The organism is Pseudomonas sp. Pseusp18, assembly GCF_059506005.1.
Genome location: NZ_CP169240.1, coordinates 4700222 through 4757892 on the forward strand (window position 1 = coordinate 4700222; position 57671 = coordinate 4757892).

Sequence of the window (57671 nt, forward strand, 5' to 3'; positions counted from 1 at the left end):
AGAATAAAAAAGATCCGAGGTGTTGCATGTCCGAGCTATCCGAAGCGCGCATCCCCGACGCACCCGCTATTCAACGTTTACCCCTTGTGCAACTGATTCTGGTCGGTCTGCAACACGTTCTGCTGATGTACGGCGGCGCCATTGCAGTGCCGCTGATCATCGGGCAGGCCGCCGGCCTGAACCGTGAAGAAATCGCCTTCCTGATCAACGCCGACCTGCTGGTTGCCGGCATCGCCACCATCGTCCAGTCGCTGGGCATCGGCCCGATGGGCATCCGCATGCCGGTGATGATGGGCGCCAGTTTCGCCGCGGTCGGCAGCATGGTGGCCATGGCCGGGATGCCCGGCATCGGCCTGCAAGGGATTTTCGGCGCGACCATCGCCGCCGGCTTCTTCGGCATGCTCATCGCACCGTTCATGTCCAAGGTCGTACGCTTCTTCCCGCCGCTGGTGACCGGCACCGTCATCACCTCAATCGGTTTGTCGCTGTTCCCCGTCGCCGTGAACTGGGCCGGTGGCGGTGCTGGCGCGGCTCAATTCGGTTCGCCTGTCTACCTGGCCGTTGCCGCATTGGTGCTGTCCACCATTCTGTTGGTCCATCGCTTCATGGCCGGATTCTGGGTCAACATTTCGGTGCTGATCGGCATGTGCCTGGGTTACGCGATTTGCGGCGTGATCGGCATGGTCGACCTCAGCGGCATGGACCAGGCGCCGTGGCTGCAAATCGTCACCCCGCTGCATTTCGGCATGCCGAAATTCGAACTCGCACCGATTCTGTCCATGTGCCTGGTGGTAGTAATCATCTTCGTCGAGTCCACCGGGATGTTCCTGGCGCTGGGCAAAATCACCGGCCAGGACGTCACGCCGCGGATGCTGCGTCGCGGCTTGCTGTGCGATGCCGGCGCTTCGTTTTTCGCCGGTTTCTTCAACACCTTCACCCACTCCTCATTCGCTCAGAACATCGGCCTGGTGCAGATGACCGGCGTGCGTTGCCGCTCGGTGACCATCGTCGCCGGCGGCTTACTGATCGTGCTGAGCCTGCTGCCGAAAGCCGCGTTCCTGGTGGCGTCGATTCCGCCGGCGGTACTGGGCGGTGCGGCAATCGCGATGTTCGGCATGGTCGCCGCCACCGGGATCAAGATTCTTCAGGAAGCCGACATCGGTGACCGGCGCAACCAGTTGCTGGTGGCGGTGAGCATCGGCATGGGGCTGATCCCGGTGGTGCGTCCGGAGTTTTTCGCGCACCTGCCGATGTGGATGAGCCCGATCACCCACAGCGGCATCGCCATGGCCACGCTTAGCGCCCTGGCATTGAACCTGTTGTTCAACATCCTCGGCGGTCACGAACGCGCAGCCGTCAACGACTGCCACGCCCACACGCACTAATCGAACCTGTGAAGGCGCTCCCTGTGGCGAGGGGGCTTGCCCCCGCTCGGCTGCGAAGCAGTCGCAAAACCTGCTGACAAGGTATGGCTGGGGAAATACCGGGGCCGCTTCGCGCCCCAACGGGGGCAAGCCCCCTCGCCACAAAACAATAAAAACAAGAGGGAGCAACAGATGATTCGTACCCCGACAAGCCTGTCGTTCAGCGACGCCGGGCTGACCGCCCATAACTGTGCCCCACACCTGTCGCCAGTGCTCTGTTGCGGGGCACTTGAGACCTGGCCAAGGAGTCAGTATTCTCCGCGGCCGCCCGAATCCGGTCTAAAAAAAAGCCCGGATTTAATTCCTGACCAGAAAGCCAACTTACCCCGGCTCTGGGCAGTATCAAGGCATTCAAAAATAACGCTCGATCGACTGTTTTCGAACAGCCGAACGGGCGTTCTTTGGCTTTTTGAAAGCCTTGGCTCAGCTCTTGCTAACAGCACCAAAGCTGACCGCATGGATGATTTTTTACAGCAGCAAGAAAAGGCGCCACACCAGAGCGCCGACCTTAGAAAAATAACGTGGAACCACCTACTTTTTGGGAGCAACCGAATGAAACGTACGTGCACCAGCCTGATGCTCGCGGGATCCTTGCTGGCCGGGGGCCAGGCCATGGCCGGCGACTTGCTGCAATGGCAGAACAACAGCCTGACCTACCTCTATGGCAAGGACTTCCAGGTCAACCCGCGCATTCAGCAAACCGTCACTTTCGAGCACGCCGATGCATGGAAATACGGCGACAACTTCGTGTTCGTCGACAAGATTTTCTACAACGGCAAGGACGACCCCGGCGTCGGTTCGAACACCTACTACGGCGAAATCAGCCCACGCTTGTCGTTTGGCAAGATCTTCGACCAGAAACTGGAGTTCGGCCCGGTCAAGGACGTGCTGCTGGCCATGACGTACGAGTTCGGTGAAGGCGATACCGAGTCTTACCTGATCGGTCCTGGTTTCGACCTGGCGATTCCTGGCTTCGACTACTTCCAGCTGAACTTCTACCAGCGTCACACCGAAGGCAGCCGCCCGGGTGACAACGTCTGGCAGATCACCCCAGTCTGGTCCTACACCATTCCGGTGGGCGATTCGAACATCCTGATCGATGGCTTCATGGACTGGGTGGTCGACAACGACCAGAACAGCAAAGGCACCTACCACGCCAACCTGCACTTCAACCCGCAGATCAAATACGACTTGGGCAAAGCGCTGAACATTGGCGAGAAGCAGTTGTATGTGGGTGTCGAGTACGACTATTGGTCGGACAAGTACGGGATCAGGGACAGCCAGTACTTCAAGACCGATCAGAGCAACACGAGCTTCCTGGTGAAGTTCCACTTCTGATTTAAAGTCAAAAGATCGCAGGCTTCGCCAGCTTCTACGGACGTGCGCATCCGGGGTAGGAGCTGCCGCAGGCTGCGATCTTTTGCTTTATGGCAACCCCAGAAACCGACACAACTCATCGCGCTTGGCCAACGCATCGCGCCGTCCCAGATCGATCAATTCGCTGCAATACCCCGCCTCGAACAGCAGATAACTCAGCACCCCCGCCCCGCTGGTCTTGGTCGCCCCCGGCCCGCGTAAAAACAGGCGCAAGGCTGCCGGCAGTTCCTGGCGATGCCGCGCGGCAATTTCATCGATTGGCTGACTCGGTGAAATCACCAACACATCCACTGGCGCCGCTCCCAATGCACGACTCGCGATGCCATCGGGCAGCAGATGGCTGAACTGGTTCAGACGCTGCAACAACTCGATGTCACTTTCCAGGCTGTCAATGAACGTACTATTGAGCAGGTGCCCACCGACTTGCGCCAGGGTCGGCTGCTGACCGGTGTAGGCACGTTGCAGTGGTTGTTGCGGATCGATCCCGCGCGGGTTGCCGCTGACGCCCACCACCAGCACGCGACTGGCGCCCAGGTGCAGCGCCGGGCTGATCGGTGCCGATTGACGCACCGCGCCATCGCCGAAATATTCTTCGCCGATCTTTACCGGTGCGAACAGCAATGGAATCGCGGAACTGGCCAGCAGATGGTCGACAGTCAGCTGGGTCGGTACGCCGATCCGCCGATGGCGCAACCAGGATTCGATGGTGCCGCCGCCCTGATAAAACGTGACGGCCTGACCGGACTCGTAGCCGAACGCTGTAACCGCTACGGCCCGCAATTGCTTTTGTGCAATCGCTTCGGCGATCCCGGGCATGTGCAGTTTGTGATTGAGCAAGCGGCGCAGCGGCGAACTGTTAAGCAGGGCCACCGGCACCGGCGAGCCAATGCCCATCAGGTTGTGACTGATAAAGCGAGTGGCCTGATGGATCACCCCCGGCCAGTCGCTACGCAACACCAGATGGCTGCGAAAACTTTGCCAGAAGGCCGTCAGACGCTCGATCGCGCCACGAAAATCCATCGCCCCACTGGCCAGGCTGACCGCATTGATCGCACCGGCCGAGGTGCCGACGATCACCGGAAACGGATTCGCCGCCCCCATTGGCAGCAGCTCGGCAATCGCCGCCAGCACGCCTACCTGATAGGCCGCGCGAGCCCCACCGCCGGAAAGAATCAACCCTGTAACCGGTTCAGCAGGACTCATTGCAACACTCCATGGTGCTTAAAGGGATCGGTGACTCAACCGCGTTTGGCGTACAGTTTCGGCTCGCCCGGTGGGCGGCTCTTGAAGCGGCGATGCGCCCAGAGATATTGCTCCGGACATTCGCGCAACGCACCTTCCACCCATTGGTTGATCCGAATGCAATCGGCCTCTTCCGTCTCGCCGGGAAAGCCTTCGAGCGGGGCATGAATCACCAGTCGATAACCGCTGCCGTCAGCCAGGCGCTCCTGGGTGAACGGCACCACCAGCGCCTTGCCCAGCCGTGCGAACTTGCTGGTGGCGGTGACGGTCGCCGCCTGAATCCCGAACAGCGGCACGAAGATACTTTGCTTGGCGCCGTAGTCCTGATCCGGTGCGTACCAGATCGCTCGCCCTGCGCGCAGCAGTTTGAGCATGCCACGCACGTCGTCGCGCTCCACCGCCAGCGAGTCGAGGTTATGCCGCTCGCGGCCACGGCGCTGGATGAAGTCGAACAGCGGATTCTTGTGTTCGCGGTACATGCCATCAATGGTGTGTTGCTGACCGAGCAACGCTGCGCCGATCTCCAGCGTGGTGAAGTGCACAGCCATCAGAATCACGCCCTTGCCTTGCGTCTGAGCCTGTTTCAAATGCTCATGGCCTTCGACATGGGCCAGTTTCGCCAGACGCTTGCGCGACCACCACCAGCTCATGGCCATCTCGAAGAAGGCGATGCCGGTGGACGCGAAGTTTTCCTTGAGCAGGCGTTTGCGCTCGGCAGCGGACTTTTCAGGGAAACACAGCTCAAGATTGCGCTTGGCAATGCGCCGTCGGTCGCCGGCCACTCGGTACATCAATGCGCCCAGGGCGCGACCAATCGCCAGCAACGCCGGATACGGCAACTGCACAATCAGCCACAACAGCCCCAGGCCACACCACAGCGGCCAGAAACGCGGAGAAAGAAATGCTGTTCGAAATCGCGGGCGTTCCATTAAAGGTTCCGGAAAGTTAATGGCCGCGCATTCTACATCGTTCGACCCGGCTTGCGGCCTGCGGGCGTTCTCGTTATAAGTCTCGGCACTTTTAGTGACAAGCCGTTGTATGCCGACCATGAGCCAAACCGAACCGCTAGACCAAGATCCCGTGTTCCAGTTGAAGGGCAGCATGCTGGCCATTACGGTGCTGGAACTGGCCCGTAACGACCTCGAGAACCTTGATCGGCAACTGGCCGCCAAGGTCGCCCAGGCGCCCAACTTCTTCAGTAACGCGCCGCTGGTACTGGCCCTGGACAAACTCCCGGCCAGCGAAGGCTCGGTCGACCTGCCGGGATTGATGCGCATCTGCCGCCAGCATGGCCTGCGCACCCTGGCGATCCGTGCCAGCCGCATCGAAGACATCGCAGCGGCCATTGCGGTCGATCTGCCAGTGCTGCCGCCGTCCGGCGCGCGGGAACGCCCGCTCGACCCGCTCGAAGGCGTCGTAGCGAAAAAACCCGAAAAACCACCGGAGCCGACCATCAAACCGACAAAAATCATCACGTCGCCAGTACGTGGTGGCCAGCAGATTTATGCCCAGGGCAGCGATCTGGTGGTGATTTCGTCGGTCAGCCCGGGGGCGGAACTTCTCGCCGACGGCAACATCCATGTATACGGCGCGATGCGCGGTCGTGTGTTGGCCGGCGTCAAAGGTGATACGAAAGCCAGGATTTTCTGTCAGCAAATGACCGCTGAACTGGTCTCCATCGCCGGTCACTACAAGGTTTCCGAGGACCTGCGCCGCGATCCATTGTGGGGCGCCGGAGTACAAGTCAGCCTGTCGGGTGACGTGTTGAACATCATTCGGCTTTAACGGATACTGCCGCATTTTCCAAGCATCTCTAAAACGTAGCGAAAACGGCTCAAACGAAGTAGGAAAAAGGCTAAAAGCAGTGTTTACCGGGGGTAGACACCGCTCAAAACCGGATTCCAGCCAAGGCTGTCCGACTGCAGTAGTTTTTCAAGAGATGTTTTTCAGGGGCTAAACGTCCTTTTTCCTTAGGGGTAAAACACCTTGGCCAAGATTCTCGTGGTTACATCCGGCAAGGGTGGTGTGGGTAAGACCACCACCAGCGCCGCTATCGGTACCGGCCTCGCTCTGCGTGGTCACAAAACAGTTATCGTCGACTTCGACGTCGGCTTGCGTAACCTCGACCTGATCATGGGTTGCGAGCGCCGCGTGGTGTATGACTTCGTCAACGTGGTAAACGGCGAAGCCAACCTGCAACAGGCCCTGATCAAAGACAAGCGCCTGGAAAACCTCTACGTGCTGGCCGCCAGTCAGACCCGCGACAAAGACGCGCTGACCCAGGAAGGCGTAGAAAAAGTCCTGATGCAGTTGAAAGAAGACTTCGAATTCGTGGTCTGCGACTCCCCGGCCGGTATCGAGAAAGGTGCCCACCTGGCCATGTACTTCGCTGATGAAGCGATCGTCGTGACCAACCCGGAAGTCTCCTCCGTACGTGACTCGGACCGCATGCTGGGCCTGCTGGCCAGCAAGTCCCGTCGCGCCGAAAACGGCGAAGACCCGATCAAGGAACACCTGCTGCTGACCCGCTACAACCCTACTCGCGTCAGCAACGGCGAAATGCTCGGCGTCGAAGACGTCAAGGAAATCCTCGCGGTGACCCTGCTGGGCGTGATTCCAGAATCGCAAGCCGTCCTCAAGGCCTCCAACCAGGGCGTGCCGGTGATTCTCGACGACCAGAGCGACGCCGGCCAGGCGTACAGCGATGCGGTCGATCGTCTGTTGGGCAAGACCGTGGACCATCGTTTCCTCGATGTCGAGAAGAAGGGATTCTTCGAGCGACTTTTTGGAGGTAGGTAATGAACCTTTTTGACTTCTTTCGTGCCAACAAAAAGCCAAGTACCGCCTCGGTAGCGAAAGAGCGTCTACAGATCATCGTGGCGCATGAACGCGGCCAACGCAGTACGCCGGACTACTTGCCAGCCTTGCAGAAGGAACTGGTGGAAGTGATCCGCAAGTACGTCAATATCGGGTCCGATGACGTGCACGTCGCTCTGGAAAACCAGGGCAGCTGCTCGATTCTGGAACTCAATATCACCCTGCCCGATCGCTGAGTCGATCCGGCGGGAGCCACGGCGGCTCAGGGCCCTTCCATGACTGGAGGGGGCCTGAGTCGCCGTTGGCGTTTGTTACGAGGCTGTTTTAATGCCGTTGTCCAACATCCGCATCATCTATCAGGACGCCGCCGTACTGGTGGTGGATAAACCGACCCTGTTGCTCTCCGTCCCCGGACGGGCCGATGACAACAAGGACTGCCTGATTACGCGCCTGCAAGAAAACGGCTACCCGGAAGCGCGAATTGTCCATCGGCTGGACTGGGAAACCTCCGGCATCATTCTGCTGGCCCGTGACCCGGACACTCATCGCGAGCTGTCTCGGCAATTTCACGACCGCGAAACCGAAAAGGCCTACACCGCCCTGTGCTGGGGACAACCGGAACTGGACAGTGGCAGCATCGACTTGCCCCTGCGCTACGATCCGCCGACCAAGCCACGGCATGTGGTGGACCACGAATTCGGCAAGCACGCCCTGACCTTCTGGCGTGTACTGGAGCGTTGTGGCGACTGGTGCCGCGTCGAGCTGACACCGATCACCGGCCGTTCTCACCAGTTGCGCGTGCACATGCTCTCCATCGGCCACCCGCTGCTGGGTGACGGGCTCTACGCCCATCCGCAAGCCCTGGCTGCCTGGCCACGCCTGTGCCTGCACGCGAGCATGCTGAGCTTCACTCATCCGCAAAGCGGCGAACGCCTGCGCTTCGAGTGCCCGGCACCGTTCTGACTGTGCCTAGGGAGCCTCTGTAGCGAGTGCGCTGTGTGGCGAGGGGGCTGTTGTGGCGAGGGAGCTTGCTCCCGCTGGAGTGCGGAGCACTCCCAAAACCAGCGACCGTATTCTGTCGGGCACACCGTGCAAGCAGGATTTGCGGCCGCTGCGCAGCCGAGCGGGAGCAAGCTCCCTCGCCACATTAAATCTCACGCGCCGCCAACATCAGGCCCGCCGCACTTTGCGCTTTCAATACGTTAAACTGGCGCCACTGCTGTCTGGAGCTTCTTATGCGCGAAGAGTTGAACCAAGGCCTGATCGACTTCCTCAAGGCCTCCCCTACCCCGTTCCATGCCACCGCCAGCCTTGTCCAGCGCCTGGAAGCGGCCGGTTTTGTGCGCCTCGACGAGCGTGAGCCGTGGGCCACCGAAGCCAATGGCCGTTACTACGTCACCCGTAACGACTCTTCGATCGTCGCGTTCAAAATGGGCCGTCATTCGCCCCTGCATGGCGGCATTCGCCTGGTCGGCGCACACACCGACAGCCCGTGCCTGCGGGTCAAACCCCAGCCGGAACTGCAACGCCAGGGCTTCTGGCAATTGGGCGTCGAAGTCTATGGCGGTGCACTGCTGGCGCCGTGGTTCGACCGTGATCTGTCGTTGGCCGGCCGCGTGACCTTCCGTCGCGATGGCAAGGTCGAGAGCCAGTTGATCGACTTCAAGGCTCCCGTTGCAATCATTCCGAACCTGGCCATTCACCTCAACCGTGAAGCCAACATGGGCTGGGCGATCAATGCCCAGACCGAGCTGCCGCCGATTCTCGCGCAATTCGCCGGTGACGAACGCGTGGACTTCCGCGCCGTGCTCACCGATCAGCTGGCCCGCGAACATGGCCTGAACGCCGATGTGGTGCTCGATTACGAGCTGAGCTTCTACGACACCCAAAGTGCTGCGGTCATCGGCCTGCATGGCGATTTCATCGCGGGCGCTCGCCTGGACAACCTGCTGTCGTGCTACGCCGGCCTGCAAGCATTGCTGACGACCGAAACCGACGAAACCTGCGTGCTGGTCTGCAACGATCACGAAGAAGTCGGTTCCTGCTCGGCCTGTGGCGCCGACGGTCCGATGCTTGAGCAAACCCTGCGTCGCCTGTTGCCCGAAGGGGATGAATTCGTACGGACCATTCAGAAATCCCTGCTGGTCTCGGCCGACAACGCCCACGGTGTACACCCGAACTACGCCGACAAGCACGACGCCAACCACGGCCCGAAACTCAACGCCGGCCCGGTAATCAAGGTCAACAGCAACCAGCGCTACGCCACCAACAGCGAAACCGCCGGGTTCTTCCGTCATTTGTGCATGGCCGAAGAAGTACCGGTGCAGAGCTTCGTGGTGCGCAGCGACATGGGCTGCGGCTCGACCATCGGCCCGATCACCGCCAGCCACCTGGGCGTGCGCACCGTGGACATCGGTTTGCCGACGTTCGCCATGCACTCGATCCGCGAGCTGTGCGGCAGTCATGACCTGGCACACCTGGTCAAAGTGCTGAGCGCGTTCTACGCCTGCCAGGAATTGCCATAACCCAGTCCCTGTGGCGAGGGGGCTTGCCCCCGTTGGGCTGCAAAGCAGCCCCAAAACCTGCCATTGCGTTCTGTCTGGCACAGCGCATGAGCCGGCACTGCGACCGCTTCGCGGTCGAACGGGGGCAAGCCCCCTCGCCACAGGAAGCTCGTTGCTCAAGCAACAGTCATACCCCATCCCTGCCACACATCACCAACGCCCGCCCGAAAGCCGCCTAGACTTGCAGTAACCCCTCCGACAAGGCTGTCACCATGATCTCGATGTCTTCGTTTCACGCCATGCTGATCCCGATTCTTTCCGGGATGATCATGCTGGCCATCGGTTTCAACTTTCGCGACAAGAACGCTGGTGTGTTCGCGATGTGGGTCGGCATGCTGATGATCCTCGCCACCGTGATCTACAAAATCCTCGCCAAACTCAACGAATAAATCCTTACGCCCGGCTCGCATTGATTTTGACGGGCTCGTACACTCGGCCGATTCGCTCATCCGAGGTTGACCGCCTAGTGTTCGCTCGTCTTTTTGCCCTGCCTTGTTTGTTCCTTGTCTGCCTGATGACGCTGCTGCCGCTGACGCCTGCCCAGGCGGTCGGCTTGCCGGGGCTGCTCAGCGGCTCGGCGAAAACCCAGCCCGAAGCGCAAGCTCCACTGGGGCAGTCGCTGGACGAAGTCATCAAGTCGCTGGAAAACGATCAGCAGCGGACCAAACTGCTGGCGGACCTGAAAAAGCTGCGCGACGTCAGCAAAAAAGCCCAACCCACCACAGAAGAAGGCGTGCTGGGCCTTATCGGCGGCACCCTGGCCAGTTTCGAAAAGCAATTTTCCGGCGCCGACAGCCCCCTCACTCGCTGGTCCGAAGAAGTCAACCTGGCCAAGGATGAACTGGTGGCACTGATGCTGCCGGCCAATGAATGGCTGCCAATCATTTTTGCCTTCGCCATGATCCTGATGGTCTGGAGCCTGCTGGCCGCCGCCCTGATCTGGCTCGGCCACCGGGTGCGCATGCGCTTCGGTCTCACCGAAGAACTGCCGCAACACCCCAAGGCCCTGGACATGCTGCGCTTTGCCTTGCGCAAACTCGGGCCGTGGATGATCGCCCTGGTCATGACGGTTTACATGACCTACGCCCTGCCCTCGTCACTGGGCAAAAGCCTGGCCATGGTGCTGGCTTATGCGCTGGTGGTCGGTACCTGTTTCTCGGCGATCTGCGTCATCGCGTTTTCCCTGCTCGATGGCCCGCATCGTCATCGCGCCCTGTACATCCTGCGGCATCAGGCCTTCCGCCCGTTGTGGCTGATCGGCAGTTTCGCCGCCTTCGGTGAAGCCCTGAACGACCCGCGCCTGATCGCCAGCCTCGGTGAGCATCTGGCCCACACGGCGGCGACGTTCGCCAATGTACTGGCGGCGATCTTCACAGGTTTTTTCATCCTGCGTTTCCGCCGGCCCATCGCGCACCTGATCCGCAACCAGCCGCTGTCCCGGCGCCTGACCCGCCGCGCCTTGAGCGACACGATCGAAATCCTCGGGACCTTTTGGTATCTGCCGGCGCTGGTGCTGGTGGGCATTTCGCTGTTCGCCACCTTCGTCTCTGCCGGCGACACCAGCACCGCGTTGCGTCAGTCGCTGATCTGCACCGTGTTGCTGGTGTTGTGCATGGTCATCAACGGGCTGGTGCGCCGTCATGCACTCAAGCCACAACGCGGCCCTAAGCGCCATGCGCTGTATTCGGATCGCCTGAAAAGCTTCTTCTACACCCTCGCCCATCTGCTGGTGTGGCTGGCGTTCATCGAGCTCGGCCTGCGGGTCTGGGGCATGTCGCTGATTCGCTTCACCGAAGGCGAAGGCCATGAAGTCAGCGTCAAACTGTTCAGCCTCGGCGGTACGCTGATTTTTGCCTGGCTGATCTGGATCCTCAGCGACACCGCCGTGCATCACGCCCTCACCCGCTCGCGCAAAGGCCTGGCCAACGCCCGCGCGCAGACGATGATGCCGCTGATCCGCAACGTGCTGTTCGTGGCGATTTTCATCATTGCGCTCATCGTCGCCCTGGCGAACATGGGCATGAACGTCACGCCGCTGCTGGCCGGCGCCGGTGTGATCGGTCTGGCCATCGGTTTCGGTGCGCAATCGCTGGTGGCCGACTTGATCACCGGGCTGTTCATCATCATCGAAGACTCCCTGGCCATCGACGACTACGTGGACGTCGGCGGCCACCTGGGCACCGTCGAAGGCCTGACCATCCGCACCGTGCGTCTGCGGGACATCGACGGCATCGTCCACACCATTCCGTTCAGTGAAATCAAAAGCATCAAGAACTACTCCCGGGAGTTCGGCTACGCGATCTTCCGGGTGGCGGTGCCCTCGAACATGGACATCGACGAGGCAATCAAGCTGATGCGCGACGTCGGCCAGAAAATGCGCACCGACCCGCTGCAACGGCGCAACATCTGGTCGCCGCTGGAGATCCAGGGGGTCGAAAGTTTCGAGTCAGGCAATGCGATTCTTCGCGCGCGCTTCAAGACCGCGCCGATCAAGCAGTGGGAAGTGTCCCGGGCGTTCAACCTGTCACTCAAGCGGCATCTGGACGAGGCCGGATTGGATCTGGCGACACCGCGCATGAGCATTCAGGTGATCACCCCCGGTGGCGAACAATCTGCGTAGGTGGGGTTCAGACCACATCCACCCCGACATGAATCGCATCATGGCGCCAAAACTCCAGGTCACAATCGATCAGCCGCTGATGCTGATCGTAGTTGACCCGGGCAATCCGCAACCCCGGGCTGCCCACCGACACCCGTAAAGCCGCCGCGGCGTCCACCGACAGCGCGGTCGGCACGATCTCGAAGCGTACCCGCCCGTAGTGCAAGTCGTAATGCCGCGCATACAGTTCGGTCATCGACTGATTCAGATCGAAGTCCAGGATCCCCGGAAAATATTGCGGGTTCAGGTAGTGCTCCACATACAGCACCAATCGCCCGTCAATCCGTCGCGAGCGGCAGATCTGGATCACGCTCGACAGCGCTGGCAGCTGCAGCCAGGCACACACCGCCGCTGACGCCGGTTGCAAACGCGCGGAAATCACCTCGGTGGACGGCACCCGCCCCTGGGCGCTGACCATCGCGTGAAAGTGGCTGCGCTGCATCAGGTTATAGGCCAGCCGCGGTGGCGACACGAACCAGCCGCGCCGCTCTTCGCGATAAATCTGGCCCTGTGCCTCCAACTGCAACAACGCCTCACGCACGGTAATCCGCGTGGTACCGAACAACTCACTGAGCTTGCGCTCGGCCGGTAACTTGCTCCCGGGCGCCAACAGCCCGTGGTCGAGCTGTTCTTGCAGAACCTGCCCGATCGCTGTCACCGCTTTGGTTGTCTCGATGCGCATCAACGTTACCTATCTGGACTAGACCAGCACTGATTCAGGGCAGAGCCGCGATTGAAACCGGGCTCCATCAATTGCCTGCAAGCCTAGGCACTGCAGATGACTGACAGATGACAAAGCCGCCGAACGGTTGCTTCAGACACCTGCAATTTCATGGCCAAGTCCCTTTCATATCAGCCCTTTAGCCATGGTCTACGCTTATCTCGCACCCCGCGTATCCGAGCGCAGGAAATTCAGGCCGACCGGTCGTCGACATCAAAATGTCATCCAGGACGCCTAAATTGGCTCAGGTATTGCTGACCTAGACCAACACAACCGCAATCGCAGCGTTGAAAACGCCCAAAGGAGCTTCGGATGAAACAGTTTTTCCTGGCATCACTGTTAGGCTCGACCATTGCCCTGTGCACTGCCGCCATGGCGGCGGATACCGATCTGAAAACACTCGAAGCCGCTGCGAAAGCGGAAGGCGCCGTCAACAGCGTCGGCATGCCCGATGACTGGGCCAACTGGAAAGGCACCTGGGAAGACCTGGCCAAGAAATACGGCCTGAAACACATCGACACCGACATGAGCTCGGCCCAGGAAATCGCCAAGTTCGCCGCCGAAAAAGACAACGCCACAGCCGACATCGGCGACGTCGGTGCCGCCTTCGGCCCGATCGCGGTCAAGCAAGGCGTGGTGCAACCTTACAAGCCGAGTACTTGGGCACAGGTTCCGGACTGGGCCAAGGACAAGGACGGTAACTGGGCACTGGCCTACACCGGCTCCATCGCGTTCATCATCAATAAAAAGCTGCTGCACGGTTCCGAAGCACCGACCAAATGGGCCGACCTCAAGAGCGGCAAGTACAAAGTCTCCATCGGTGACGTAAGCACCGCAGCCCAGGCTGCCAACGGCGTACTGGCCGCCGCCCTCGCCAATGGCGGTGACGAGAAAAACATTCAGCCGGCCCTGTTGCTGTTCGCAGATATCGCCAAGCAAGGCCGCCTGTCCATGGCCAACCCGACGATCGCCACCATGGAAAAGGGTGAAATCGAAGTCGGCGTGGTCTGGGACTTCAACGGCCTGAGCTACAAGGCCAAGATGGCGAATCCGGATGACTACACCGTGCTGATTCCATCCGATGGCTCGGTGATTTCCGGCTACACCACCATCATCAACAAATACGCCAAGCACCCGAACGCCGCCAAACTGGCCCGCGAATACATCTTCAGCGACGCTGGCCAGATCAACCTGGCAAAAGGCAACGCCCGTCCAATTCGCGCCGAGCATTTGACTCTGCCGGAAGAGGTCAAGGCCAAGCTGCTGCCTAACGAACAGTACAAAAAGGTCACGCCGATCAAAGACGCCGACGCGTGGGAAAAGACCTCCAAGTCGCTGCCGCAGAAGTGGCAGGAAGAAGTCATCATCAATATGCCGTAATAAAACAGCCGTAGGAGCTGCCACGGGCTGCGATCTTTTTTGGGGTCACTTGAGTTTCAAGTGAAAGATCAAAAGATCGCAGCCTGCGGCAGCTCCTACGACGTTCAGTTTCGATTTCGGAGTCTTCGCCCCCTATGAAGCACAACGTCATCCTTGTCGTGCTCGACGGCCTCAATTACGAAGTCGCGCGCCACGCCATGGGGCATCTGCAGGCTTACGTTGGCGCAGGACGCGCGGCACTCTACAAACTGGAATGTGCACTGCCGGCCCTGTCCCGACCACTTTACGAATGCATCCTGACCGGCGTTGCGCCGATCGACAGCGGCATCGTTCACAACAACGTCTCGCGCCTGTCCAACCAGCGCAGCATCTACCATTACGCCACCGACGCTGGTCTGAAAACCGCCGCCGCGGCCTATCACTGGGTCAGCGAGTTGTATAACCGTTCACCGTTCGTGGCTGCCCGGGACCGTCACACCGACGACCCGAAACTACCGATCCAGCACGGTCACTTCTACTGGAACGACCACTACCCGGATTCGCACCTGTTCGCCGACGCGGAAAACCTGCGCCTGCGCCATGCGCCGAACTTTCTGTTGGTCCACCCCATGAACATCGACGACGCCGGGCACAAGCACGGCCTCGACACCCCGCAATACCGCAACAGCGCCCGCTCGGCGGACGTCATCCTCGCCGACTACCTGCAAGGCTGGCTCGACGCCGGATACCAGGTGCTGGTGACCGCCGACCACGGCATGAACAACGACCGCTCGCACAACGGCCTGCTGCCTGAAGAACGCGAAGTGCCGCTGTTCGTCCTCGGCGATGCCTTCAGCTTCAGCCAAAGCGCAGCACCGAAACAAACCGAACTGTGCGGCACCGTCTGCGAACTGCTGGGCGTGCCCCACGACAAACCTGTGTGCCGGGAGCTGCTCAAGTGAATGCCATGACCCGCGGTAAATGGCTGGCCGCTCTGTGCCTGGTGCCCTTCGCAATTTTCTTCTTCGTGTTTGAGATCGCCCCGCTGCTCTGGGTGATGATCAACAGCCTGCAATCGGAAGAGTTCGGTTGGGGCCTGGCCAACTTCAGCAAAATCTTCAACTCGAAGTTCTATTTGCAGGCGATCCAGTACAGCCTTGAGATCAGTTTCTGGTCCAGCGTATTCGGCATCGTCATTGCCGTACTCGGCGCCTATTCCCTGCGCCGGGTCGACTCGAAGCTGCGCAACTTCGTGAATGCCTTCGCCAACATGACCAGCAACTTCGCCGGTGTGCCCCTGGCCTTCGCGTTCATCATCTTGCTGGGGTTCAACGGCACCTTCACCATCATGCTGAAACAGGCCGGAATCATTCAGGATTTCAACCTGTACTCGAAAACCGGGCTGATCATTCTCTACACCTACTTCCAGATTCCCCTGGGCGTGCTGTTGCTCTATCCGGCCTTCGATGCCCTGCGCGAAGACTGGCGTGAGTCTGCCGCGCTGCTCGGGGCCAATGGCTGGCAATTCTGGCGACACATCGGTCTGCCGGTGCTGACCCCGGCGCTGCTGGGCACGTTCGTGATTCTGCTGGCCAACGCCTTGGGCGCCTACGCCACGGTCTACGCGCTGACCACCGGCAACTTCAACGTGTTGCCGATCCGCATCGCGGCCATGGTGTCCGGCGACATATCCCTCGACCCGAACCTCGCCAGCGCCTTGGCCGTGGTGCTGGTGGCGTTGATGACCCTGGTGACCATCGTGCATCAGCTGCTGTTGAAGAGGAGCTACCATGTCTCGCGCTGAACTGGGGCCCGTCGGTATCTACCACCGGGTCATCGTGTATTTGCTGTTTGCCATTCTGTTATTGCCGCTGCTCGGAACCTTGATTTACTCGATCGCCAGCAGTTGGTCGGCGACGATTATGCCCAGCGGCTTTACCTTCAAGTGGTACATCCAGCTGTGGAGCGATCCGCGCTTTCTCGATGCATTCGGTCAGTCGTTGCTGGTTTGTATCGGCTCGCTGATTCTGTCGGTGGTGCTGATTCTGCCGCTGTTGTTCGTGGTGCATTACCACTTCCCGAAGCTCGATGCGCTGATGAACATCCTGATTCTGCTGCCCTTCGCGGTGCCGCCGGTGGTGTCGTCGGTGGGGCTGTTGCAGCTCTACGGTTCGGGGCCGTTCGCGATGGTGGGTACGCCGTGGATTCTGATCGGTTGCTACTTCACCGTGGCGCTGCCGTTCATGTACCGGGCGATCACCAACAACCTGCAAGCGATCAACCTGCGCGACCTGATGGACGCCGCACAACTGCTCGGCGCCAGCACTTGGCAAGCAGCCTTCCTGGTGGTGTTGCCGAACCTGCGCAAGGGGCTGATGGTAGCGTTGCTGCTGTCCTTCTCGTTCCTGTTCGGTGAGTTCGTGTTCGCCAACATCCTTGTCGGCACCCGCTACGAAACTCTGCAGGTCTACCTCAACAACATGCGTAACAGCAGCGGCCACTTCACCAGTGCGCTGGTGATTTCCTACTTCTTCTTTGTGCTGGTTCTGACCTGGGTGGCCAATATCTTGAACAAGGACAAAAGCGAATGAGCTATGTAAGCGTCCAACATCTTCAGAAAGATTACTCAGGCACCACCGTCTTCAGCGACATCAACTGCGAAATCAAAAAAGGCGAATTCGTCACCCTGCTCGGCCCGTCCGGTTGCGGCAAGTCCACGCTGCTGCGTTGCATCGCCGGCCTGACCTCGGTGGACGGCGGCCAGATTCTGCTGGAAGGTCACGACCTCGTCCCGCTGAGCCCGCAGAAACGTGGGATCGGCATGGTGTTCCAGAGTTATGCGCTGTTCCCGAACATGACCGTGGAGCAGAACGTCGCCTTCGGTTTGCGTATGCAGAAGGTCAACGCCGACGACAGCCAAAAACGCGTCGCCGAAGTGCTGAGACTGGTAGAGCTCAATGACTTCGCCGCCCGCTACCCGCATCAGCTGTCCGGTGGCCAGTGCCAGCGTGTCGCTCTCGCTCGTTCGTTGGTGACCCGGCCTCGGCTGTTGTTGCTGGATGAGCCGCTGTCGGCGCTGGATGCGCGGATTCGCAAGCACTTGCGCGAACAGATCCGTCAGATCCAGCGCGAACTCGGCCTGACCACGATCTTCGTCACTCACGATCAGGAAGAAGCCCTGACCATGTCTGACCGAATCTTCCTGATGAATCAGGGAAAGATCGTACAGAGTGGCGATGCCGAAACCCTCTACACCGCGCCCGTCGACGTGTTCGCCGCAGGCTTCATCGGCAACTACAACCTGCTGGACGCCGACAGTGCCAGCAAACTGCTGCAACGGCCGATCACCCACCGCATCGCGATTCGCCCGGAGGCCATCGAACTGAGCCTGAACGGCGAACTCGACGCGCAGGTGCGCAGCCACAGCCTGTTGGGCAACGTGATTCGCTATCGGGTGGAAGCTCGGGGGGTGGAATTGGTGGTGGATGTGCTGAACCGCTCGGCGTCCGACCTGCATCCCGATGGTCAGCGCCTGGCACTTTCCATCGATCCGACAGCCCTGTGTGAGGTAGCCTGATGACCTTGCTGATGTTGAAGAGAGAACCGTACTGATGGCCCTGGCAATTTTTGATCTGGACGAAACCCTGATCCACGGCGACTGCGCCTCGCTATGGAGCGAACAGATGGCCCGCCTCGGCTGGGTCGATGGCGAATCCTTCCTGCGTCGCGACAAGGAATTGATGGATGCGTACGGCAGGGGCCACCTGGCCATGGAGGACTACATGGCCTTCAGCCTGGAGCCGCTGATCGGTCGCACGCCGCAAGAGCTCGAGCACTTGGTGGCGCCCTGGGTGGAAGACTTCATCGAACCGATCATCTTCAGCGACGCCACCAAAACCATCGCCGCCCACCGCAAGGCCGGTGACCGGATTCTGGTGATCTCGGCCTCGGGCACGCATTTGGTCAAGCCGATTGCCGACCGTCTGGGCATCGACGAGATTCTCGGCATCGAGCTGGAAGTGGCGCACGGGGTGTACAGCGGCAACACGGTGGGCACCCTGACCTACCGCGAAGGCAAAATCACCCGCTTGCTGGAATGGTTGGATGCCGAAGAGGAAAACCTTGAAGGCGCGAGTTTCTATTCCGATTCACGCAACGATTTACCACTGCTGCTGAAGGTGGATTTCCCGCATGTGGTGAATCCAGACCCAGTGTTGCTCGAACACGCCGAAAAAGCCGGCTGGCCGATCCATATCTGGAAGTAAAAGCAAAAGATCGCAGCCTTCGGCAGCTCCTACATGGAAATCGTGTACACCCGTGAATCATCGGGCGGCACAAATTCTGTAGGAGCTGTCGAGCGAAGCGAGGCTGCGATCTTTTAGCAGCCAACCCGATTTCAGCTCAGGCTGTCGTCAATCACCAGCACCAGCTTGCCCGACACCTGATTGGTCGCCAGCTCCGCAAACGCCGCTTCGGCGTCCTCGATCGCAAACGTCCTGGCCAGTTGCGGGCTCAAACGCCCTTCGGCAAACAGCGGCCAGACGTGCTGGCTGAGATCGCTGAACAAATCGGCCTTGAACTGCTCGTCGCGATTGCGCAGGGTCGAACCCAGCAGTTGCACGCGCTTGGCCAGCACCTGCGCCAGATCCAGCTGCGCTTCACGACCGCCCATCAAACCGATCAACACCCAACGGCCATCGCGAGCCAGCAGCTTGAGGTTCAGCGCCGCATAGTTACCGCCCACCGGATCCAGGATCACATCGAACGGCCCCAGATCGTTCAGGCGGTCCAGATCCTTATTGCGCACCACTCCACCCTGGGCACCCAGCGCTTCACAGTAGGCCAGACGATCCTCGGAGCCGACGCTGACCCAGCACGGGTTACCAAACGCCTTGCACAGCTGAATGGCAGCTGAACCAATTCCACTTGCTCCGGCATGCAGAAGAACTTTCTCACCCGGTTTGAGCGCAGCCAGTTGAAACAAATTCAGCCAGACGGTCGCATACACTTCCGGCAACGCCGCGGCCTCGGCCAGGGACAATCCTTCGGGAACCGGCAACACATGCCGTCCGTCGACAACTACCTCTTCGGCCATCCCACCCCCGGCCAGCAAGGCGCAAACCCGATCTCCGACCTGCCAGGACGAGCCCGGGCCGACCTCGCTGATCACCCCCGAACACTCAAGACCCAGTGCTTGACTGGCTCCCGGCGGCGGCGGATACAGGCCCGCTTTCTGCAACAAATCGGCTCGATTGAGTCCCGCTGCCGCCACTCGGATACGAACTTGTCCTACATCGCACGTAGGACTCGGCTCCTCAACCCACTCCACTCGCCCCTCAACGCCTTGCAATGCTTTCACAGTGCCTCCATAGTGAGTCTGGACTGAGCCCGAAGCTATAGCGCCGGGCTTTCTTGCATTATGCGACCGGCCCTTGTGGGAACCGGCGACTTCAAAGACGGCCTAATATGCGTGATCAATTGTCCCCGCGTCGAATCAGCATGAAGCATTTTTTCCCCAGCACCGCCCTCGCTCTTGTCATTGGTCTCGGTCTCTTGCCGATGTCGAGCAATTCGTTCGCAGCCAACAGCTGGGACAAGCTTCAGCCCGATCGCGACGAAGTCATCGCCAGTCTGAACGTCGTCGAGTTGCTCAAGCGTCACCATTACAGCAAGCCGCCGCTCGACGATGCGCGCTCCGCGATCATCTACGACAGCTACCTCAAGCTGCTGGATCCATCGCGCAGCTACTTCATGGCCAGTGACATTGCCGAATTCGACAAATGGAAAACCCAGTTTGACGACTTCCTCAAGAGCGGCGACCTGAACGCCGGGTTCACCATGTACAAGCGCTATCTGGACCGCGTCAAGGCGCGTCTGGACTTTGCCCTTGCCGAGCTGAACAAGGGCGTCGACAAGATCGACTTCACCACCAAGGAAACCTTGCTGGTCGACCGCAAGGATGCCCCTTGGCTCAAGACCACCGCCGAGCTCGACGACCTGTGGCGCAAGCGCGTCAAGGACGAAGTGCTGCGGATGAAGATCTCCGGCAAAGAGCCGAAGCAGATTCAGGAAACCCTGACCAAGCGTTACAAGAATCAGCTGGCGCGTCTGGACCAGACCCGCGCGGAAGATATCTTCCAGGCGTACATCAACACCTTCGCCATGTCGTACGACCCGCATACCAACTATCTGTCGCCGGATAACGCGGAGAACTTCGACATCAACATGAGCCTGTCCCTGGAGGGCATTGGCGCCGTGTTGCAGAGCGATAACGATCAAGTCAAAGTCGTGCGCCTGGTGCCTGCCGGCCCGGCCGACAAGACCAAGCAGGTGGCACCGGCCGACAAGATCATCGGCGTGGCCCAGGGCAACAAAGAGATGGTCGACGTGGTCGGCTGGCGCCTGGACGAAGTGGTCAAACTGATTCGTGGGCCGAAAGGCACCGTGGTGCGCCTGGAAGTGATTCCGGCCAGCAATGCGCCGAATGACCAGACCAGCAAGATCGTGCCGATCACCCGCGAAGCGGTGAAGCTTGAAGATCAGGCGGTGAAGAAGTCGATCCTCAGCCTCAAGCAGGATGGCAAGGACTACAAGCTCGGCGTCATCGAGATCCCGGCCTTCTACCTGGACTTCAAGGCCTTCCGTGCCGGCGATCCGGACTACAAGAGCACCACCCGCGACGTCAAGAAGCTGCTGACCGAACTGCAGAAAGACAAGGTCGACGGCGTGGTCATCGACCTGCGTAACAACGGCGGCGGTTCCTTGCAGGAAGCCACCGAGCTGACCAGCCTGTTCATCGACAAAGGTCCGACCGTGCTGGTGCGTAACGCCGACGGCCGGGTCGATGTACTGGAAGATGAAAACCCGGGCGCGTTCTACAAAGGCCCGATGGCGTTGCTGGTCAACCGTTTGTCCGCCTCGGCGTCGGAGATCTTCGCCGGTGCGATGCAGGACTACCACCGTGCACTGATCATCGGCGGCCAGACCTTCGGCAAAGGCACCGTGCAAACCATTCAGCCGCTGAACCATGGCGAACTGAAACTGACCCTGGCCAAGTTCTACCGGGTTTCCGGTCAGAGCACCCAGCATCAGGGCGTACTGCCGGACATCGATTACCCGTCGATCATCGACACCAAGGAAATCGGCGAAAGCGCCCTGCCGGAAGCCATGCCGTGGGACACTATCCGTGCGGCCATCAAGCCGGCGGTCGACCCGTTCAAACCGTACATCACGCAGCTCAAGTCCGAGCATGACGTGCGCTCGGCCAAAGACGCGGAGTTCGTGTTCATCCGCGACAAACTGGCCCTGGCCCAGAAGCTGATGGCCGAAAAAACCGTCAGCCTCAATGAAGCCGACCGTCGTGCACAACACGCCGATATCGAAGCCAAGCAACTGGCCATGGAAAACATCCGTCGCAAGGCCAAGGGTGAAGAGCCGCTCAAAGAGCTGAAGAAAGAAGACGAAGATGCCATCGCGGCCGAGCCGGACAAGACCAAGCCAGAAGACGACGCCTACCTGAGCGAGACCGGGCGGATTCTGCTGGATTACTTGAAACTCAACACCGCGGTCGCCAAGCACTGAGTGGTGACAATCAGGATGATGGCAATTTAATGCTGACGCTCCCCGGAGTGTCATCAAATAGACATCATTCTGTCGTGAAATAAAGGACCGGGAGCTTTGCGCTCCCGGTCCTTTTTTTATCGCCAGAGATCGCCATGACCACAACCGAACAGCTGAGTGCCTTGAGCTCAATACTGACTCAAAGCGGTTTGCACAGCCTGTTCCAGCCGATCATTTCTCTCTCCGAACGACAAATCATCGGCTACGAAGCCCTCAGCCGTGGCCCCTCCAACAGCCCGCTGCACTCCCCCATCGCCCTGTTCGCGGTAGCCCGCCAGGCCGGTCGCCTCAGCGAACTGGAGATCGCGTGCCGCCAAAGCGCTTGCCGACGCTTCAATGAACAGCAACTGCCCGGCAAACTGTTCCTCAATGTGTCCCCGGAATCCCTGCTCGAAGCCGCCCACCAGCCCGGACGCACCCTGCAACTGCTGCAGGATTTCGGCATACCGCCGAGCCAAGTGGTGATCGAACTCACCGAACAGACCCCGACCGACGATTTCCAGTTGCTGCAAACCGCCCTGCATCACTATCGGGCGATGGGTTTTTCGATTGCGCTGGATGATCTGGGCGCGGGTTATTCGAGCTTGCGGCTGTGGTCGGAATTACGCCCGGATTACGTCAAGATTGATCGGCACTTCATCGACGGCATCCATCAGGACGCACTCAAACGTGAATTCGTCGGCTCGATCCTGCAAATCGCCAAGGCTTCGCGGGCAAAAGTGATCGCCGAAGGCATTGAATTGCCAGAAGAACTCGCCGTGTTGACCGAAATGGGCGTCGATCTTGTGCAAGGCTATCTGCTCTGCCGGCCCCAGGAGCATCCGCCCCGCGATGCCCGAACCTTGATGCCCAAACCAACCAGCGCCGCAGCGATGCTGAACGAGGACGCCAGTGACCTCAGCGCCCTGCTCAACGACCAACCGGCGATGGCCAGCGACACCCCGACCGCCACCGTACTGGAAGCCTTCCGCCGCCAGGCCAACCTGAACTCCCTGGCGGTGCTCGACAAGCAAGGCAGGCCGTGCGGCATTGTTCACCGTCACTCACTCTCGGACGCCCTGCTCAAGCCCTTCGCCACCGACCTGTTCGCCCGCAAACCGATCAGCCGCTTGATGAGCGACGACTTCCTCGCCGTGGAACTGAGCCAGTCGCTGCAACAGGTCAGCCGCTTGATCACCAGCCGCGCCCGCCAACGCATCGAAGAAGACTTCATCATCACCCTCAATGGCGGCTATCTGGGCCTGGGCCGAGTGATCGACGTACTCAAACTGATCACCGAACTGAAAATCCAGCAAGCCCGCTACGCCAACCCGCTGACCCTGCTGCCAGGCAACGTGCCGATCCAGCAATGCCTGACACGGCTGCTGCAACAGGAACGGGAATCGGTGATCTGCTACGTGGACATCGACAGCTTCAAACCCTTCAACGACATCTACGGCTACGGTCGCGGGGATGAAGTCCTACTGTGCCTGGCGCAATGCCTGAACGACCGCGTCGACCCGTCCCGCGACTTCGTCGGCCATATCGGCGGCGACGACTTCCTGCTGGTGCTCGGCCCGGAAGACTGGCGCAAACGCCTGAACCAACTGCTGGACGACTTCCACAGCCAATGCCGACGCTTCTACCGCAGCGAACACCTCGAAGCCGGCTGCTTCATCGCCCCCAACCGCCAGGGCGTGCGGCAGGAATTTCCGCTGCTGTCACTGTCCATCGGCGTGGTGCACCTGCATCCACAGGCCTGCGGACAGCTCGATGCAAGCCAACTAGCGGAAATGGCCTCGCAGGCCAAACACCACGCGAAGAATGTGCCGGGGTATAGCGTGCATGTGATTGATAGTCTGGCGGTGCCAGTCGGCGAAGAGACACTGATCTCAGGCCGGCGGTGATCACCAAAAAGATCGCAGCCTTCGGCAGCGCCCACAGCCGCGGAGCTGCCAAAGGTTGCGATCTTTTGATCTTGCTCTTGTGTGGCGAGGGAGCTTGCTCCCGCTGGGCTGCGCAGCAGCCCCAACCACCACAACTCCACCCTGTGGCGAGGGGGCTTGCCCCCGTTGGGCTGCGGAGCGGCCCCAAAACCTGCATTCCGGATTTGTCAGGTACACCGCGGGGCTTGGTTTGGCGACCGCTTCGCAGTCGAACGGGGGCAAGCCCCCTCGCCACAAAAAGCCGCTAGACGCTACTCCGAAGACCGAGCCCGCAACCGCCGCCCAATCACATCCAGCACATCACAGCCATCGCGCAGTGGAATGGCGCAGAGCAAGGCAAAATCACTGAGAATCATCGAATCGCACTCGACTGAGCCACGCATGGACAAGTTCTCAAGCACTTGGGTGACGGCGCGAATTCGATAGCTGGCGGCTTCGGTCAGAATATCCAGCGGCGCGTGGGTGTCGACGAACAGGGTGGGCATTTCAGTGCAATTACTGGTCAACGCCATGAAGCGGTTTTTGGGGTGGGGGATTGGTTTTTCGTAGGGTGGATCAGGATGAAGTGTTGGCATTTGAGACCTTCCGATGAAAATGGGAGCTGCCAAAAGCCTTCCTACAGGCTTGGGTGGCAGCTATACGCGGGGTAGGAATACCGAGCATCGGAAACTCGACCACGCCGAAGCGTGCCCGCGCATAGCCGCCGCGACAGATATTACGGACGCACATAGACGGCCGCAAATCTGACTTCGATTGCTAACGCATTACCGATGCTTAAAGGGTTCCTACACCCCCTCACTGATATTCAGTGACCACCAAAGCCTATCGATTGAACTCACTGCGCACCAGTTCACGAAAACCGCCACAACTTGAAGGAAACTTCCGAAGACCTTGCCCAGAAATTTCGCTCAAAAAAGGCGAACGTGGCGGAAGGCTTCGCTGAAGCCTGGCTTGATTTCTCCACCGGGGGTTGGCCCGTTTCGACCTATAGCTGCCGGTGGCGACAGGCAGAAATCGGCCAAAAGCGGACACTCAAAGCATGTACTAAGCTAGGATCGACTCACCTCGTTATGAGCGTCATTTTTAATACTGGGATATGTCTACTAAGTCAGGGGCAACTAAATGGCGAAGCTTCCTCCGAGGACAGAAGGGCAAAACGGCAAGGTAAAAGTTCGAATAATCGAGTTTGAGATGGAGGGGAGTGATCTTTCATTACAGGAAAGCCTCAAAAGCATCGCTGCGGCACTATCGCGACCAAACCTCGCACCGCCGCCCCGATCAACTGCGCGAATCGAATCCAACAAGCCTGGCGCGCCTTTGCATAACGGAGAATCAATTGCTGACGAGGAACTAGACGACTTCGAATATTTGGACGATGCACCACCCTTGGAGACGTCAGCTCCGATTATTACTCGGAAGCCTAGGAAACCCTCAAAGCCTGTTGCCCCCAACCTCGTTGCAATACGTTTCGACGATGTAAATCCGACGTTCACTGACTTCGTAGCTGATCGGGACCCCAAAAATGACATGCAGAAATACCTTTGCGCGGCGTATTGGCTGAAGATACATAAGGACGTGCATGAGGTTAGCATCGACCACATCTACACGGCATACCGGTCACAAAGCTGGGCGCTGCCCGCAAAAGCCGTTCAACCGATGCGCGAGCTTGCTGCCACCCGTGACGGACGCTTCAGTAAGGGAGTAGAAAGAGGCCATTACTCTATTAATCACATAGGTGAGGGATGGGTAGCGACAAAAATGGGACGTGGAGCGTGACGAGTATTGTTAACTTCACGCAGAGCATTCCGAACTTCGACAGTAGGACATTTATTTCCAAGATCGAAATTTTTGGTTGGTACCTGCATGAAATTGACGGTAAGGCGAAATTCGCGGTGAGCGATATCGCTCAATGTTTCGAAGAAACACACTGCCAGAAACCGAGCAACATCCGTAATCTGCTGAGGCAGCTGTGCGACAAAAAACCCGCACACCTTTTGAAAGATGCGCAGGGCTATCGTTTGGCCTCGCCGATTCGCGTAAAACTCGGCAACATCTTGGCTAGACCTGTAGGAGTGCAGACTAGCTCATTGCTGTCCGGCCTGATCCCTCATGTGACGGATATCTCAAAGAAGTCGTTCCTGAACGAAACTATCGCTTGCTTTAACAGTGGCGCATATCGTGCGGCAACTATCATGGCGTGGAACCTTGCGTACTCGCACGTTTGCGACCAAATTTTCGGTGTACATCTTATTGTGTTTAATACCCAACGTATCAAAGTTTTTCCAAAGATGCCTGAGCTAACCAAGCGAACTGATTTCGAGGATTATAAGGAATCTAACGTCATCGAGATCTGCCGCGGCGCTCGAATTTTTGACGCCACTGTCTGTAAAATCCTTACCAGTCGACTTGACCGGCGAAACTCTGCAGCCCATCCCTCGTCAGCAGTTTTCTCATCGATCCAGGCGGAAGATCAGATCACCGATCTAGTCAACAATGTCCTGCTAAACACAAACGTATGAATTGGCCTCTTGCGCTTCTCGCATGCGCAGTAGCGGCGGTAGGAGCTACGATGCAGCCCATGCTCAAAACACCTCATAGCGCTTCCTAGAAGGTTACTGCTCTTGATCGGCGGTCAGTACACTGAGACATTTCTAACGGAGCTGGGGACAAGGAACGATGGCAAGCCCAACTGAGATTCCCTTTGAAACAGCAGAAGAGCTGCTGAGCTTCGTTTCTCCCCTAAATCCCATTTGGGATTCTGGGCAACATATCTTCAGGGGGCAGCCAAGTGATAATTATAAACTCACACCGTCTATTTTCCGTAGAGGTGAGGGATCGTTTGGGCATGGCTCGCCTCGAAAGGCATTTGCAGACACCGTTTCTAGTCAGATTCACTACGAACTAGAAGTTATCAGCAGATTCTTGGACGGATGTGATCGGTCGGGTCTTGTTGTGCCGGGATACACAAAGGAAATCAAACGAAAGCTTGCCCATGAACGAGATTCCTTCTTGAGTGCACATAGATTGTGGCCTCAACCGGAGATGTACGAAATCATGGCTGTCGCCCAGCATTACGATGTACCCACTCGGTTGCTAGACTGGACTGAAAGAAGCTTTGTCGCCTGTTACTTCGCAGCTTCTTCTGCAAATTTCGAAGTAGACAGTAGCAAGATGCCAAGAATAGTCATTTGGGCATTGGATACCACGCATTCGAACCACTGGGAAACGGTGTCAATCATTAGAACGCCGGGCGGCACAAGTAGAAACCAAGCTGCTCAGTCTGGATTGTTCACTACGCACAATGTCAGAGAACCAGGCTTCACAGACTACTATCAGCCAGAAGCACTAGAAGACGTTCAGGAGATTTACGGGGTAGGCAATACCGTAAGCGCGCTATTCAAAATTACATTACCGTTATTCGAAGCCCCCACTTTGTTACTGCTTTGTTCAAAACTTGGGGTTGATGGGTCGACACTCTTCCCCGGTTATCACGGGGTAGCGAAGAGCGTAAAGGATTGGGCCAACATTGAGGTGGGTGTGAGGATGTCTCAATCAGCTATAGACCAAGCTAACGTTGATAGCTATGAGAGCGATCCAGATTTTGATTGAGCGCAGATAAACAATGAATCGCTTCTGCTTAGACAGACACCATTGAACGTCCGCTTTCGGCCGATTCTGTTGAAAAAGTCGGTTCTTCCAGACCGCTTGCATACTGACCGCCGAAAATGCCTTTTTTGCGCGCCGCTATGCGAAATCTGAGCCTGGAATTCCTCTGTTCAATGCAAAGATTTTAATCTCACGCGCGTATTTTTCTACCGTGGAAACCATGGCCGACTTTTTCAACAGAATCGGCCAAAAGCGGACTCTCACGATAGCTGCTTTTTGGACGCCAGCGCACGACGCGGCGTCTGACCCAAAATGGATCTCAGTCGCGCGCTAACTGTCGAGAAATTCAAACGACGAGTTTTAGCAGATTTTCCAACAGCTCTTTAAACTCAGCGCGATCTGTATAATGAATCGCCCTTACCCTCGCAGCTCTATTGAGCGCATGCGCAATCCCTTACGAAACCCCGGAAGCCCGCGCCAATATTGAACGCGATCTGAAGCTCAGCGCAGACGAAATCGTCACTATCACCGAAACCAACTAGTGCTTATCTCCCTATGGTGATTTGCAAGTGTGCAGACCCAAGCAAGGCATGGGTGTGCTGACCAAGAGCAAGCTAGTGCTGGCCTTCTATAAGGGCGGCATCTACCAGCAAGCTGAAGTCATCAACGCCAGCGATGTGCAGTGTGCCCACCTGCAAAGTGGCAGAACCGCAGCCGATACCTTCTACCTATTCAGTGAACGTTGGGCCGCCATGCTGGCGCCAATTACCGTGGGAGGTGCCTTGGCCCTCGACAAGAAAGCCCAGTTCCTGAGCGTGCCAGTGCCGCCAAACACTGAGAGCTTCACGGCTGCGCAAGGAAATTTTATTCAGGTCACCGATCGCAAGAATTACTCGGCTGTGGCGGCACCAGGTACCAAAACCTATGTAGGAACCAGCGAGAGTATTCGCCAGATTTTTAATCCGTGTACGCAGGGAAAGAATCGCTCAGCCGCATCCTAAGTCCTGACCTAACCTTTCGAGTGAAACAGTCCCAGCAGCAATTGAAGCGCAAGTAGTTCAATGCAAGCCCGATGCGCCGGGCCTGTCGAGAGCCGACAGTTACAGACACAATGAAAAAGAAGGGCTGCATTGGGTCGATTGCTGCCCTCCGCGACAGGCAGCAATCGGCCAAAAGCGGTCGGTGGACAAGCTAATGGCAAATTAGTAGCTAAGCTTGGTCTGCTGCCGAATCGATTTGAGCAGCCTGGGCTTGTCGTCCATGTCGTATTTCTCCTCGAACGGTGTCGCGTCCCCAGTGAGCACCGTGTGGAATAACAAAGGTTTATAGGATGAAAAGGAGCGTTATCCGACATACCGCCGCGACAGGAAATAGGAGGAAAAAATGCGTAAGGAAGCACTGATTTTGACCGCTCTCGTCCTTGCGGGGTGCTCTGCGGCTGGCCCTACGAACACAGGCGGAACCTCAAGCGCTAACACGCAAGAGCATTTTGAAACTGGCATGGTTCGCCTGGAATGCGAAATTATGTGTTCAGGCCGCTGGGGTGCGAATCGGAAAGAAGCCGCTGCTTTCTACGAGCTGAAAAGCTGGAAAATGTTAGCTGACAAAGTGATGGAAATTGGCTATGGCTCCGACCTTACCTACTACTATCTCGCCCAGTCAGCAGAAAAGCTTGGCTATCCAGATGCTGCAAAAACCTATTACACGCTAGCAGCAGCTAATACTTACAAATGCGATGCGCTGTTCAACAATTGCAATGACCTAAAACCTACACAGCTTTCCAAGGCGAAATTGACTACGCCGAATGATATTGCGACTGTGCCAACCGCACCAGTTGCATCGAAAGCCGTAGTAGCAACACAGGCTGCTCCCGCACCAGTAGCACCTGCCACGAATGGTATTTCCCTTCCCCAAAAGGAAGCAAAGGTGGCGCTTGAAGAGTTTTTAGATGATGCGGTGCGCGGCGGTGCATTGAGTGTGAGGTTCTGCAAAGCCAACAGGATTCTTGCTGCTGATCTCTTCGCAGTGAGGAGCTACGAAATTCTACCGGCATGGGATTTGAAGCCGCAGGTCGTAAAAGGGGTTCCATCAGCCTCATACAAGGTCAGGGTCAATTCTAGCAACCGTGCAGGAATGCCAATCAGCAAAGACTGGCTGTTCATGATGGACGCCGAGATGCAGCACGGCGAATCACAATGGTGCCTAGGGTGGATTACAGGTTGATCACGAATTCATCTGAGATAACCTTGCGCGGTGAATCCCCCAGGTTTGCTAGACGCGCCACCGTCCGCTGTGGGTCCAGGCTGTGTGAAAACGCACTGAGTACATCGAAAGCTGAGAGTTACGGACGTTGCCTGAGAAACAAACAGGACGGATTTATTTATATGATCGCGTAAAGAAATAGATCTGTCCCCGTTTCTACACTAAATCATCTGACCACTCTGAAAGGATATCCTGTGACTTTTCCATTATCGGTAAATGCTACAATTCCTGGCTATAGTGAAACTTATAAAAGAATGATTACGCTAAACAGTGGCCTAACTGTGATTTTGGGAGCAAATGGATCAGGTAAAACTCAATTGCTCCGCGGGTTGATTGGAGATATCGCTAAATACTCAGCAGATCGAAAGGTCCGCTTTATATCTGCCGGCCGAATAGGAAGCATTGAGACTTATCGCTCTAATTACGACGGCCACCGCACAAATAGCATCATGTATGACCAAGCAAATTTTGGAAGTAAGAGCGATATAGAAAGACGCCACATCAATGAAACGTTGAATGGTGATTTTCAAACACTTTCACAGCGGCCAGATATTCAAGTAAAAATACAAGAGCGACTTAAAAAACTTTTTCGTCGTGATTTGATTGTCGATTGGGATGGTGGCAATTTAAATGTTAGATTTGCCAGGCTTGAAGCTGGCGCAAAACCATACTCTTCTGGCCGGGAAGCGTCAGGATTGTTACATCTTATTGGGATACTTACAGCGCTTTATGATGATGAGGTAGGATCATTGCTCATCGATGAGCCAGAGGTTTCTCTCCATCCACAATTGCAGGCCTTTCTAGCAAAGGAAATTAGATTAGTCGCGGGGTTACCGCAAGAAGGCCCCACCAAAAAACTTGTCGTGATAGCAACCCATTCCACGGAAATGCTTCATATCACTAAACCAAGTGACTTATCTAATTTGGTGTTTTGTTATGACGTAAAAGAAAACCCCATTCAGTTAGCTCCCTCCACTGATGAACTACAAGGAAAAAAAATAAAAGCACTGGTTGCCCGCCTTGGACAAGAACATAAGCTGTCTTTATTTTGTAAACGTCCCTTGTTAGTAGAAGGCCCCTCAGATGTAATTATTTGTACAGCAATTGCTGCAAAAATGGATATGCACTTGGAAGCTGCTGGTTCGCAATTATTGCCAGTAGTCGGTAAGGGGCAAATGCCAGTTACTAGAAAACTGCTACAATTGCTTGGGAAACAACCAGTTATTCTAGTAGACGCAGACGCTATCGCTGATGGTATGGAATTGATATCAGATGTGCTTTTCGAAAATACCGTCGCAGATGCTAGAGCCAGCATTAATGGTTTTCCCACTGCATTGAGGATGGCGAAAACTATATTTTCGGATTTTTGCGATTTCGTGGATGTGGAGTGGACGGCGCTTAGATCTATGGCAGAGACTCACCCGTATTGGATAAATCGTTCTGCCGAAGATGAAAAGCAAGCGAAGCGACGTGCAGCATTTTGCACGTTATTTATTAACTCAGATGCACAGTTGGTTACATTAGATAATAGGCAGGTTTGGTTAGGTATGAAAAGCCGGCTGTCGGCACTACTGGTTTTGTTAGAGAGTGCAGATTGTTTTGTACTACGCCGGGGATCTATTGAGTCTTATTATCAGTCCTCCGATCAATTAACATCGCAAGAAAAACCAAGCGCAGCTGCAGTAGAAATGGAATATATAGATCAACTTGAGCCCGCGCAGATCCAAGATCACTACGCTGACATTGCTAGATGTATTGTATTTGCAGCAGATACACTGCCAATTAACGAGAGTGAGTCAATACGCAATATCTTGTTATCAGTTGTCGCGCCAATTTTGGCGGGACTTCATTCTAATGCCCAAGGTGATGAACTCAAAATCTTGGCTCAATCACTGGTCGGAGATAAAGCAAAACTCTTTGAATTTAAAGTATCACAGGACATCCTCGAAGTATCGCTTTCGAGCAAAATATTGAGCGTACCAGGCATGCCATTTAGGCTTGTGATTGGGGACAACGTCATTGACAAGGTTAACGAAGCGCTTGGATTATAGAAAAATGGTTCGCGCGATTCAGAAGTTAGCAATGGGGGCTAGATGAGGGACGAGCTTAGTGCTCGGGCAAAAAAATCTTTGACATACTTAGATATAGGTACAAGCCCTTCGCTGTAGTAAAAAAATATTGGGGTGAGACTAGCCGGTAGCGGAAATGGCCGATTGCTGGCTGTTACTAAGGGCTGCAATTAGCCGAAAGCAGCTCACCATAGAATTTATAATTGACCATCGTTAGGATCCCCCCACAACGCTTGCTCATCGAAGAACATCGAATCACTGCTCAACATCACCACTCGCCAACCCTTTCAACTTAATCTCAGCCAACGGATGCCCGGCCTTCAAGGCAATACGCCAAAACCGCGCCGCTTCCACCGGATCCGGCGCCTTGCTCGGCGTCCCCGCGAGGCAGATCACGCCCACTTGATACGCCGCCTTGCCATCCCCCGCCAACGCAGCCAGGCGCAGTAGTCGTACGCCTTCCTCGCGAGCCCCAAGACCGACACCGCGAAAGGTCAGGATGTGGCCGTAGAAGCTCTGGGCGCCGACGTCGCCCAGGTTCGCCATGCGCGCGAACTGGCCTTCGAGCCAGCGCCAGCCTCGTGGCTGGCGCACAAACCACGACCAGTGGAACAAACGGCGGGCCAGCCAGTAACCGGTCCGCGCCTTGAGTCGTAGAAACACTCAGGCTTCCGCCGACTCGGGGTACTCGTATTCGAACACCCGCACCACTTCCGAGGCATGCCAGGACGCGGCAGCCACGCCATCGGACGGTCCGGAGAAGCGCCCGAGGCGCTCGACACATTCGAAGAAGCCGGTGCGCGGCAAGCGGCTGGCGCCCTGGCTGATTACCAGTGAGCTGCGCAGCGGCTGCTCGGCCTTGGCATCCAGCGCGGCCAGGTGTTCAAGGGCGGCGGTCAGGGTTTGCATGGCGGGCGTGGGTAGCTGCAAACGCTCCAGCAACGCCCGATAAGTCAAAAGATGGCGCTGACGGCGCGCCTGATCCAGTTCCCCCAACAATCCATCCCAATGTTGACGACTGATGCGTACGCTCACGATTCATCCCTCCATCCCGGCACCGTCAATTCCCAGGCGAGGCTGCGGCGAATAGCAGCGTCAGGTTGACGCTCACCGCTTTCGATCAAGGCGAGATATGACGGGCTGATGCCTACCGTGCGGGCAAGCGCCTCAATGGCGATGCCCTTCCCTTCGCGCAAACTGCGTAGTTGATCCAGACCCGGAAGAGTCTGGTCTGATGTGGCCGCGGGACGCACTGAGGCTTCGCGCGGTGGTTGTTCGTTGATGCCTGCTGCTTTCAGTAGAGCCTGATACTGAGCCCATGGCAGAACCGCATATTCTGGTTCGCCTTCGCGTGTAATTATCTGAATATCCATGACTACCCCGTAGGACAACGACACGTAGCGAGTCGGCACTTTTCCCTAGAAGTGTAATCCTAACAGCGGCCAAGGTCGCGGGGGGGTATGAATATGGATGATCCTGAATCGGTTCAGTTTTTTTTCGGGCCCTGAAGTTGCAGCTGTTCCGGGGTATCGGGCAGGCGTTCAACCACCGCGAGTTTTTCCGGCGCCTGATGTTTGCGCCAGGCGCGGAAGGCGTTGAGTTCGTCATCGAGGACTTTCATCAACCAGGCCAGCACGGCAATGTCGTCGAGCATGCCGAACACCGGGATGAAATCCGGGATCGCATCCACCGGGCTCAGGAAATACATCAGGCCGGCCACCACCGAAACCATCGCTTTCGGGCTGATGGCCCGGTACTCGCCACGCCAGTAGGCCAGGCAGAGTGCCTGTAACAAGCGCAGATCGTCCTTAAGTTTGCCCAGACGATTACCTTGGCTCGCGCCTTTGCTGGCAACCGCGAACAGCAGGGTCGGCAAACGACCACGGGCGAGCAGGCGCCCGGCCATTGGCAGGAAGCGGGCGAAATTCCAGGGCATTTTCATCTTTTCCTCCCACTGAAATGTTATCCACACAAATTGTGGATAACCTTGTGAACAGAGCTGCATTTCACCGCTGGAAGCCCCGTTTCACAAGGGTCTTGCTCAGATCGGGCGTTTTTTACTCACATAAAAAAACCCAAGATTTCATTGACTTGGCGCACCGGTCCGTCTAGCTCGGGCACTCTCACTGGCTATGACTCCAGCGTACCGCATCCGTTCGCTTTGTTTACCTTCACCAAACCCCAGATGCAACAACGCCCCGCATAAGCGAGGCGTTGTTTTTTCGAGCAGACGCGGATTACTTGGCGTCGTCTTGTTTGGCTGGATCCTTGATGGCCAGCAGCTCCAGGTCGAATACCAGCACCGAGTTGGCTGGAATCGCCGGGCTAGGGCTTTGGGCGCCGTAAGCCAGGTCGCTAGGGATGTACAGTTTGTACTTCTCGCCAACGTGCATCAGTTGCAGGCCTTCGACCCAACCCGGAATCACACCGCTGACCGGCAGATCGATCGGGCTGCCGCGCTCGACGGAGCTGTCGAAAACGGTGCCGTTGGTCAGTTTACCGGTGTAGTGAACAGTCACTACGTCGGTCGGCTTAGGCTGTGCGCCATCGGCCTTCTTGACCACTTCGTATTGCAGGCCGGAAGCCGTGGTGACGACACCGGCTTTCTTGCCATTCTCTTCGAGGAATTTCTTGCCGGCGGCTGCCGACTCTTCGCTCATCTTGGCCAAACGCTCTTCGGCACGCTTCTGCAGCGCTGCGAAGGCTTCAACCAGTTCCTCATCCTTCAGTTTCTGTTCTTTCTTGCCGACGGCATCTTCGATGCCTTGGGCTACGGCTTTGGAGTCCAGATCATCCATGCCTTCCTGAGCCAGACTTTTGCCCATGTTCAGGCCAATGCCGTAGGAAGCTTTTTGCGCCGGGGTTTTCAGCTCTACGCTGGTCTGCGAATCACAACCCGCAAGTACCAGGCCAACCAGGGCCACCGCCGCCGCCAACCGATGCTGTTTCATGCTATTTCCTTGTTCATGCGCCTAAAGGGCAATCGAGTAAAGCCGCGAGCTTATCAGGCGGCCACGACCAATGGCTACCGGCATGAGAGCAGGAAACTTCCGATAAGTTCAGGTGTTTAAACGCATTTCGGGATTAGAACGATGAAGCTTCTGTCATCTGGCTCTCACAGACCCCGACGCCGGTTCCCACAGCCCTTGGCGTAATGGCCTCTTGCCGCACTTCATCAGCTGAGGCATAAGAGAGCTACAAATTGACAAGGATGTTTATCGTGCGCCTCATAATCCGCTTGCTGATTCTGATCGTAGCACTGCTGGGGCTAGGCCTCGCCGTGGTGCTGTACTACGTCGCCAACCCGAAATTACCGGCCTGGTCACCGGCGCAACAGGTGCATTACCTGGAGCAATGGAGCGCCGCAGACCGCCAGGCCTACTACTTCACGCCCCAAGGCACCCAAGTCAAAGGCTTGCGCTATGACTGGTTCAACGCCCTGGAACTGCCGTTCTCGCAAAAACGATTCGCCGCCCCCGAATACCTCGCACGCTTTGGTTTTCTGATCGATCCAGGCCAGAAAGCCACGCCAGACAACCCTGGCAACCTGCCCGTCGGTTTCGCCCGTCATCAGAATCCGGGCAGCCAGGAAGAGTTTCTGGACATCACTTGCGCCGCCTGCCACACCGGCGAATTACGCTTCAATGGCCAGGCCGTGCGCATCGACGGCGGCTCGGCCCAGCATGTGTTGCCGTCCAGCGTCCCGACCCTGCGCGGCGGCAGCTTCGGCCAGGCACTGGTGGCCAGCCTTGCCTCGACTTACTACAACCCGTGGAAATTCGAACGTTTCGCGCGCAACGTTCTGGGCCAGGACTATGACGCCCGGCATCAACAGCTACGCCAGGACTTTAAAAGCTCACTCGATACCTTCTTGAAAGTGGCCTGGAACGATACCCATCGCGGGCTCTACCCCACCGAAGAAGGCCCCGGCCGTACCGACGCCTTCGGGCGCATTGCCAACGCCAGCTTCGGCGACGCCATTTCGCCCGCCAACTACCGCGTGGCCAACGCGCCGGTGGACTACCCGCAACTGTGGGACATGTGGACCTTCGACTGGGTGCAGTGGAACGGCTCGGCGCAGCAACCGATGGCCCGCAACATCGGCGAGGCCTTGGGTGTTGGCGCCACGCTGAATTTCTTCGACGCCAGCGGGCAGCCCCTCAAGGGCGACGACCGCTATCCGTCCAGCGTCCGGGTGCGCAATCTGCACCGGATCGAACAAACCCTGCAACGACTCAAGCCGCCCGTCTGGCCGGAAGCCTTGCTGGGCACCATCGACAAGCCGTTGGCCGCAAAAGGCCGCGCACTATTCACCGAAAACTGCGCTGGGTGCCACGTCCCCCGCGTCACCCAAAGCGACGGCAGACCGGTGCAACATCTGAAATTGCTGCCCGTGGAGGTGATTGGCACAGACCCCGGCGCCGCCAACAATATTGCCGACCATCGCTTCGACCTGACGGCCTTGAAGTGGGATCCGGCAGAGCTTGCGCAACTGGACGTGCAACTGCATCCAAAACCCACGGAACCGTTGGATTTGAGCCAGTTGTCAGTGGCCAAGGGGCTGGCCTACGTCACTGCTTTCGTGGGGAACCAGGCCTATCGCGCTGCCAATGTGACACCGGCGGAGCGTCCGAACCTGGACGGTTTCGGCCTGCCTATCGGTGTCCAGGAATTACGCAGCTATAAAGCCCGACCACTGGCAGGCGTCTGGGCCACGCCGCCGTTTCTGCACAACGGTTCGGTGCCGAGCATTTATCAACTGCTCTCGCCCCAGGATGAACGCGCAACAACGTTCTACAAGGGCACCTTCGAATACGACCCCAAACACCTGGGCTATCGCACCGAAGCCTTCACCAACGGTTTTGTGTTCGACACGCGTATTACCGGCAATCACAACAGCGGCCACGAATTCCGCGACGGCGAGCGCGGTAATGGCGTGATCGGTCGTCTGCTGCAGCCGCAGGAACGCTGGGCGCTGCTGGAATACCTGAAAGTGTTGGGCGGCCCGCTGGAGTCGCAATTGCCAGACCACCTCATCAGTCAAAAGGAATGACCCATGCTGATCACGCTCTGGCTGCGTCTGGGTGCCTTCCTTGGTAAAACCCTGCTGTGGTTGCTGGGGTTGGGGGTCCTCGGCTGGGCGCTGACCATGGCATGGCTCGCCTGGCAACATCGCGGCCCGGTATCGGCTGAAGAACTGATTCCGGACGGCGAAGCGGCGATGACCCGGGACATCATCCAGACGGCGGTACGGATCGTCGATCAACACCGCGAAAGTACTCGCTATCTGCGCGACGCTCACGCCAAGGCCCATGGCTGCGTGAAGGCCGAGGTTCAGGTGCTGCCGGATCTGGCGACGGCGTTGCGCCAAGGCGTGTTCAGCGAACCCGGCAAAACCTGGCAAGCGACGATGCGGCTGTCCAACGGCAATGCCTATCCGCAGTTCGACAGCATCCGCGATGCCCGGGGCATGGCGATCAAGTTGTTCAATGTGCCGGGTAAACAGTTGCTGAGTGATCGACAAGGGCGCAGCGAACAGGATTTCGTGATGTTCAACCATCCGAACTTCTTTGTCAGCGATGTCGCCGAGTATCGTCAGAATGTGGCCGCTCAGGCTGACGGCAAAACGATAATGGCGTTCTTCCCGGCTTGGGACCCGCGCACCTGGCAGGTTCGTCATCTGTTTATTGCGCTGGCGACACTCTCCCCTGCCCCGGCGAGCCCGACCCAGACCACCTACTTTTCGGTTTCGCCGTACAAGTTTGGTGAGGCCAACGTCAAATTCCGGGTAATACCGGATCCGGAGAGCTGCCCGACCTACACGCTGCCCACGCAAAATCAAAACCTGCCGAACTTCCTGCGCAGTGCGCTGAACCAGCAGCTGTCGACTGATCGGGTGCCGGCCTGCTTCGTGTTACAGGTCCAGCGCCAGGATCCGAGCCAATACATGCCGATCGAAGACACCAGCATCGAGTGGCGTGAACGAGACGCGCCCTTTGAAACCGTGGCCAGGATCAAGCTGCCCGCCCAGGATTTCGACACCCCGGCGCTGAACCTGCAATGCGACAACCTGTCGTTCAATCCATGGTTCGGCCTTGAAGCCCATCGGCCGATTGGTGGGATCAACCGGTTGCGCAAAGCGGTGTACGAGGCCGTCAGCGACTATCGACACAGCCGCAACGCCGAACAATAAATAAGGCAGAAACGAAAAAAGCGACCGGAACAGGTCGCTTTATTCAGTGAATCCGGTAAAAAGCCAAATCCCAGACAGCAAAAAGCCCGCATTAAGCGGGCTTTCTGTGGTGATCTGGCGTTCAGTGTTCCAGATACCGAATATGGCGCAGCGGACGGGACTCGAACCCGCGACCCCCGGCGTGACAGGCCGGTATTCTAACCGACTGAACTACCGCTGCGCGAAACGCTTGAAACGAATGGTGGGTGATGACGGGATCGAACCGCCGACATTCTGCTTGTAAGGCAGACGCTCTCCCAGCTGAGCTAATCACCCTTCGCTTCGTTACGGGACGCATTATGCCACAAGTTTTCGTAAAGTGTTGATTTAATTGAAGTTTTTTTCAAAAAAATCCGAAAACCGGTGAAACGACACAACCCGATTGAACAAGGTACAAACTTGAGACAGAAAAAAACCCGCATCAGCGGGTTTTTCCGTAGTGACCTGGCGTTCAGTGTTCCAGGTTACCGAATATGGCGCAGCGGACGGGACTCGAACCCGCGACCCCCGGCGTGACAGGCCGGTATTCTAACCGACTGAACTACCGCTGCGCTAAACACTTGAAACGAATGGTGGGTGATGACGGGATCGAACCGCCGACATTCTGCTTGTAAGGCAGACGCTCTCCCAGCTGAGCTAATCACCCTTCGCTTCGGTGTGGCGCGCATTCTACGGAGCGACCCAACCTCTGGCAAGCACTTTTTTAAATAATTTTCTCAGGCCTTCCAAAGGCTTAGAGAAGGGTTGGCCTATGACCCGGCGAAGACAATAATGCCCCCCTTTGTATAAAGGAGAGACTCACCCCATGTGGTTCAAAAACCTGCTTATCTATCGCCTGACCCAAGATCTGCCTTTTGATGCCGAGGCGTTGGAAACTGCACTGGCCACCAAACTGGCGCGTCCATGTGCAAGCCAGGAGTTGACCACCTACGGTTTCGTCGCGCCATTCGGCAAGGGCGAAGACGCACCGCTGGTACACGTCAGCGGAGACTTCCTGCTGATCGCCGCCCGTAAAGAAGAACGCATTCTGCCGGGCAGCGTCGTGCGTGACGCAGTGAAGGAAAAGGTCGAAGAGATCGAAGCCGAACAAATGCGCAAGGTCTATAAAAAGGAGCGCGATCAGATCAAGGATGAAATCATCCAGGCCTTCCTGCCCCGCGCCTTTATCCGTCGCTCGTCGACCTTCGCCGCCATCGCGCCGAAACAGGGCCTGATCCTGGTGAACTCGGCCAGCCCGAAACGTGCCGAAGACCTGCTGTCCACCCTGCGTGAAGTGATCGGCTCGCTGCCGGTACGTCCGCTGACAGTGAAGATGTCCCCGACCGCGACCATGACCGAGTGGGTTACCACTCAGAAAGCTGCGGACGATTTCTTTGTGCTGGACGAGTGCGAACTGCGCGACACCCACGAAGACGGCGGCATCGTGCGTTGCAAGCGTCAGGACCTGACCAGCGAAGAAATCCAGCTGCACCTGAGCACCGGCAAAGTGGTCACTCAACTGTCGCTGGCCTGGCAGGACAAACTGTCGTTCGTGCTCGACGACAAAATGGTGGTCAAGCGCCTGAAGTTCGAAGACCTGCTGCAAGATCAGGCGGAACAGGACGGTGGCGACGAAGCTCTGGGCCAACTGGACGCCAGCTTCACCCTGATGATGCTGACCTTCGGCGACTTCCTGCCGGCACTGGTTGATGCGTTGGGTGGTGAAGAGACCCCACAGGGTATCTGATTGCCTTAGGGCGCCGGCCTTGATCGGCGGCGCCTGGTAAGAAAAGATCGCAGCCTTCGGCAGCTCCTACAGAGGATCGCATTTCAAATGCAGGAGCTGCCGAAGGCTGCGATCTTTTTGCAGGCAACCCAAGTTCCAAGCCCTACCCGCTTTTAAACACATAACAAGGATCAGGCCATGCGCGCACTCGCTGCATTGAGTCGTTTTGTCGGCAACACCTTCGCTTACTGGGTACTGATTTTCGCCATCGTGGCGTTTCTGCAGCCGGCCTGGTTCATCGGCTTGAAAGGCGCAATCGTGCCGCTGCTGGGGCTGGTGATGTTCGGCATGGGCCTGACCCTCAAGCTCGAAGACTTCGCCGAAGTCGCTCGCCATCCGTGGCGCGTGGCCCTGGGCGTGGTCGCCCATTTCGTGATCATGCCCGGCATGGCGTGGTTGCTCTGCCAGGTATTCCACCTGCCGCCAGAGATTGCCGTCGGGGTAATTCTGGTCGGCTGCTGCCCGAGTGGCACTTCGTCGAACGTGATGACCTGGCTGGCTCGCGGCGACCTGGCGTTGTCGGTGGCCATTGCCGCCGTCACCACCCTCCTCGCGCCATTGCTGACACCGGCGCTGATCTGGCTGCTGGCCTCGGCCTGGTTGCCGGTGTCGTTCATGGAGCTGTTCTGGTCGATCCTGCAAGTAGTGCTGTTGCCGATCGTACTTGGCGTGGTTGCCCAACGCGTGCTCGGTGATCGGGTTCGTCACGCGGTAGAAGTGTTGCCACTGGTGTCGGTGGTGAGCATCGTGATCATCGTCACGGCCGTGGTGGCTGCCAGCCAGGCGAAGATTGCCGAATCCGGTCTGCTGATCATGGCCGTGGTGATGCTGCACAACAGCTTCGGCTACTTGCTGGGTTACTTCACCGGGCGCCTGTTCAACCTGCCGCTGGCCCAACGCAAATCCCTGGCACTGGAAGTCGGTATGCAGAACTCCGGCCTGGGTGCGGCGCTGGCCAGTGCGCACTTCTCGCCACTGGCGGCGGTGCCGAGCGCGCTGTTCAGCGTCTGGCACAACATTTCCGGGGCGCTGCTCTCGACGTATTTCCGTCGCATGAGCGAGAAAGAGGATCGGAAAATCGCTGCTCAGCAGGTGGCTGACTGATCCGAAAACTTGATCCTCGGGTTAATGATGGGCACTCTATTGCGCAACGCGGGGACGACCTCGCGGCTCGATCGAGTGCTTAATCCGGGGACGACCCCATCCATCGATGGAGGTCTTCCATGTCCTGGATCATTCTGTTTTTCGCCGGCCTGTTCGAAGTCGGCTGGGCCGTTGGCCTGAAATACACCGACGGCTTCAGCCGCCCTCTCCCTACCGCATTGACCGTTGCCGCCATGGCGATCAGCCTTGGCCTGCTGGGCCTTGCCATGAAGGAATTGCCGCTGGGCACGGCCTATGCGATCTGGACCGGCGTGGGTGCGGTGGGCACGGTGATCGCCGGGATCATTCTGTTTGGTGAGTCCATGGCGCTGTTTCGGCTGGCCAGTGTGGCATTGATCATTACCGGGCTGGTCGGGCTCAAGGTTAGCGCTTAGGCTTATGGCGCCATCGCGGGCTTGCCCGCGATGGCGCCCACCCACTTACCAACTATCTAACGGCCCCACGCAAATCCCCCACCAACGCCTGCAACTTCGCTGGCTCCGCCACTTCAACCGCCACCGCCGGCCCTGCCACCAAGGTCACCCGCGACCACAACCGACGGAACAAGCCCTTGTTCGGATCGCGGCTGAAGAAACTCCCCCACAACCCCTGCAACGCCAGCGGAATCACCGGCACCGGCGTTTCTTCGAGAATTCGCGTCAGCCCGCCCTTGAACTCGTTGATCTCACCATCGGCGGTCAACTTGCCTTCAGGGAAAATGCACACCAACTCGCCATCCTTCAGATACTGGGCGATGCGGGTGAAGGCTTTTTCGTAGATCTGAATGTCTTCCTGGCGCCCGGCTATCGGAATCGTCCCGGCCGTGCGGAAGATGAAGTTCAGCACCGGCAGGTTGTAGATTTTGTAATACATCACAAAGCGAATCGGCCGACGCACTGCGCCGCCAATCAACAACGCATCGACGAACGACACATGGTTGCAAACCAGCAGCGCGGCACCCTCATCGGGAATCAGTTCAAGGTTGCGATGCTCGACGCGGTACATGGAATGGCCGAGCAGCCAGATCATGAAACGCATGCTGAACTCGGGGACGATTTTGAAGATGTAGGCGTTAACGCCGATGTTCAGCAACGACACCACCAGGAACAGCTGCGGGATCGACAGCTTGGCGATGCTCAGCAAGACGATCGACACAATCGCCGACACCACCATGAACAGGGCGTTGAGAATGTTGTTGGCGGCGATCACTCGGGCCCGTTCGTTCTCGACAGTGCGGGACTGGATCAGCGCATACAGCGGCACGATGTAGAAACCGCCGAAAACTCCAAGCCCGAGGATGTCGATCAACACCAGCCAGGTGTGACCGAACCCAAGGATTTCGATCCAGCCATGGCCGGTAACGCTGTCCGGAATTCCACCGGAATGCCACCACAGCAACAGGCCAAATACCGTCAGACCGAATGAGCCAAACGGCACCAGACCGATTTCGACTTTGCGCCCGGAGAGTTTCTCGCAGAGCATCGAACCCAGTGCGATACCGACCGAGAACACTGTAAGAATCAGCGTCACCACGGTCTCGTCGCCGTGCATCCATTCCTTGGCATACGCCGGGATCTGCGTCAGATAAATCGCCCCGACAAACCAGAACCATGAGTTGCCGACGATCGAACGCGAGACCGCAGGGGTCTGCCCCAGGCCCAGCTTCAACGTAGCCCAGGACTGGCTGAAGATGTTCCAGTTCAGGCGCATTTGCGGCGATGCCGCCGCGGCCCGGGGAATGTTGCGGCTGGCCAGGTAACCGAGCACCGCGATGCCGATGATTGCCGTGGACACCACCGGCGCGTAGTTACTGGTAGACATCATGATCCCGGCGCCAATCGTCCCGGCGAGAATTGCCAGGAAGGTGCCCATTTCCACCAGGCCGTTGCCACCCACCAGCTCTTCTTCGCGCAAGGCCTGCGGCAGGATCGAGTACTTCACCGGCCCGAACAGCGCCGAGTGGGTGCCCATGGCAAACAGCGCCAACAGCATCAGCGACAGGTGATCGAACATGAAACCGACCGCGCCCACCGTCATGATGACGATTTCCCCGATCTTGATCAGACGAATCAGCGCGTCCTTGGCGAACTTCTCCCCGAACTGACCGGCCAGGGCCGAGAACAGGAAGAACGGCAGGATAAACAGCAGCGCACACAGGTTGACCCAGATCGAACGGTCACCCTCGATGGTCAGCTTGTACAAAATGGCGAGGATCAGCGACTGCTTGAAGATGTTGTCGTTAAAGGCCCCAAGGGACTGCGTGACAAAAAAAGGCAGGAAGCGCCGAGTGCGAAGCAAGGTGAACTGCGAGGGGTGACTCATCTTCCATGTGTCCCTGATATTGGGTAGCTGATTTTGGGTAGAGAGCGGCGTGGATACTGTTATTGGAATGTCGAACGTCGATCCAGGCCACACACATTACCTAATCTTTGCCGGTTATTTGTTTAATCCTGCGATGCACGGCGAGACAAACAATTCGCCCTTCCACGCGCCCTGTACCGTGCGTTTGGCGACAATCAGCCACATCACCGCCAGCATGGCCACCAACACGCAACCAAAGACACTGAAAAACGTCAGGTTCAAGGTGCTGGCCAGTTTCAGCGTAGTCAGGGAATAGACACCCAGCGGGAAAGTGAACCCCCACCAGCCGAGATTGAACGGGATACCGGCGCGCAAGTAACGCACAGTGATCAGCAGCGCTATCAGCATCCACCAAAGCCCGAAGCCCCACAGCGTGATACCGGCGACTAACCCAAGCCCCTCAGCTATTTCACCGATCCCCGGCAGACTGTTGGCGGCAAAGATCGCCGGTGCGTCGGCGCCCATCAACAACATGCCCAGCGCACCCGTGCCAATCGGCCCAAGCGCCAGCCAGCTCGAGGCGGCCATGTTTTCGTGGGGCAATTTATGCAACGCCATGCGCAGCAACAGGATGGTCAGAATGCTGAACGCCACCGGCAGGGAAAAAGCCCAGAGCACGTAGCTGGTTATTAGCACGACCAACTGGGAATGAGCATCGGCCAGGTGCGGCGCCAGCAAGCCACCGCTGGCAGCCGCCACTTCCGCCGCCACCACCGGCAACAGCCAAACGGCGGTCATCTGGTCGATGCTGTGCTCCTGACGGGTGAACATCATGTAGGGAATCAGCACGCCGCAGGCCAGCGACATCGCCACGTCCAGCCACCACAGCACTTCGGCGAGATGAATCACACCGTCGCCCCAACGCGGCAGGCCGAACAGCAGAAAGCCATTGATGATGGTCGCCAGGCCCATGGGAATGGTGCCGAAAAACATCGAAACCGTGGAATGGCCGAAAATCCGCCGCGCCTCGTCGAAGAACATGACCCAACGCGCGGCATACATGGCCGTGAACAACGCAAACAGAACAATATTGAACAGCCACAAACCTTCGGCCAACTCACGCAGGCCGGGTATTGCGAGGGGCAGTTGCGCGAGCGCGAGTGCCAATACCCCGGTGCCCATGGTCGCGGCGAACCAGTTCGGGGTGAATTGGCGGATGGCTTCTCTTGGGTGCTGCAGATGACTGAGCGGTTTGATACCGGGTTTAACGCTACGGGTGCAGGTCATGGTGAACTCCTGTCCTCTAATGAGGTAGGCGCTCATGATAGATCTGAATAGAATATCGATATAACGGGTAATTTCTCTAACTGTTATCTGTTTTACAGATATAGCATCAGACGCTGCCCTCAGTCTCGATCACCAATATCCTCGCCACGCCCTGCGGATGAGCCACATGTTCGGTGCCCACCGAGGCATAAAAAATATCGCCGACCTCCAGCAGGGTTTCCTTTTCGAGGCCTGCTTCGCGATAACGCATCTGCACCTGACCGTCGAGCACCACGAACACTTCCTGACCATCGTTGACGTGCCATTTATACGGCTGATCGGTCCAGTGCAAACGGGTGGTGATGCCGTTCATGTTGGCGATATCCAGCGCTGCCCAGGCGCGGTCACCGGTGAAGGATTTGCTGCGGATGATCTTCATGGGTCGGTCCGTCGAAATGAATGGCGGTGCCTAGGCTAACGGTCATCGAACATCGACGCCACAGGCTTTGACGGGCCGCTCACGAAGCAAGCCGATCAGCGCAGCGAGCGACAGGATGATCAGTATCGCGCCGTAACCGTCGGTGGTCGCTACCAGCCCAAAGGTGCGGGTCAGATTACCGGCCAGCAACGACGGCAAGCAGAACGCCAGATAACTGAGCACATAAAACGCCGACATCAACCCGGCCCGTTCATGGGGCAAGGCCAGCGGCACGAGGCTGCGCAAGGCACCCAGGAAACCCGCACCAAAACCGCCGCCCGCCACCAGCGTGCCGAAGAAAAACAATGGCAGGCTGGCGCTGTGGACCGCCAACAAAATCAGCGCAACGCCTGCGGGCAGCAAGCTCGCGCCCAGCAGCAAGACCTTGTCGGCCGGCCGATTGCGCAAGGTGTAGATCATCGAGGCGCCGGTCACCGTCAACACGGCCACCGTCGCACCGCCAATCAGGTTCGACGTGGACCCGGTGGCTGTCCGCACCAGGGACGGCGCCAGGGAGGCGAAAAAGCCACCGAGCGCCCACACAGCGAGGTCTATCGGCAGCACGCGCCACAACATACGCCGCGCCTGAATCGGCACATGCAGGGTCGGGCGCAGCGAGGCCCAGGCACCCGGTTGTCGGCTGACGCTTTCCGGCAGGCGCCAGACGTACAGCGCTTGCATCACAAACAGCGCGAACAACACCCAATAGGTCAATTGCAGCGGCAGGGGCGCAAACTCGGCCAATAATCCGCAACCCATGGCCCCCAGCGCCATGCCCAGCAACGGCGCAACACTGTTGACCATCGGTCCTTGCTGGCGATCAGTGTCCAGCAGCGCCGCACTCAAGACGGCGGTGGCCATTCCCGTCGCAAACCCCTGAAGTACCCGCGCTCCGATCAACCAGGCGACGCTGTCGGCGTTGATGAACAGCAACATCGCCAGCATATTCAGCAACACGGCGGTAAAAATCACCGGTTTGCGCCCCAGATAATCCGACAGCGAACCGACCGTGAGCAGCGCCGCCAGCAAGCTGAGGGCGTAGACACCGAAAATCAGGGTCAGGATCGCAGCCGAGAATTGCAGGTGTTCCTGATAGAGGTGATACAACGGGGTCGGCGCGGTGGAAGCGGCGAGAAAACTGAGTAAGGTGATCGCCAGAAACCACAGGCTGGAACGATTTGTCGCTGGAAGAGACATGAGCACACTCCGCAAAAGCTAATTTTTTGCTTTTGCGGAGTCTGCTACTGGTCAGCGCTTAAAGCAAATTCTTTGTGTTAAGGTCCGCCGCATGGCTATTAAAGAAGGTTTACGCCCTGGTGGCAGAAGTGCCAGGGTTCAAGAGTCGATTCATTCGGCTGTCCGCACGCTCCTCCAAGAGCAGGACCGCGCCTGCGTGACTGTGCCGCAGATTGCTGCCCGGGCCGGGGTGACGCCGTCGACTATTTACCGGCGCTGGGGTGATTTGTCAGCACTGCTGGCTGATGTCGCCCTCGCCCGCATGCGCCCCGACAGTGAGCCGGCCAATACCGGCAGCTTGCGCGGGGACGTGCGGGCTTGGGCCGAGCAGTATCTGGATGAAATGAGTTCCGAACCCGGGCGCAACATGATGCGCGACGTGCAATCCAGCGCCACGCCGGGCTATTGCGTGACGATCATTGGCGGGCAGTTGCAGACGATTCTGGATCGCTATCCCGATCAACCACGGCCAAGTGTCGACCGGCTGATCAATATGGTGGTGGCACCGACGGTGTTTCGCATCCTGTTTGCGGCGCAGGCGCTGGAGGTTGAAGAGTTGCATCGGCTGATCGATATTGCGTTGAGTCAGTGAGGCTTGCCCGCGAAGAGGCCCGAAAAGACTCCAGCAATCCAACTGACTGCCAACCTGCGACACCCCGCCACGCCACGACCTTGGTCGACACTGACTAACTCAGGCGGTCATGCGAGACTGTCTGGATCGGGCACAGTCCCGGATGTCTTTTGTCTGGAGTTACCATGTCGCTGTCCACCGGGCTGATCGCCACTGTCGCCCTGGCCTATATGGCCATCCTGTTCGCCATCGCCTTTTACGGCGACCGTCGCAGCACGCCGTTGCCGCCACGGGTGCGTGCCTGGGTGTACAGCCTGTCGCTGGCGGTTTATTGCACCAGCTGGACGTTCTTTGGCGCCGTGGGCCAGGCGGCCGAACAACTCTGGTCCTTCCTGCCGATCTACCTCGGGCCGATCTTGCTGCTGGTGTGCGCGCCGTGGGTCCTGCAAAAAATGGTGATGATCAGCAAGCAGGAGAACATCACCTCCATCGCCGACTTCATCGCCGCCCGTTACGGTAAATCCCAGTCCCTGGCGGTAGTCGTCGCGCTGATTTGCCTGGTCGGCGTGCTGCCCTACATCGCCTTGCAGCTCAAGGGCATCGTGCTGGGCGTGAACCTGTTGATCGGCGCCGGCGCCGACGCCATGGGCACGCGCGCGCAGGACACGGCGCTGATCGTATCTTTGGTGCTGGCGCTGTTCACCATCGTTTTCGGTACCCGCAACCTCGACGCCACGGAACACCACCGCGGCATGGTGCTGGCGATTGCCTTTGAATCGCTGGTCAAGCTGTTCGCTTTTCTCGCGGTCGGCGCGTTCGTGACCTACGGCCTGTACGACGGTTTCGACGACCTGTTCGACCAGGCCATGCTCGCCCCGCGCCTGGAAGAGTACTGGAAGGAAACCATCAACTGGCCGTCCATGGTGGTGCAGACCGGTGTGGCGATGATGGCGATCATCTGCCTGCCCCGGCAGTTCCATGTGACCGTGGTGGAAAACATCGACCCCCAGGATTTGCGCCTGGCCAAGTGGGTGTTCCCGACGTATCTGGCGCTGGCGGCGCTGTTTGTGGTGCCGATTGCACTGGCCGGTCAGATGTTGCTGCCCAGTTCGGTGCTGCCGGACTCATTCGTTATCAGCCTGCCTCTGGCCCAATCTCACCCTGCCCTGGCGATGCTGGCGTTCATTGGCGGCGCTTCGGCGGCGACCGGCATGGTGATCGTCGCCAGCGTGGCGCTGTCGACCATGCTCTCCAACGACATGCTGCTGCCATGGTTGCTGCGGCGCAACAACGCTGAACGGCCATTCGAAGTGTTCCGCCAGTGGATGCTTTCGGTGCGCCGGGTGAGCATCGTGGTCATTCTGCTGCTGGCCTACGTCAGCTATCGCCTGCTGGGCTCGACCGCGAGCCTGGCGACCATCGGCCAGATAGCATTCGCCGCCGTGACCCAACTGGCCCCGGCCATGCTCGGCGCGCTGTACTGGAAACAGGCTAACCGCCGTGGCGTGTTCGCCGGGCTGGCCACCGGGACATTCCTCTGGTTCTACACCCTGGTGTTGCCGGTTGCCGCCAACAGCCTCGGCTTGCCCTTGAGCAGTTTTCCGGGCCTGGCCTGGCTGCAAAGCAACCCGCTGAACCTGCCGATCACGCCGCTGACTCAAGGCGTGGTGTTGTCCCTGGCGGGTAACTTCACCTTATTCGCCTGGGTCTCGGTGCTGTCACGCACGCGGGTTTCGGAGCACTGGCAGGCCGGTCGTTTCATCGGCCAGGAAATCAGCCCCCGCCCCAGCGCCCGCTCGATGCTGGCGGTACAGATCGACGACTTGCTGCAACTGGCTGCCCGGTTTGTCGGCGAAGAACGGGCCCGTCAGAGCTTCATCCGTTTCGCCTACCGCCAGGGCAAAGGTTTCAACCCGAACCAGAACGCCGACGGTGAATGGATCGCCCATACCGAACGCTTGCTGGCCGGTGTACTCGGTGCCTCTTCGACTCGGGCGGTGGTAAAAGCAGCCATCGAAGGTCGAGAAATGCAACTGGAGGACGTCGTACGGATCGCCGACGAAACCTCGGAAGTGCTGCAATTCAACCGCGCCCTGCTGCAAGGCGCCATCGAGAACATCACCCAGGGCATCAGCGTGATCGACCAGTCGCTGAAACTGGTGGCCTGGAACCGGCGCTACCTGGAGCTGTTCAACTACCCCGACGGTTTGATCAGCGTCGGCCGGCCGATTGCCGACATCATTCGCTACAACGCCGAACGCGGCCTGTGTGGCCCCGGCGAAGCTGAGGTGCATGTCGCCCGCCGCTTGCACTGGATGCGTCAGGGCCGCGCCCACACCTCCGAACGACTATTCCCCAATGGCCGAGTGATCGAGCTGATCGGCAACCCGATGCCCGGCGGCGGTTTCGTCATGAGCTTCACCGACATCACCGCGTTCCGCGAAGCCGAGCAGGCGCTGACCGAAGCCAATGAAGGCCTTGAGCGGCGGGTCGCCGAACGGACCCACGAACTGTCGCAACTCAACCTTGCCCTGACCGAAGCCAAGGGCACCGCCGAATCGGCCAACCAGTCGAAAACCCGTTTCCTGGCCGCCGTCAGCCATGACTTGATGCAACCGCTGAACGCCGCGCGGCTGTTCTCTGCCGCCCTCTCCCATCAGGAAGAGGGTTTGTCCAGCGAAGCGCAGAAGCTGGTTCATCACCTGGACAGCTCACTGCGTTCGGCCGAAGACCTGATCAGTGATCTGCTGGATATTTCCCGCCTGGAAAGCGGCAAGATCAACCCTGATCGCAAGCCCTTCGTGCTCAATGAGTTGTTTGACACGCTGGGGGCCGAGTTCAAGGCACTTGCTCAGGAACAGGGGCTGAAATTCCGCGTCCGGGGCAGCACGCTACGGGTCGACAGCGACATCAAACTGCTGCGACGGATCTTGCAGAACTTCCTGACCAATGCCTTCCGCTACGCCAGAGGCCCCGTGCTGCTCGGCGTTCGGCGGCGCAACGGCGAGCTGTGCCTGGAGGTCTGGGACCGTGGACCGGGTATTCCGAAAGACAAACAACAGGTGATTTTCGAAGAGTTCAAACGCCTCGACAGCCACCAGACCCGGGCCGAGAAAGGCCTGGGCCTGGGACTGGCGATTGCCGATGGACTGTGCCGCGTGCTCGGTCACACTTTGCGCGTACGCTCCTGGCCGGGACGCGGCAGTGTATTCAGTGTCAGCGTGCCATTGGCTCGGGCACAAGCCGCGGTGCCGGCCAAGGTTGCCGAACTCAATGGCCATTTGCTCGGCGGCGCGCAGGTGCTGTGCATCGATAACGAGGACAGCATTCTGATCGGCATGAACAGCCTGCTCACGCGCTGGGGTTGCCAGGTCTGGACCGCGCGCAACCGTGATGAATGCGCGACGCTGCTCAACGACGGGATGCGGCCGCAGTTGGCGCTGGTGGATTACCACCTGGACGATGGCGAGACCGGAACCGACTTGATGGCGTGGTTGCGCACGCAATTGGGCGAGCCGGTGCCGGGGGTGGTGATCAGCGCCGATGGACGGCCGGAGACCGTGGCCCAGGTGCATGCAGCGGGCCTGGATTACCTGGCCAAACCGGTGAAGCCGGCAGCGTTGCGAGCGTTGTTGAGTCGGCATTTGCCGTTGTAATAAATGCGTCTGGCTAGCCCAGAACCTGTGGCGAGGGAGCTTGCTCCCGCTAGACTGCGCAGCAGTCGCAAAACACGCAACGCGGATTGCTTTACGGGAAACGGGGGCTGCTGCGCAGCCCAACGGGAGCAAGCTCCCTCGCCACAGCAAGCCCCCTCGCCACAGATGCCATCGTAAAAGATGGCTTATTCGGGCAACTCGGCCAAGCCATCGACATCCGTCATGGCCCGCTCCAGCAGGTCCGCCGGCAAGCTCTTGCTGGCCCGCGCGCCAAGCAATTTGAGCTGTTCGCTGCGACTGACCAGGTTGCCACGGCCTTCTGTCAGCTTATTGCGGGCAGAGCTGTAGGCCTTGTCCAGTTGCTGCAAGCGATTGCCGACCTCATCCAGATCCTGAATGAACAACACGAACTTGTCGTACAGCCATCCGGCGCGCTCGGCGATTTCCCGAGCGTTCTGGCTCTGGCGCTCTTGCTTCCACAGGCTGTCGATGACCCGCAAAGTGGCCAGCAACGTGGTCGGGCTGACGATCACGATGTTGCGGTCGAAGGCCTCCTGAAACAACGTCGGCTCTGCCTGTAACGCCGCGGAAAACGCCGCTTCGATCGGGACGAAAAGCAGGACGAAATCCAGGCTGTGCAACCCGTCGAGCCGCTTGTAGTCCTTGCCGGCCAGGCCTTTGACATGATTGCGCAGGGACAGCACGTGCTGCTTGATGGCGATCTGGCCGATGCCGTCGTCTTCGGCGGCCACATATTGCTGATAAGCCGTGAGGCTGACCTTGGAATCGACCACGACCTGCTTGTCGCCAGGCAGGTAAATAATCACATCCGGCTGGAATCGCTCGCCGTCCGGCCCCTTTAGATTGACCTGGGTCTGGTACTCGCGCCCCTTCTCCAGGCCCGCGTGTTCAAGCACCCGTTCAAGAATCAGTTCACCCCAATTGCCTTGGGTTTTCTGCCCTTTCAAGGCGCGGGTGAGGTTGGTGGCTTCGTCGCTCAGGCGCAGGTTCAGTTGTTGCAGACGCTCCAGTTCCTTGGCCAGGGAAAAGCGCTCGCGGGCTTCGGCCTGGTAACTTTCCTCGACGCGTTTTTCGAATGACTGGATGCGCTCCTTCAACGGGTCGAGCAATTGCCCCAGACGCTGCTGACTGGTTTCGGCAAAACGCTGTTCGCGCTCGTCGAAGATCTTGCCCGCCAGCTCGGCGAATTGCGCTCGCAGCTCGTCTCGCGAGCCTTGCAGGTCGTTGAGGCGCTGCTGATGGCTTTCCTGCTGCTCACGCAACTCGGCGTTGAGGGAGGCAGCCTGAGCGTCCAGGCGACGCAACTCAGCTTCTTTGCCGGCACGTTCGATGTTCCAGGCGTGGGCTGCGTCGCGGGCATCGTCGCGTTCGATCTGCAGCAACTCGACTTCACGGCGCAGGGCTGCCAGATCGGCTTGTTTGGCGGCGTTGGCCTGGCTCAGGTCAGCGACTTCATCACGGCAGGTGTCGAGCTGGGCGTTCAAGCCATCCTGCGTCAGCTGGGCCATGGCCAGGCGCTCTTCCAGCAATGCCAGTTCGGCCTGCCCCGTACTCGCCCGACGCTGAAGTTGCCAGGCCAGTACCAGCAACGGCAGTGCAGCGCCCGCCAGCCCCAGCAATGCGCTGGTCAAGTCCATCGCCATAGCCACTCCTGCCGATTAGATAAAGCGTGAAGGTTAACCAAGGCGTCAGGTCTTGGACAGCTCAGTCTTCGATCAGGCCGAGTTCCTGCTGGGCGCGTCGGTCCCCGGCGCGCGCAGCCTGGCGCAACAGGTCCTGGCCAATACGGCGATCCCGGGCATTCCCGCATTCGCGGCACATCAATTGGCCGAGGCGGCTTTGCGCGGCCACTACGCCTTCACGGGCAGGTTGCTTGAGTAAACGTCCGGCGAAGTGTTTGACGTTGGGGTTTTCGCCCAGGCGCGGGCTGTCCAGTAGCCACTCGGCCACACGCATCGAAAAGCGCTTGGGTGGGTTAATGCTGGAGGGTGCTGAGGCAGCAGAGACTGGTACTGAGCGAAACTTCATAAAGCACTGTGGGGCAAATCGGAAGGCGCGCCACTCTACTCTTTTTTTCGCACAGGTAAAGTCGAAAAAAGCCTGCACGCCCGTCCTAGAGCAAGCGCTCGGGACAATCCACAGAAGCTGTGGATAACTCAGTGGACAACCGCCCTTGAAGTCGCGCAAAGCCGTGTGGAATGGGGCTCGCAGTCAAACTGACGATTTTTTCACCAGTAAAAAAAAGCGATGTTTTTCATTGACTTAAATTTTCGTTACAGGCACCCACCCTCGGTGAAGCGAGGATGACAGTGGGATGACAGTGCGTGCAACTAATGTGCACAAGTACCTGCGAGGCGGTTATATCGGTGCGCTTTTTCGGCGCGTTTTTACGGTAACGCCTGGGGATAAACCCCGCAACCCGCGCCACAGATTGATCCTGGCTCGATCGCCCTCTCGGATCAACGGCCGTTTTTTGGGCGATTGCGGGGCACGTGTCGGCCGATGACATTTTCCGACAGCACTTGCGGATGTGGTCGGCCGGCACTTCAGTGTTTTTTTGCGAGCAGGCTTCCCTTCGGCCATTCAATCCGTTAGTATCCGCGGCGTTAGTACCAAGCTGAAAGTCAATTCTGGTCGAACAAATCCCCCCGGTCAGCCTTCCCTGAGAGAAGCCTTCACCGACAAAGCGGGATCGACCACCTCGATGGTTTCCAGGTAAATCTTGCGTCAACACAGCCTTTGAATCGAAAGCAAAGGGTGTTGCGAAGTTCACTTACTCTGACCGAACCAACCTGCAAATTGATCAGGATCTTCACCCCGGGCCCAGAACCTTTGCCCCTGATGTGTTGCCTGCCCTCCTAAGTACCTACCTGCCAGCCCAAGCGCGCCAACTTATCAGCGCTTCAAACTGGCTGCTTTGTTCCAGTCGGGTTCTTCGTTCGACCAATGGTGGTCGTCGTCACTGGAACGTTTTAATTTTGCACGGCTCTTATCCGTGTCGCTTGTAGGAACACCCGATTATGTCTACTCAAATCCACACTCAGGATGCCATTCGCACCCTAACCAACGCTTTTGCACCAATGAACTGCCTGATCATGGCCGCTCGCAAAGGCTGCTTCAGCTTCACTCTGGTCAACGAACACGGCATCGCTCGTCACAGCGAACGCCTGTACCCCGATCAATACTCCAGCGCCGAGCCGCTGCAGGCAGTGATCGAGCGTACTCGCCAGGCACTGGTTGCCTGAGACGCCAGAAAGGCTGAAAACCTCAAAAGCCCTGCTGAAAAGCGTAATGCTGTTCACTTAAGCGGAGCAGCCTTACGGTCCACTGGAAACCGGGGCTTTGATATTTTCACCGTCCCAGGCCTTGAAGGCCTTGGACGGTGATCCAGAAACACCCCTCCGATACCGGTTCTCAACTCTGCCAATCATCTGCCTGTACCTGAAATCGGGTTGGCCGCGGCCATCACGATCAGTTGCATGGCAATGTCCCCGCACAACCGCCGGATCTACGCACAAGATTACGCCCATGCCTGGCGCACCCATAAAAATCCGACGCCAGAGGTCTGGCATCGGATTTTCGAGGAAGTCCGGCTGAGGCTCAAATACTCAAGTGAACAGCATTACGGTCAGGCGAAACACTCGCTCCTTATCAGGTGAGCGGTTTGCGCAGCAGGATATCGACCGCGAAGACGCCCAGGACAGTCCCGGACACCCAGCGTTGGGTGCGCATGGCAGAAGGTCGCTTGGCCAGGAATCCACTGACCCGGGAGGCGGCGAGAACGATCATGCCGTTCACGGTGACGGCAATGGTGATCTGTACCAGCCCCATCTGGATGAATTGCTGGAAGGTAGATCCTGCGGAAGGGTCGATGAACTGCGGGATCAGCGCGGAATACATCAGCGCAATCTTCGGATTCAGCAGGTTCGTCACAAGCCCCATGGTGAACAGCCGTCTCCGCGAGTGAGGTGGCAGCTCCCGCGCCTCGAAGGGGGAACTCCCCCTGGGCTTCAGCATGTTCCAGGCCAGATAGCCCAGATAAAATGCGCCTGCGATCCTGACGACATCGTAGGCGACTGGCACTGCCTTGAACAAAGCGGCCAGTCCCAGTCCCGCCGCCAACAAGTAGCACACGAAGCCTAGCGCCACACCCGCCAGCGAAATCATCCCGGCCAGCCGCCCCTGGGAAATCGCCCGCGAGGTCAGGTAGACCATATTGGGACCCGGTGTCAGCACCATGCCCAAGGAGATGATGGCCACACCGGCCAGGCTTTCCAGCGCCATCATTGGCGTGCTCCATCGTTCAAAGGGGATGTGTCGGCCCGCTGCGGCTCGAACCAGCCGAGGCTGCCGCGGAACAGCGCATGCTGAGCACGCTGTGCCACTGGCCGAACCACGATTTCATCGACATTGACATGTGCGGGCTGATCGGCAACCCAAGCCACGACCTGGGCGACATCGTCCGCGCTCAAAGGCCGGTCGACATCCTTGTAGAGGGCACTGACCCGTTCGGCGTCGCCGCGAAAACGATTCAAGGAAAACTCTGGCGTATGCACCATGCCGGGGAGCACTTCGGTGATGCGCACCGGTATACCCTTCATCTCCAGTCGCAAGGAATGGGTCAGTGCGCGCTGGGCACTCTTGGCCGCGCAATAGCCGCCTCCCCCCTCATAACCGGCTAGCGCAGCCGTTGAGGTGATATTGATGATGCACCCTTGGGACGCGATGAGCCTAGGCAATAGCAGTTGGGTCATCCGCAAAGTCCCAAGGACGTTACTGTTGAACATGTTCGTCCAGTCCTCGGCACTGGCCGCGTCTACCCCATCCAGGCCGATCGCCCCGCCCGCACAGTTCACCAGAAGATCGCACTCGGAAACCTGCACCAAGTCCTCCTCTCGCGCTTGTGTCACATCCAGCACAATGGCGCGTCCGCCGGTTTCGCCGGCAATCTGCTCGAGCCGATCCCCCCTGCGCGCCACAAGGAATACCCGCCAACCACGACTGGCCAAGGTACGAGCGCATGCCTCGCCAATGCCACTGCTTGCACCGGTAACAACTGCTGTTTTCAAGATTGAGCTCCCCATGATTCGGATAACTGTTCGAAAATCTTCCCCACGTCACGTACCAGCGCGGGACGATCGAAGCTGCGCAGACGAAGGCGCGTGCCAGCGCCCTCATAAACACCGCTGGCGAAGCGATCCAGGTTCTGCGGTTGAGCCCAGTACAGGGTACCCAAGCCTTCACGCGGCGAGCTGTTGCGGCGGGCGATCACCCATGCCCCCCGCTCGCGGTGCAATGGCCTGCCCTCCTTGCTAAGGCTGCGCGCAAGGTCCCGGTAGCGGGTAGACGCCCCGGTCTGGATTTCCCAAGCGATCCCCAGCAGGTCGATATCCCTAACCTCTCGCCAGAGGAACGGGATTTCGGCGCCACCGACCCGGGCACCGATTTCCAGGAACAGCAATTTGTCATCCAGGTCGAACAGTTCGAGGTGGAAGACGATTTCTCGCTCAGGCGCGAAGACTGCCAGCAGTTGTTCGACGCGCCCCGCAATCCGCCGTTCGTCGTCGCCCTCCTCGAGTTCGATACTGCCCAGCGGGCTATCCGGACCGAAATCGGCACAGCTGTTCACATAACGCGACGCCGTGACTACCACAATCCGTTGCCCATCCCACCAGCCGTCAACGTGCAGGATGGGGGCCGCGCAGCAAGCCTGGACCATCATCGGCTCCGTGGCCTGTCTGATCTGATCAAGATCCCTTGGGCCACGAAGAAACTTTACGCCGCGACTCGCCGTGCCGTAGCGCGGCTTGAGCACCAGCGGATAGCCGTGTTCAGCGGCCAGTCGCTCCACCGCTTCGCGGGAATCAGCAGGCGACGCGGGCAGCACGCCGATCGACGATTGCCGGCCTGCGACCTCCAGCATGGTGAGCTTGTCGCGGAACCGCTCGGTCCACGCGACAAGATCTCCCGGTACCTGCCATCGCTCACGGATAGAAGCCGCATTGAGCAGGTCGCCCTCATTGAGGGCAACCACCAGCGCTGGAACCCCATGTTGCTCGACCAGACGCTCGGCCTCAGCCATGACCGCCTCAGCATCGTCCAGTGAGACGAGCACCGAGCTTGACGCCAGGCGCTCGCTTGGCAGGGACGCGCAGGATTCGGGCGTACAGATCGCCCGAATCTGCATTCCTGCCGGCAGTTCGTATCGGTCGTATAGCGCTTGGCTACCGACCCAACGGTGCAAGCAGAGGACATATTTCATGCCGTGGGATCCACGATGAAGTTGACCGCCGCCACCAGTTCGTCACCGATACGCACGGCATCCTCGCGCGAGGTGCCAGTTGCCAGGACATACCCTGAAACGCAGTCGGCAACGGTGTCGAGCGGTGGAATCGTATCGCCCTCATGCTTCTGGATGACTACGGCACGCTCGGCTGCTCCCAGTTCGAACAGGAACGGCAAGAACACCCGTGGAGTCTCGCCTGACTTGGTATGGCGCACATCGACGTCAGGCTTGAGATCGAGCTCGACCTTTCTGACCTTGCCAGGTGTCGGTACGAAGAACTGGATCGCGGCACCCGCTTTCGGCTCGGGCGACACATCCGGCAGAGTGTCGATACCCAGCGGCACAGTCAGGAACATGCGGTTCAGGTCCAGGCCGAACGCACGCCGCACCAGTTCAGGGGCACCCGAGCCCGCCAGGCGAGCATGGGATTCGAGTACACGAGGCCCCTTGGGGGTCAGCACGAACTCGCTATGAGAGGGCCCCTCTTCCAGCTCTACGGCGTCGAGCAGGCGGCAGGTCATTTCTTTCAGCTCGCTCAGCCATTTCCTGGCCTCGGTGCTCGGCGTGCTGACTTCCCACTCAACATATTTGTCGTTCATGCGGTACTGGGAGTAACCAATGGGAAGGTGGCGCCCCTTGAACGAGAAGGAGTCGACGCTGACGACCGGCCCCTCCAGGTACTCCTCGATGATAATGTGCTTGACGTCGGCATCCTGAAGCGCCTGCCAGGCCTTGGAAGCAGAGGCTGCGTCATCGCAGGGATGTATATGCAGGCTGGCCACGCCTTCGGCGGGCTTGAGAACCGACTTGCCATGCTCTTTGACGAACGCGACGGCATCCTGCGCACGGGTGACATGGCGATAGGCAACCGGGCTCAGGTTGTGCTCGACCAGCAACTCGCGCATGGCCACTTTGTCCTTGAGCAGGCGCGCAGTCTTATAGGAAACCCCGGTGAGGCCGAAGTGATCGACCACTTTGCCCGTTGACTCGCCGGCCACTTCGGTAGTGGTCATGATGCGATCGAACGGACGGTCGCGGTGCAGGGGCTCGAGGACCTTGATGATGGCCTCG

At 58.5% G+C, this 57671-nt stretch carries 51 protein-coding genes, 4 tRNA genes and 1 pseudogene (1 of these 56 cut by a window edge); 31 read left to right on the forward strand and 25 right to left on the reverse strand.

The features are described 5' to 3' along the window. The first annotated feature begins 26 nt into the window (after window positions 1-26). Both ACEN9A_RS20865 and ACEN9A_RS20870 read left to right on the forward strand, forming a co-directional pair. Window positions 27-1385, forward strand: coding sequence for a nucleobase:cation symporter-2 family protein (locus ACEN9A_RS20865; RefSeq protein WP_258670312.1), 1359 nt, complete (start codon window positions 27-29; stop codon window positions 1383-1385). Window positions 1386-1976: 591 nt separating this feature from the next. Then, the gene (locus ACEN9A_RS20870) at window positions 1977-2762 is read left to right on the forward strand and encodes an outer membrane protein OmpK (protein ID WP_258670316.1); all 786 of its coding nucleotides are present in this window, start codon (window positions 1977-1979) and stop codon (window positions 2760-2762) included. A gap of 87 nt (window positions 2763-2849) precedes the next feature. On the opposite strand, the gene ACEN9A_RS20875 is transcribed toward ACEN9A_RS20870, so the two are convergent. Beyond that, on the reverse strand, window positions 2850-4004 hold the full coding sequence (locus ACEN9A_RS20875) for a patatin-like phospholipase family protein (protein WP_258670319.1): 1155 nt from the start codon (window positions 4002-4004) through the stop codon (window positions 2850-2852). Window positions 4005-4039: 35 nt separating this feature from the next. Next, window positions 4040-4972 (reverse strand): lipid A biosynthesis lauroyl acyltransferase, encoded by a 933-nt coding sequence (locus ACEN9A_RS20880; protein ID WP_258670322.1) that lies wholly within the window; start codon window positions 4970-4972, stop codon window positions 4040-4042. Window positions 4973-5090: 118 nt separating this feature from the next. Between ACEN9A_RS20880 and minC the strand changes: the two genes are divergently transcribed. The 7 genes from minC to ACEN9A_RS20915 all read left to right on the forward strand — a co-directional run bounded on the left by minC (window position 5091) and on the right by ACEN9A_RS20915 (window position 12044). Further along, window positions 5091-5828, forward strand: coding sequence for a septum site-determining protein MinC (gene minC / locus ACEN9A_RS20885; protein ID WP_026331736.1), 738 nt, complete (start codon window positions 5091-5093; stop codon window positions 5826-5828). 201 nt (window positions 5829-6029) lie between these two features. Beyond that, a complete protein-coding gene (gene minD, locus ACEN9A_RS20890) occupies window positions 6030-6842 on the forward strand; it encodes a septum site-determining protein MinD (RefSeq protein ID WP_253420511.1) in 813 nt (270 codons plus the stop codon). Beyond that, a complete protein-coding gene (gene minE / locus ACEN9A_RS20895) occupies window positions 6842-7096 on the forward strand; it encodes a cell division topological specificity factor MinE (RefSeq protein WP_007940845.1) in 255 nt (84 codons plus the stop codon). Before minD ends, minE begins: the two co-directional genes overlap by 1 nt. 91 nt (window positions 7097-7187) lie before the next feature. Continuing rightward, window positions 7188-7823 (forward strand): RluA family pseudouridine synthase, encoded by a 636-nt coding sequence (locus ACEN9A_RS20900; RefSeq protein ID WP_018925180.1) that lies wholly within the window; start codon window positions 7188-7190, stop codon window positions 7821-7823. A 272-nt stretch (window positions 7824-8095) separates the two neighbouring features. Further along, window positions 8096-9385, forward strand: coding sequence for a M18 family aminopeptidase (locus ACEN9A_RS20905; RefSeq protein WP_258670328.1), 1290 nt, complete (start codon window positions 8096-8098; stop codon window positions 9383-9385). Window positions 9386-9636: 251 nt separating this feature from the next. Further along, window positions 9637-9813, forward strand: coding sequence for a hypothetical protein (locus ACEN9A_RS20910; protein WP_008005668.1), 177 nt, complete (start codon window positions 9637-9639; stop codon window positions 9811-9813). Window positions 9814-9890: 77 nt separating this feature from the next. Next, window positions 9891-12044: a mechanosensitive ion channel family protein gene (locus tag ACEN9A_RS20915; protein WP_258670330.1), complete on the forward strand. Its 2154-nt coding sequence runs from the start codon at window positions 9891-9893 to the stop codon at window positions 12042-12044. Window positions 12045-12051: 7 nt separating this feature from the next. On the opposite strand, the gene ACEN9A_RS20920 is transcribed toward ACEN9A_RS20915, so the two are convergent. Continuing rightward, window positions 12052-12765 (reverse strand): UTRA domain-containing protein, encoded by a 714-nt coding sequence (locus ACEN9A_RS20920; protein WP_007940851.1) that lies wholly within the window; start codon window positions 12763-12765, stop codon window positions 12052-12054. Between the two features lie 351 nt (window positions 12766-13116). Between ACEN9A_RS20920 and ACEN9A_RS20925 the strand changes: the two genes are divergently transcribed. From ACEN9A_RS20925 to ACEN9A_RS20950, 6 genes are all read left to right on the forward strand, one after another. Further along, on the forward strand, window positions 13117-14184 hold the full coding sequence (locus ACEN9A_RS20925) for an ABC transporter substrate-binding protein (RefSeq protein ID WP_018925177.1): 1068 nt from the start codon (window positions 13117-13119) through the stop codon (window positions 14182-14184). Between the two features lie 134 nt (window positions 14185-14318). Next, on the forward strand, window positions 14319-15125 hold the full coding sequence (locus ACEN9A_RS20930; protein WP_258670333.1) for an alkaline phosphatase family protein: 807 nt from the start codon (window positions 14319-14321) through the stop codon (window positions 15123-15125). A 5-nt stretch (window positions 15126-15130) separates the two neighbouring features. Continuing rightward, complete coding sequence (locus ACEN9A_RS20935) at window positions 15131-15967, forward strand: ABC transporter permease (RefSeq protein WP_167331172.1); 837 nt, start codon at window positions 15131-15133, stop codon at window positions 15965-15967. Beyond that, window positions 15954-16754 (forward strand): ABC transporter permease, encoded by an 801-nt coding sequence (locus ACEN9A_RS20940; RefSeq protein WP_064619278.1) that lies wholly within the window; start codon window positions 15954-15956, stop codon window positions 16752-16754. Before ACEN9A_RS20935 ends, ACEN9A_RS20940 begins: the two co-directional genes overlap by 14 nt. After that, on the forward strand, window positions 16751-17740 hold the full coding sequence (locus ACEN9A_RS20945; protein WP_138866072.1) for an ABC transporter ATP-binding protein: 990 nt from the start codon (window positions 16751-16753) through the stop codon (window positions 17738-17740). Before ACEN9A_RS20940 ends, ACEN9A_RS20945 begins: the two co-directional genes overlap by 4 nt. Window positions 17741-17774: 34 nt before the next feature. After that, the gene (locus ACEN9A_RS20950; RefSeq protein ID WP_007936171.1) at window positions 17775-18428 is read left to right on the forward strand and encodes an HAD family hydrolase; all 654 of its coding nucleotides are present in this window, start codon (window positions 17775-17777) and stop codon (window positions 18426-18428) included. Between the two features lie 131 nt (window positions 18429-18559). Here the strand turns inward: ACEN9A_RS20950 and ACEN9A_RS20955 are convergent, their stop codons facing one another. Further along, complete coding sequence (locus ACEN9A_RS20955; protein ID WP_258670337.1) at window positions 18560-19522, reverse strand: zinc-binding dehydrogenase; 963 nt, start codon at window positions 19520-19522, stop codon at window positions 18560-18562. A 140-nt stretch (window positions 19523-19662) separates the two neighbouring features. Between ACEN9A_RS20955 and ACEN9A_RS20960 the strand changes: the two genes are divergently transcribed. Continuing rightward, window positions 19663-21744, forward strand: coding sequence for a carboxy terminal-processing peptidase (locus tag ACEN9A_RS20960; RefSeq protein WP_177324930.1), 2082 nt, complete (start codon window positions 19663-19665; stop codon window positions 21742-21744). Between the two features lie 134 nt (window positions 21745-21878). Then, on the forward strand, window positions 21879-23669 hold the full coding sequence (locus ACEN9A_RS20965) for a bifunctional diguanylate cyclase/phosphodiesterase (protein ID WP_086945808.1): 1791 nt from the start codon (window positions 21879-21881) through the stop codon (window positions 23667-23669). Between the two features lie 290 nt (window positions 23670-23959). On the opposite strand, the gene ACEN9A_RS20970 is transcribed toward ACEN9A_RS20965, so the two are convergent. Then, window positions 23960-24283: a hypothetical protein gene (locus ACEN9A_RS20970; RefSeq protein ID WP_258670347.1), complete on the reverse strand. Its 324-nt coding sequence runs from the start codon at window positions 24281-24283 to the stop codon at window positions 23960-23962. Window positions 24284-24830: 547 nt separating this feature from the next. Here ACEN9A_RS20970 and ACEN9A_RS20975 point away from each other — a divergent pair. The 6 genes from ACEN9A_RS20975 to ACEN9A_RS21000 all read left to right on the forward strand — a co-directional run bounded on the left by ACEN9A_RS20975 (window position 24831) and on the right by ACEN9A_RS21000 (window position 31627). Next, window positions 24831-25484 (forward strand): hypothetical protein, encoded by a 654-nt coding sequence (locus ACEN9A_RS20975; protein WP_258670350.1) that lies wholly within the window; start codon window positions 24831-24833, stop codon window positions 25482-25484. Then, window positions 25451-26227, forward strand: a complete 777-nt coding sequence (locus ACEN9A_RS20980) for a hypothetical protein (RefSeq protein ID WP_258670353.1) — start codon at window positions 25451-25453, stop codon at window positions 26225-26227. The genes ACEN9A_RS20975 and ACEN9A_RS20980 overlap by 34 nt, the downstream gene beginning before the upstream one ends. Window positions 26228-26384: 157 nt before the next feature. Next, window positions 26385-27317 (forward strand): FRG domain-containing protein, encoded by a 933-nt coding sequence (locus ACEN9A_RS20985; protein ID WP_258670356.1) that lies wholly within the window; start codon window positions 26385-26387, stop codon window positions 27315-27317. 587 nt (window positions 27318-27904) lie between these two features. Continuing rightward, window positions 27905-28315, forward strand: coding sequence for a hypothetical protein (locus ACEN9A_RS20990; RefSeq protein WP_258670359.1), 411 nt, complete (start codon window positions 27905-27907; stop codon window positions 28313-28315). A gap of 382 nt (window positions 28316-28697) precedes the next feature. Continuing rightward, window positions 28698-29537 carry a hypothetical protein gene (locus tag ACEN9A_RS20995; RefSeq protein WP_258670361.1) on the forward strand — a complete coding sequence of 280 codons (840 nt, stop codon included), beginning with the start codon at window positions 28698-28700 and terminating at the stop codon, window positions 29535-29537. A 233-nt stretch (window positions 29538-29770) separates the two neighbouring features. Beyond that, a complete protein-coding gene (locus ACEN9A_RS21000) occupies window positions 29771-31627 on the forward strand; it encodes an ATP-dependent nuclease (RefSeq protein WP_258670363.1) in 1857 nt (618 codons plus the stop codon). 273 nt (window positions 31628-31900) lie between these two features. Here the strand turns inward: ACEN9A_RS21000 and ACEN9A_RS21005 are convergent, their stop codons facing one another. From ACEN9A_RS21005 to bamJ, 5 genes are all read right to left on the reverse strand, one after another. Continuing rightward, window positions 31901-32308, reverse strand: coding sequence for an SEL1-like repeat protein (locus ACEN9A_RS21005; protein WP_258670365.1), 408 nt, complete (start codon window positions 32306-32308; stop codon window positions 31901-31903). After that, window positions 32309-32680, reverse strand: coding sequence for a hypothetical protein (locus tag ACEN9A_RS21010; RefSeq protein WP_003223109.1), 372 nt, complete (start codon window positions 32678-32680; stop codon window positions 32309-32311). After that, window positions 32677-33018: a helix-turn-helix domain-containing protein gene (locus tag ACEN9A_RS21015; protein ID WP_019648193.1), complete on the reverse strand. Its 342-nt coding sequence runs from the start codon at window positions 33016-33018 to the stop codon at window positions 32677-32679. The genes ACEN9A_RS21010 and ACEN9A_RS21015 overlap by 4 nt, the downstream gene beginning before the upstream one ends. A 113-nt stretch (window positions 33019-33131) precedes the next feature. Then, complete coding sequence (locus tag ACEN9A_RS21020) at window positions 33132-33587, reverse strand: YkvA family protein (protein ID WP_019579662.1); 456 nt, start codon at window positions 33585-33587, stop codon at window positions 33132-33134. Between the two features lie 295 nt (window positions 33588-33882). Then, window positions 33883-34596, reverse strand: a complete 714-nt coding sequence (gene bamJ, locus ACEN9A_RS21025; RefSeq protein WP_019648192.1) for a BamJ family beta-barrel-assembly machinery protein — start codon at window positions 34594-34596, stop codon at window positions 33883-33885. Between the two features lie 269 nt (window positions 34597-34865). Between bamJ and ACEN9A_RS21030 the strand changes: the two genes are divergently transcribed. Further along, entirely contained in the window at window positions 34866-36698 is a 1833-nt protein-coding gene (locus ACEN9A_RS21030; RefSeq protein WP_258670370.1) for a cytochrome c, read from the forward strand. A gap of 3 nt (window positions 36699-36701) precedes the next feature. Continuing rightward, a complete protein-coding gene (locus tag ACEN9A_RS21035) occupies window positions 36702-37838 on the forward strand; it encodes a catalase family protein (protein WP_258670371.1) in 1137 nt (378 codons plus the stop codon). Window positions 37839-37981: 143 nt separating this feature from the next. Here ACEN9A_RS21035 and ACEN9A_RS21040 read toward each other — a convergent pair. The 4 genes from ACEN9A_RS21040 to ACEN9A_RS21055 form a co-directional block, all read right to left on the reverse strand. Next, window positions 37982-38058 (reverse strand) — tRNA-Asp (locus ACEN9A_RS21040). A 19-nt stretch (window positions 38059-38077) separates the two neighbouring features. After that, window positions 38078-38153 (reverse strand) — tRNA-Val (locus tag ACEN9A_RS21045). Between the two features lie 198 nt (window positions 38154-38351). Then, window positions 38352-38428, reverse strand: a tRNA-Asp gene (locus ACEN9A_RS21050). A 19-nt stretch (window positions 38429-38447) separates the two neighbouring features. Further along, a tRNA-Val gene (locus ACEN9A_RS21055) sits at window positions 38448-38523 on the reverse strand. Between the two features lie 159 nt (window positions 38524-38682). On the opposite strand from ACEN9A_RS21055, the gene rdgC reads away from it, so the two are divergent. The 3 genes from rdgC to sugE all read left to right on the forward strand — a co-directional run bounded on the left by rdgC (window position 38683) and on the right by sugE (window position 41180). Further along, window positions 38683-39603: a recombination-associated protein RdgC gene (rdgC, locus tag ACEN9A_RS21060; RefSeq protein ID WP_258670374.1), complete on the forward strand. Its 921-nt coding sequence runs from the start codon at window positions 38683-38685 to the stop codon at window positions 39601-39603. 177 nt (window positions 39604-39780) lie between these two features. After that, entirely contained in the window at window positions 39781-40746 is a 966-nt protein-coding gene (locus tag ACEN9A_RS21065; protein ID WP_018925159.1) for a bile acid:sodium symporter family protein, read from the forward strand. Window positions 40747-40865: 119 nt separating this feature from the next. Then, the gene (sugE, locus tag ACEN9A_RS21070) at window positions 40866-41180 is read left to right on the forward strand and encodes a quaternary ammonium compound efflux SMR transporter SugE (RefSeq protein ID WP_018925158.1); all 315 of its coding nucleotides are present in this window, start codon (window positions 40866-40868) and stop codon (window positions 41178-41180) included. A 52-nt stretch (window positions 41181-41232) separates the two neighbouring features. Here the strand turns inward: sugE and ACEN9A_RS21075 are convergent, their stop codons facing one another. The 4 genes from ACEN9A_RS21075 to ACEN9A_RS21090 form a co-directional block, all read right to left on the reverse strand. Beyond that, complete coding sequence (locus ACEN9A_RS21075; RefSeq protein ID WP_258670376.1) at window positions 41233-43107, reverse strand: MFS transporter; 1875 nt, start codon at window positions 43105-43107, stop codon at window positions 41233-41235. A 114-nt stretch (window positions 43108-43221) separates the two neighbouring features. Then, complete coding sequence (locus tag ACEN9A_RS21080) at window positions 43222-44373, reverse strand: TDT family transporter (RefSeq protein ID WP_258670379.1); 1152 nt, start codon at window positions 44371-44373, stop codon at window positions 43222-43224. Between the two features lie 106 nt (window positions 44374-44479). Further along, window positions 44480-44791, reverse strand: a complete 312-nt coding sequence (locus tag ACEN9A_RS21085; RefSeq protein WP_007936125.1) for a cupin domain-containing protein — start codon at window positions 44789-44791, stop codon at window positions 44480-44482. Window positions 44792-44833: 42 nt separating this feature from the next. Continuing rightward, on the reverse strand, window positions 44834-46027 hold the full coding sequence (locus ACEN9A_RS21090) for an MFS transporter (protein WP_258670382.1): 1194 nt from the start codon (window positions 46025-46027) through the stop codon (window positions 44834-44836). Between the two features lie 91 nt (window positions 46028-46118). Here ACEN9A_RS21090 and ACEN9A_RS21095 point away from each other — a divergent pair, with 91 nt between their 5' ends. Beyond that, entirely contained in the window at window positions 46119-46658 is a 540-nt protein-coding gene (locus ACEN9A_RS21095) for a TetR/AcrR family transcriptional regulator (RefSeq protein WP_258670384.1), read from the forward strand. A gap of 164 nt (window positions 46659-46822) precedes the next feature. Further along, window positions 46823-50293: a hybrid sensor histidine kinase/response regulator gene (locus ACEN9A_RS21100; protein WP_258670386.1), complete on the forward strand. Its 3471-nt coding sequence runs from the start codon at window positions 46823-46825 to the stop codon at window positions 50291-50293. Window positions 50294-50478: 185 nt separating this feature from the next. On the opposite strand, the gene ACEN9A_RS21105 is transcribed toward ACEN9A_RS21100, so the two are convergent. Further along, a complete protein-coding gene (locus ACEN9A_RS21105; RefSeq protein ID WP_169342498.1) occupies window positions 50479-51843 on the reverse strand; it encodes a DNA recombination protein RmuC in 1365 nt (454 codons plus the stop codon). Window positions 51844-52018: 175 nt separating this feature from the next. After that, window positions 52019-52342, reverse strand: coding sequence for an SEL1-like repeat protein (locus ACEN9A_RS21110; protein WP_081628185.1), 324 nt, complete (start codon window positions 52340-52342; stop codon window positions 52019-52021). A gap of 992 nt (window positions 52343-53334) precedes the next feature. Here ACEN9A_RS21110 and ACEN9A_RS21115 point away from each other — a divergent pair. Then, a complete protein-coding gene (locus ACEN9A_RS21115; protein ID WP_007898912.1) occupies window positions 53335-53559 on the forward strand; it encodes a hypothetical protein in 225 nt (74 codons plus the stop codon). Window positions 53560-53612: 53 nt separating this feature from the next. Here ACEN9A_RS21115 and ACEN9A_RS21120 read toward each other — a convergent pair. The 5 genes and pseudogenes from ACEN9A_RS21120 to ACEN9A_RS21140 form a co-directional block, all read right to left on the reverse strand. After that, window positions 53613-53810 (reverse strand): annotated as a pseudogene (locus ACEN9A_RS21120) (IS4 family transposase); the annotation flags it as partial. Window positions 53811-53965: 155 nt separating this feature from the next. Beyond that, on the reverse strand, window positions 53966-54601 hold the full coding sequence (locus ACEN9A_RS21125; RefSeq protein ID WP_018925150.1) for a LysE family translocator: 636 nt from the start codon (window positions 54599-54601) through the stop codon (window positions 53966-53968). Then, window positions 54598-55383, reverse strand: coding sequence for an SDR family oxidoreductase (locus ACEN9A_RS21130; RefSeq protein WP_258670390.1), 786 nt, complete (start codon window positions 55381-55383; stop codon window positions 54598-54600). Before ACEN9A_RS21130 ends, ACEN9A_RS21125 begins: the two co-directional genes overlap by 4 nt. Next, window positions 55380-56576, reverse strand: coding sequence for an ATP-grasp domain-containing protein (locus tag ACEN9A_RS21135; protein ID WP_258670393.1), 1197 nt, complete (start codon window positions 56574-56576; stop codon window positions 55380-55382). The genes ACEN9A_RS21130 and ACEN9A_RS21135 overlap by 4 nt, the downstream gene beginning before the upstream one ends. Next, window positions 56573-57671 carry the 3' portion of an ATP-grasp domain-containing protein gene (locus ACEN9A_RS21140; protein ID WP_258670396.1) on the reverse strand. 158 nt of this gene lie beyond the right edge of the window, so 1099 of the gene's 1257 nt are visible here — the last part of the coding sequence; its start codon lies beyond the right edge, outside the window — the gene reads right to left on this strand; its stop codon occupies window positions 56573-56575. The genes ACEN9A_RS21135 and ACEN9A_RS21140 overlap by 4 nt, the downstream gene beginning before the upstream one ends.

Excerpts from the sequence above, each read along its gene's own strand:
- ACEN9A_RS21135 (WP_258670393.1), bottom strand. The coding sequence starts at position 56,576 with ATGAAATATGTCCTCTGCTTGCACCGTTGGGTCGGTAGCCAAGCGCTA.
- ACEN9A_RS20960 (WP_177324930.1), top strand. The coding sequence starts at position 19,663 with ATGAAGCATTTTTTCCCCAGCACCGCCCTCGCTCTTGTCATTGGTCTC.
- ACEN9A_RS20930 (WP_258670333.1), top strand. The coding sequence starts at position 14,319 with ATGAAGCACAACGTCATCCTTGTCGTGCTCGACGGCCTCAATTACGAA.
- ACEN9A_RS20900 (WP_018925180.1), top strand. The coding sequence starts at position 7,188 with ATGCCGTTGTCCAACATCCGCATCATCTATCAGGACGCCGCCGTACTG.
- ACEN9A_RS20945 (WP_138866072.1), top strand. The coding sequence starts at position 16,751 with ATGAGCTATGTAAGCGTCCAACATCTTCAGAAAGATTACTCAGGCACC.
- ACEN9A_RS20910 (WP_008005668.1), top strand. The coding sequence starts at position 9,637 with ATGATCTCGATGTCTTCGTTTCACGCCATGCTGATCCCGATTCTTTCC.
- sugE (WP_018925158.1), top strand. The coding sequence starts at position 40,866 with ATGTCCTGGATCATTCTGTTTTTCGCCGGCCTGTTCGAAGTCGGCTGG.
- ACEN9A_RS21100 (WP_258670386.1), top strand. The coding sequence starts at position 46,823 with ATGTCGCTGTCCACCGGGCTGATCGCCACTGTCGCCCTGGCCTATATG.
- ACEN9A_RS20970 (WP_258670347.1), bottom strand. The coding sequence starts at position 24,283 with ATGCCAACACTTCATCCTGATCCACCCTACGAAAAACCAATCCCCCAC.
- ACEN9A_RS20990 (WP_258670359.1), top strand. The coding sequence starts at position 27,905 with ATGGGTGTGCTGACCAAGAGCAAGCTAGTGCTGGCCTTCTATAAGGGC.
- ACEN9A_RS20995 (WP_258670361.1), top strand. The coding sequence starts at position 28,698 with ATGCGTAAGGAAGCACTGATTTTGACCGCTCTCGTCCTTGCGGGGTGC.
- ACEN9A_RS20980 (WP_258670353.1), top strand. The coding sequence starts at position 25,451 with ATGGGTAGCGACAAAAATGGGACGTGGAGCGTGACGAGTATTGTTAAC.
- ACEN9A_RS20875 (WP_258670319.1), bottom strand. The coding sequence starts at position 4,004 with ATGAGTCCTGCTGAACCGGTTACAGGGTTGATTCTTTCCGGCGGTGGG.
- ACEN9A_RS20965 (WP_086945808.1), top strand. The coding sequence starts at position 21,879 with ATGACCACAACCGAACAGCTGAGTGCCTTGAGCTCAATACTGACTCAA.
- ACEN9A_RS20925 (WP_018925177.1), top strand. The coding sequence starts at position 13,117 with ATGAAACAGTTTTTCCTGGCATCACTGTTAGGCTCGACCATTGCCCTG.
- ACEN9A_RS21080 (WP_258670379.1), bottom strand. The coding sequence starts at position 44,373 with ATGACCTGCACCCGTAGCGTTAAACCCGGTATCAAACCGCTCAGTCAT.
- rdgC (WP_258670374.1), top strand. The coding sequence starts at position 38,683 with ATGTGGTTCAAAAACCTGCTTATCTATCGCCTGACCCAAGATCTGCCT.
- ACEN9A_RS21115 (WP_007898912.1), top strand. The coding sequence starts at position 53,335 with ATGTCTACTCAAATCCACACTCAGGATGCCATTCGCACCCTAACCAAC.
- ACEN9A_RS21015 (WP_019648193.1), bottom strand. The coding sequence starts at position 33,018 with ATGGATATTCAGATAATTACACGCGAAGGCGAACCAGAATATGCGGTT.
- ACEN9A_RS20935 (WP_167331172.1), top strand. The coding sequence starts at position 15,131 with ATGACCCGCGGTAAATGGCTGGCCGCTCTGTGCCTGGTGCCCTTCGCA.
- ACEN9A_RS20865 (WP_258670312.1), top strand. The coding sequence starts at position 27 with ATGTCCGAGCTATCCGAAGCGCGCATCCCCGACGCACCCGCTATTCAA.
- ACEN9A_RS20940 (WP_064619278.1), top strand. The coding sequence starts at position 15,954 with ATGTCTCGCGCTGAACTGGGGCCCGTCGGTATCTACCACCGGGTCATC.
- bamJ (WP_019648192.1), bottom strand. The coding sequence starts at position 34,596 with ATGAAACAGCATCGGTTGGCGGCGGCGGTGGCCCTGGTTGGCCTGGTA.
- ACEN9A_RS21065 (WP_018925159.1), top strand. The coding sequence starts at position 39,781 with ATGCGCGCACTCGCTGCATTGAGTCGTTTTGTCGGCAACACCTTCGCT.
- ACEN9A_RS20880 (WP_258670322.1), bottom strand. The coding sequence starts at position 4,972 with ATGGAACGCCCGCGATTTCGAACAGCATTTCTTTCTCCGCGTTTCTGG.
- ACEN9A_RS20870 (WP_258670316.1), top strand. The coding sequence starts at position 1,977 with ATGAAACGTACGTGCACCAGCCTGATGCTCGCGGGATCCTTGCTGGCC.
- ACEN9A_RS20950 (WP_007936171.1), top strand. The coding sequence starts at position 17,775 with ATGGCCCTGGCAATTTTTGATCTGGACGAAACCCTGATCCACGGCGAC.
- ACEN9A_RS20985 (WP_258670356.1), top strand. The coding sequence starts at position 26,385 with ATGGCAAGCCCAACTGAGATTCCCTTTGAAACAGCAGAAGAGCTGCTG.
- ACEN9A_RS21075 (WP_258670376.1), bottom strand. The coding sequence starts at position 43,107 with ATGAGTCACCCCTCGCAGTTCACCTTGCTTCGCACTCGGCGCTTCCTG.
- ACEN9A_RS20905 (WP_258670328.1), top strand. The coding sequence starts at position 8,096 with ATGCGCGAAGAGTTGAACCAAGGCCTGATCGACTTCCTCAAGGCCTCC.
- ACEN9A_RS21085 (WP_007936125.1), bottom strand. The coding sequence starts at position 44,791 with ATGAAGATCATCCGCAGCAAATCCTTCACCGGTGACCGCGCCTGGGCA.
- ACEN9A_RS20975 (WP_258670350.1), top strand. The coding sequence starts at position 24,831 with ATGGCGAAGCTTCCTCCGAGGACAGAAGGGCAAAACGGCAAGGTAAAA.
- ACEN9A_RS21035 (WP_258670371.1), top strand. The coding sequence starts at position 36,702 with ATGCTGATCACGCTCTGGCTGCGTCTGGGTGCCTTCCTTGGTAAAACC.
- ACEN9A_RS21090 (WP_258670382.1), bottom strand. The coding sequence starts at position 46,027 with ATGTCTCTTCCAGCGACAAATCGTTCCAGCCTGTGGTTTCTGGCGATC.
- ACEN9A_RS21095 (WP_258670384.1), top strand. The coding sequence starts at position 46,119 with ATGGCTATTAAAGAAGGTTTACGCCCTGGTGGCAGAAGTGCCAGGGTT.
- ACEN9A_RS21110 (WP_081628185.1), bottom strand. The coding sequence starts at position 52,342 with ATGAAGTTTCGCTCAGTACCAGTCTCTGCTGCCTCAGCACCCTCCAGC.
- ACEN9A_RS20920 (WP_007940851.1), bottom strand. The coding sequence starts at position 12,765 with ATGCGCATCGAGACAACCAAAGCGGTGACAGCGATCGGGCAGGTTCTG.
- minC (WP_026331736.1), top strand. The coding sequence starts at position 5,091 with ATGAGCCAAACCGAACCGCTAGACCAAGATCCCGTGTTCCAGTTGAAG.
- ACEN9A_RS21020 (WP_019579662.1), bottom strand. The coding sequence starts at position 33,587 with ATGAAAATGCCCTGGAATTTCGCCCGCTTCCTGCCAATGGCCGGGCGC.
- ACEN9A_RS21125 (WP_018925150.1), bottom strand. The coding sequence starts at position 54,601 with ATGATGGCGCTGGAAAGCCTGGCCGGTGTGGCCATCATCTCCTTGGGC.
- minE (WP_007940845.1), top strand. The coding sequence starts at position 6,842 with ATGAACCTTTTTGACTTCTTTCGTGCCAACAAAAAGCCAAGTACCGCC.